63 protein-coding genes, 1 pseudogene and 1 other annotated feature (1 of these 65 only partly in view) are annotated in these 57,671 nt (G+C 35.1%); of the genes and pseudogenes, 15 read left to right on the top strand and 49 right to left on the bottom strand.

The genetic code is table 11. The features are described from left to right. Positions 1-933: the 3' portion of a methyl-accepting chemotaxis protein gene (locus CWR45_RS12735; RefSeq protein ID WP_115750258.1), read on the top strand. It extends 750 nt beyond the left edge of the window; the window shows 933 of its 1,683 coding nt (coding positions 751-1,683); the start codon falls outside the window, past its left edge; it ends in the stop codon at positions 931-933. A gap of 241 nt (positions 934-1,174) precedes the next feature. On the opposite strand, the gene CWR45_RS12740 is transcribed toward CWR45_RS12735, so the two are convergent. Then, positions 1,175-2,005, bottom strand: a complete 831-nt coding sequence (locus tag CWR45_RS12740) for an alpha/beta fold hydrolase (RefSeq protein ID WP_115750259.1) — start codon at positions 2,003-2,005, stop codon at positions 1,175-1,177. 188 nt (positions 2,006-2,193) lie between these two features. Then, entirely contained in the window at positions 2,194-3,222 is a 1,029-nt protein-coding gene (locus CWR45_RS12745; RefSeq protein WP_115750260.1) for a PTS sugar transporter subunit IIC, read from the bottom strand. Between the two features lie 454 nt (positions 3,223-3,676). Here CWR45_RS12745 and CWR45_RS12750 point away from each other — a divergent pair, with 454 nt between their 5' ends. After that, positions 3,677-5,065, top strand: coding sequence for an MATE family efflux transporter (locus CWR45_RS12750; RefSeq protein ID WP_245975420.1), 1,389 nt, complete (start codon positions 3,677-3,679; stop codon positions 5,063-5,065). A 108-nt stretch (positions 5,066-5,173) separates the two neighbouring features. Here the strand turns inward: CWR45_RS12750 and CWR45_RS12755 are convergent, their stop codons facing one another. Continuing rightward, positions 5,174-5,563, bottom strand: coding sequence for a hypothetical protein (locus tag CWR45_RS12755; RefSeq protein WP_115750261.1), 390 nt, complete (start codon positions 5,561-5,563; stop codon positions 5,174-5,176). 15 nt (positions 5,564-5,578) lie between these two features. After that, positions 5,579-5,770 carry a helix-turn-helix transcriptional regulator gene (locus CWR45_RS12760; RefSeq protein WP_115750262.1) on the bottom strand — a complete coding sequence of 64 codons (192 nt, stop codon included), beginning with the start codon at positions 5,768-5,770 and terminating at the stop codon, positions 5,579-5,581. A gap of 232 nt (positions 5,771-6,002) precedes the next feature. Between CWR45_RS12760 and CWR45_RS12765 the strand changes: the two genes are divergently transcribed. Continuing rightward, positions 6,003-6,452 (top strand): AraC family transcriptional regulator, encoded by a 450-nt coding sequence (locus tag CWR45_RS12765; RefSeq protein WP_115750263.1) that lies wholly within the window; start codon positions 6,003-6,005, stop codon positions 6,450-6,452. A 238-nt stretch (positions 6,453-6,690) separates the two neighbouring features. Here the strand turns inward: CWR45_RS12765 and CWR45_RS12770 are convergent, their stop codons facing one another. Together CWR45_RS12770 and CWR45_RS12775 are read right to left on the bottom strand one after the other, a co-directional pair. After that, a complete protein-coding gene (locus tag CWR45_RS12770) occupies positions 6,691-7,215 on the bottom strand; it encodes a ClbS/DfsB family four-helix bundle protein (RefSeq protein WP_115750264.1) in 525 nt (174 codons plus the stop codon). 23 nt (positions 7,216-7,238) lie between these two features. Next, the gene (locus tag CWR45_RS12775; protein ID WP_115750265.1) at positions 7,239-8,228 is read right to left on the bottom strand and encodes a diaminopimelate dehydrogenase; all 990 of its coding nucleotides are present in this window, start codon (positions 8,226-8,228) and stop codon (positions 7,239-7,241) included. Between the two features lie 570 nt (positions 8,229-8,798). Here CWR45_RS12775 and CWR45_RS12780 point away from each other — a divergent pair. The 3 genes from CWR45_RS12780 (at position 8,799) to CWR45_RS12790 (ending at position 12,855) form a co-directional block, all read left to right on the top strand. Further along, a complete protein-coding gene (locus tag CWR45_RS12780) occupies positions 8,799-9,674 on the top strand; it encodes an AAA family ATPase (protein ID WP_115750266.1) in 876 nt (291 codons plus the stop codon). A 99-nt stretch (positions 9,675-9,773) separates the two neighbouring features. Beyond that, entirely contained in the window at positions 9,774-11,687 is a 1,914-nt protein-coding gene (locus CWR45_RS12785) for a vWA domain-containing protein (RefSeq protein ID WP_115750267.1), read from the top strand. Between the two features lie 163 nt (positions 11,688-11,850). Then, positions 11,851-12,855, top strand: a complete 1,005-nt coding sequence (locus tag CWR45_RS12790; protein WP_170138855.1) for a serine hydrolase domain-containing protein — start codon at positions 11,851-11,853, stop codon at positions 12,853-12,855. Positions 12,856-12,957: 102 nt separating this feature from the next. Here CWR45_RS12790 and CWR45_RS12795 read toward each other — a convergent pair whose 3' ends face one another. The 4 genes from CWR45_RS12795 to pdxR all read right to left on the bottom strand — a co-directional run bounded on the left by CWR45_RS12795 (position 12,958) and on the right by pdxR (position 16,883). Continuing rightward, on the bottom strand, positions 12,958-13,959 hold the full coding sequence (locus CWR45_RS12795) for an inorganic phosphate transporter (RefSeq protein WP_115750268.1): 1,002 nt from the start codon (positions 13,957-13,959) through the stop codon (positions 12,958-12,960). 14 nt (positions 13,960-13,973) lie between these two features. After that, positions 13,974-14,594, bottom strand: coding sequence for a DUF47 domain-containing protein (locus CWR45_RS12800; RefSeq protein ID WP_115750269.1), 621 nt, complete (start codon positions 14,592-14,594; stop codon positions 13,974-13,976). A 411-nt stretch (positions 14,595-15,005) separates the two neighbouring features. Beyond that, a complete protein-coding gene (speD, locus tag CWR45_RS12805) occupies positions 15,006-15,440 on the bottom strand; it encodes an adenosylmethionine decarboxylase (RefSeq protein WP_115750270.1) in 435 nt (144 codons plus the stop codon). A 21-nt stretch (positions 15,441-15,461) separates the two neighbouring features. Continuing rightward, positions 15,462-16,883: a MocR-like pyridoxine biosynthesis transcription factor PdxR gene (gene pdxR, locus CWR45_RS12810; RefSeq protein WP_115750271.1), complete on the bottom strand. Its 1,422-nt coding sequence runs from the start codon at positions 16,881-16,883 to the stop codon at positions 15,462-15,464. A 137-nt stretch (positions 16,884-17,020) separates the two neighbouring features. Here pdxR and pdxS point away from each other — a divergent pair, with 137 nt between their 5' ends. Further along, on the top strand, positions 17,021-17,890 hold the full coding sequence (pdxS, locus tag CWR45_RS12815; RefSeq protein WP_115750333.1) for a pyridoxal 5'-phosphate synthase lyase subunit PdxS: 870 nt from the start codon (positions 17,021-17,023) through the stop codon (positions 17,888-17,890). Positions 17,891-18,047: 157 nt separating this feature from the next. Here pdxS and CWR45_RS12820 read toward each other — a convergent pair whose 3' ends face one another. Continuing rightward, on the bottom strand, positions 18,048-18,659 hold the full coding sequence (locus CWR45_RS12820; RefSeq protein WP_115750272.1) for a TetR/AcrR family transcriptional regulator: 612 nt from the start codon (positions 18,657-18,659) through the stop codon (positions 18,048-18,050). Between the two features lie 178 nt (positions 18,660-18,837). On the opposite strand from CWR45_RS12820, the gene CWR45_RS12825 reads away from it, so the two are divergent. After that, complete coding sequence (locus tag CWR45_RS12825; protein WP_115750273.1) at positions 18,838-19,608, top strand: SDR family NAD(P)-dependent oxidoreductase; 771 nt, start codon at positions 18,838-18,840, stop codon at positions 19,606-19,608. 91 nt (positions 19,609-19,699) lie between these two features. Here the strand turns inward: CWR45_RS12825 and CWR45_RS12830 are convergent, their stop codons facing one another. From CWR45_RS12830 to CWR45_RS12850, 5 genes are all read right to left on the bottom strand, one after another. Next, complete coding sequence (locus CWR45_RS12830) at positions 19,700-20,434, bottom strand: ABC transporter permease (protein ID WP_115750274.1); 735 nt, start codon at positions 20,432-20,434, stop codon at positions 19,700-19,702. Position 20,435: 1 nt separating this feature from the next. After that, the gene (locus CWR45_RS12835; RefSeq protein WP_115750275.1) at positions 20,436-21,338 is read right to left on the bottom strand and encodes an ABC transporter ATP-binding protein; all 903 of its coding nucleotides are present in this window, start codon (positions 21,336-21,338) and stop codon (positions 20,436-20,438) included. Positions 21,339-21,706: 368 nt separating this feature from the next. After that, positions 21,707-22,000 carry a hypothetical protein gene (locus CWR45_RS12840; protein WP_115750276.1) on the bottom strand — a complete coding sequence of 98 codons (294 nt, stop codon included), beginning with the start codon at positions 21,998-22,000 and terminating at the stop codon, positions 21,707-21,709. Positions 22,001-22,050: 50 nt separating this feature from the next. Continuing rightward, complete coding sequence (locus CWR45_RS12845; RefSeq protein ID WP_115750277.1) at positions 22,051-22,347, bottom strand: DNA-binding protein; 297 nt, start codon at positions 22,345-22,347, stop codon at positions 22,051-22,053. An 83-nt stretch (positions 22,348-22,430) separates the two neighbouring features. Beyond that, on the bottom strand, positions 22,431-23,702 hold the full coding sequence (locus CWR45_RS12850) for a hypothetical protein (RefSeq protein WP_115750278.1): 1,272 nt from the start codon (positions 23,700-23,702) through the stop codon (positions 22,431-22,433). A gap of 448 nt (positions 23,703-24,150) precedes the next feature. On the opposite strand from CWR45_RS12850, the gene CWR45_RS12855 reads away from it, so the two are divergent. Next, complete coding sequence (locus CWR45_RS12855; protein WP_115750279.1) at positions 24,151-27,201, top strand: efflux RND transporter permease subunit; 3,051 nt, start codon at positions 24,151-24,153, stop codon at positions 27,199-27,201. Positions 27,202-27,354: 153 nt separating this feature from the next. On the opposite strand, the gene CWR45_RS12860 is transcribed toward CWR45_RS12855, so the two are convergent. Then, entirely contained in the window at positions 27,355-27,897 is a 543-nt protein-coding gene (locus CWR45_RS12860; RefSeq protein WP_115750280.1) for a TetR/AcrR family transcriptional regulator, read from the bottom strand. A gap of 185 nt (positions 27,898-28,082) precedes the next feature. Here CWR45_RS12860 and CWR45_RS12865 point away from each other — a divergent pair, with 185 nt between their 5' ends. Next, complete coding sequence (locus CWR45_RS12865) at positions 28,083-28,643, top strand: NADPH-dependent FMN reductase (protein ID WP_115750281.1); 561 nt, start codon at positions 28,083-28,085, stop codon at positions 28,641-28,643. Between the two features lie 171 nt (positions 28,644-28,814). On the opposite strand, the gene CWR45_RS12870 is transcribed toward CWR45_RS12865, so the two are convergent. Further along, positions 28,815-29,255: a cell wall hydrolase gene (locus tag CWR45_RS12870; RefSeq protein ID WP_115750282.1), complete on the bottom strand. Its 441-nt coding sequence runs from the start codon at positions 29,253-29,255 to the stop codon at positions 28,815-28,817. A 328-nt stretch (positions 29,256-29,583) separates the two neighbouring features. Between CWR45_RS12870 and CWR45_RS12875 the strand changes: the two genes are divergently transcribed. Next, positions 29,584-30,087 carry an Lrp/AsnC family transcriptional regulator gene (locus tag CWR45_RS12875; protein ID WP_115750283.1) on the top strand — a complete coding sequence of 168 codons (504 nt, stop codon included), beginning with the start codon at positions 29,584-29,586 and terminating at the stop codon, positions 30,085-30,087. Then, positions 30,084-31,289, top strand: coding sequence for an aminotransferase (locus CWR45_RS12880; RefSeq protein ID WP_115750284.1), 1,206 nt, complete (start codon positions 30,084-30,086; stop codon positions 31,287-31,289). Before CWR45_RS12875 ends, CWR45_RS12880 begins: the two co-directional genes overlap by 4 nt. Positions 31,290-31,440: 151 nt before the next feature. On the opposite strand, the gene CWR45_RS12885 is transcribed toward CWR45_RS12880, so the two are convergent. From CWR45_RS12885 to CWR45_RS12895, 3 genes are all read right to left on the bottom strand, one after another. Further along, entirely contained in the window at positions 31,441-31,905 is a 465-nt protein-coding gene (locus tag CWR45_RS12885) for an SRPBCC family protein (RefSeq protein WP_115750285.1), read from the bottom strand. Between the two features lie 330 nt (positions 31,906-32,235). Continuing rightward, positions 32,236-33,087 carry a VOC family protein gene (locus CWR45_RS12890; RefSeq protein ID WP_115750286.1) on the bottom strand — a complete coding sequence of 284 codons (852 nt, stop codon included), beginning with the start codon at positions 33,085-33,087 and terminating at the stop codon, positions 32,236-32,238. A gap of 10 nt (positions 33,088-33,097) precedes the next feature. Next, positions 33,098-33,502 carry a DoxX family protein gene (locus tag CWR45_RS12895; protein WP_115750287.1) on the bottom strand — a complete coding sequence of 135 codons (405 nt, stop codon included), beginning with the start codon at positions 33,500-33,502 and terminating at the stop codon, positions 33,098-33,100. Positions 33,503-33,640: 138 nt separating this feature from the next. Here CWR45_RS12895 and CWR45_RS12900 point away from each other — a divergent pair, with 138 nt between their 5' ends. Continuing rightward, positions 33,641-33,967 (top strand): winged helix-turn-helix transcriptional regulator, encoded by a 327-nt coding sequence (locus CWR45_RS12900; RefSeq protein ID WP_115750288.1) that lies wholly within the window; start codon positions 33,641-33,643, stop codon positions 33,965-33,967. Positions 33,968-34,256: 289 nt separating this feature from the next. Here the strand turns inward: CWR45_RS12900 and CWR45_RS12905 are convergent, their stop codons facing one another. From CWR45_RS12905 to CWR45_RS12930, 6 genes are all read right to left on the bottom strand, one after another. Then, positions 34,257-35,120, bottom strand: a complete 864-nt coding sequence (locus tag CWR45_RS12905; protein WP_115750289.1) for a hypothetical protein — start codon at positions 35,118-35,120, stop codon at positions 34,257-34,259. A 75-nt stretch (positions 35,121-35,195) separates the two neighbouring features. Beyond that, positions 35,196-36,041, bottom strand: a complete 846-nt coding sequence (locus CWR45_RS12910) for a pentapeptide repeat-containing protein (RefSeq protein WP_115750290.1) — start codon at positions 36,039-36,041, stop codon at positions 35,196-35,198. Positions 36,042-36,639: 598 nt separating this feature from the next. Further along, positions 36,640-37,251: an NAD(P)H:quinone oxidoreductase type IV gene (wrbA, locus tag CWR45_RS12915; RefSeq protein WP_115750291.1), complete on the bottom strand. Its 612-nt coding sequence runs from the start codon at positions 37,249-37,251 to the stop codon at positions 36,640-36,642. Positions 37,252-37,698: 447 nt separating this feature from the next. Further along, a complete protein-coding gene (gene thrS, locus CWR45_RS12920; protein ID WP_115750292.1) occupies positions 37,699-39,618 on the bottom strand; it encodes a threonine--tRNA ligase in 1,920 nt (639 codons plus the stop codon). Positions 39,619-39,937: 319 nt separating this feature from the next. After that, positions 39,938-40,163 (bottom strand) — a binding site (T-box leader). 129 nt (positions 40,164-40,292) lie between these two features. Continuing rightward, positions 40,293-41,123 (bottom strand): GNAT family N-acetyltransferase, encoded by an 831-nt coding sequence (locus CWR45_RS12925; RefSeq protein ID WP_115750293.1) that lies wholly within the window; start codon positions 41,121-41,123, stop codon positions 40,293-40,295. A 70-nt stretch (positions 41,124-41,193) separates the two neighbouring features. Next, the gene (locus CWR45_RS12930; protein WP_115750294.1) at positions 41,194-41,571 is read right to left on the bottom strand and encodes a VOC family protein; all 378 of its coding nucleotides are present in this window, start codon (positions 41,569-41,571) and stop codon (positions 41,194-41,196) included. Positions 41,572-41,889: 318 nt separating this feature from the next. Here CWR45_RS12930 and CWR45_RS12935 point away from each other — a divergent pair, with 318 nt between their 5' ends. After that, positions 41,890-42,156, top strand: coding sequence for a hypothetical protein (locus tag CWR45_RS12935; RefSeq protein ID WP_245975421.1), 267 nt, complete (start codon positions 41,890-41,892; stop codon positions 42,154-42,156). A gap of 254 nt (positions 42,157-42,410) precedes the next feature. Here the strand turns inward: CWR45_RS12935 and CWR45_RS12940 are convergent, their stop codons facing one another. Genes CWR45_RS12940 through CWR45_RS12950 form a run of 3 tightly spaced genes read right to left on the bottom strand, consistent with a single transcriptional unit; the run spans position 42,411 to position 44,261 of the window. Continuing rightward, positions 42,411-43,118 carry a hypothetical protein gene (locus tag CWR45_RS12940; protein WP_115750295.1) on the bottom strand — a complete coding sequence of 236 codons (708 nt, stop codon included), beginning with the start codon at positions 43,116-43,118 and terminating at the stop codon, positions 42,411-42,413. Then, positions 43,115-43,963 (bottom strand): ATP-binding cassette domain-containing protein, encoded by an 849-nt coding sequence (locus CWR45_RS12945; protein WP_115750296.1) that lies wholly within the window; start codon positions 43,961-43,963, stop codon positions 43,115-43,117. Before CWR45_RS12945 ends, CWR45_RS12940 begins: the two co-directional genes overlap by 4 nt. After that, on the bottom strand, positions 43,947-44,261 hold the full coding sequence (locus CWR45_RS12950; RefSeq protein WP_115750297.1) for a hypothetical protein: 315 nt from the start codon (positions 44,259-44,261) through the stop codon (positions 43,947-43,949). The genes CWR45_RS12945 and CWR45_RS12950 overlap by 17 nt, the downstream gene beginning before the upstream one ends. Before the next feature lie 252 nt (positions 44,262-44,513). Between CWR45_RS12950 and CWR45_RS12955 the strand changes: the two genes are divergently transcribed. Next, positions 44,514-45,428 (top strand): class I SAM-dependent methyltransferase, encoded by a 915-nt coding sequence (locus CWR45_RS12955; RefSeq protein ID WP_115750298.1) that lies wholly within the window; start codon positions 44,514-44,516, stop codon positions 45,426-45,428. A 38-nt stretch (positions 45,429-45,466) separates the two neighbouring features. Here the strand turns inward: CWR45_RS12955 and CWR45_RS12960 are convergent, their stop codons facing one another. The 19 genes and pseudogenes from CWR45_RS12960 to CWR45_RS13050 form a co-directional block, all read right to left on the bottom strand. Continuing rightward, a complete protein-coding gene (locus tag CWR45_RS12960; protein ID WP_115750299.1) occupies positions 45,467-45,916 on the bottom strand; it encodes a GNAT family N-acetyltransferase in 450 nt (149 codons plus the stop codon). 84 nt (positions 45,917-46,000) lie between these two features. Further along, positions 46,001-46,549, bottom strand: a complete 549-nt coding sequence (locus tag CWR45_RS12965; protein ID WP_115750300.1) for a helicase — start codon at positions 46,547-46,549, stop codon at positions 46,001-46,003. A 38-nt stretch (positions 46,550-46,587) separates the two neighbouring features. After that, positions 46,588-47,143, bottom strand: a pseudogene (locus CWR45_RS12970) (shikimate kinase). A 107-nt stretch (positions 47,144-47,250) separates the two neighbouring features. Continuing rightward, positions 47,251-47,715 (bottom strand): GNAT family N-acetyltransferase, encoded by a 465-nt coding sequence (locus CWR45_RS12975; RefSeq protein ID WP_115750301.1) that lies wholly within the window; start codon positions 47,713-47,715, stop codon positions 47,251-47,253. A 227-nt stretch (positions 47,716-47,942) separates the two neighbouring features. After that, entirely contained in the window at positions 47,943-48,398 is a 456-nt protein-coding gene (locus CWR45_RS12980) for an ASCH domain-containing protein (RefSeq protein ID WP_115750302.1), read from the bottom strand. A gap of 203 nt (positions 48,399-48,601) precedes the next feature. After that, complete coding sequence (locus CWR45_RS12985) at positions 48,602-49,036, bottom strand: bleomycin resistance protein (protein ID WP_115750303.1); 435 nt, start codon at positions 49,034-49,036, stop codon at positions 48,602-48,604. 179 nt (positions 49,037-49,215) lie between these two features. Beyond that, positions 49,216-49,497, bottom strand: coding sequence for a DUF3784 domain-containing protein (locus CWR45_RS12990; RefSeq protein WP_115750304.1), 282 nt, complete (start codon positions 49,495-49,497; stop codon positions 49,216-49,218). A 22-nt stretch (positions 49,498-49,519) separates the two neighbouring features. Then, positions 49,520-49,891: a DUF2178 domain-containing protein gene (locus CWR45_RS12995; protein WP_115750305.1), complete on the bottom strand. Its 372-nt coding sequence runs from the start codon at positions 49,889-49,891 to the stop codon at positions 49,520-49,522. Positions 49,892-49,917: 26 nt separating this feature from the next. Continuing rightward, positions 49,918-50,130 carry a helix-turn-helix transcriptional regulator gene (locus CWR45_RS13000; RefSeq protein WP_115750306.1) on the bottom strand — a complete coding sequence of 71 codons (213 nt, stop codon included), beginning with the start codon at positions 50,128-50,130 and terminating at the stop codon, positions 49,918-49,920. Positions 50,131-50,265: 135 nt separating this feature from the next. Further along, positions 50,266-50,883, bottom strand: coding sequence for an NUDIX hydrolase (locus tag CWR45_RS13005; RefSeq protein WP_115750307.1), 618 nt, complete (start codon positions 50,881-50,883; stop codon positions 50,266-50,268). Positions 50,884-50,996: 113 nt separating this feature from the next. Continuing rightward, positions 50,997-51,332: a hypothetical protein gene (locus tag CWR45_RS13010; protein WP_115750308.1), complete on the bottom strand. Its 336-nt coding sequence runs from the start codon at positions 51,330-51,332 to the stop codon at positions 50,997-50,999. Between the two features lie 688 nt (positions 51,333-52,020). Further along, positions 52,021-52,530, bottom strand: coding sequence for a GNAT family N-acetyltransferase (locus CWR45_RS13015; RefSeq protein ID WP_115750309.1), 510 nt, complete (start codon positions 52,528-52,530; stop codon positions 52,021-52,023). A 327-nt stretch (positions 52,531-52,857) separates the two neighbouring features. Continuing rightward, positions 52,858-53,385 (bottom strand): P-loop nucleotide/nucleoside kinase family protein, encoded by a 528-nt coding sequence (locus CWR45_RS13020; protein WP_115750310.1) that lies wholly within the window; start codon positions 53,383-53,385, stop codon positions 52,858-52,860. Between the two features lie 95 nt (positions 53,386-53,480). Then, the gene (locus CWR45_RS13025; protein WP_170138857.1) at positions 53,481-54,284 is read right to left on the bottom strand and encodes a class I SAM-dependent methyltransferase; all 804 of its coding nucleotides are present in this window, start codon (positions 54,282-54,284) and stop codon (positions 53,481-53,483) included. Between the two features lie 108 nt (positions 54,285-54,392). Then, entirely contained in the window at positions 54,393-54,917 is a 525-nt protein-coding gene (locus CWR45_RS13030; protein WP_115750312.1) for a P-loop NTPase family protein, read from the bottom strand. A gap of 195 nt (positions 54,918-55,112) precedes the next feature. Further along, a complete protein-coding gene (locus tag CWR45_RS13035) occupies positions 55,113-55,511 on the bottom strand; it encodes a VOC family protein (RefSeq protein WP_115750313.1) in 399 nt (132 codons plus the stop codon). Between the two features lie 94 nt (positions 55,512-55,605). Beyond that, positions 55,606-55,839 carry a YczI family protein gene (locus CWR45_RS13040; protein ID WP_115750314.1) on the bottom strand — a complete coding sequence of 78 codons (234 nt, stop codon included), beginning with the start codon at positions 55,837-55,839 and terminating at the stop codon, positions 55,606-55,608. Between the two features lie 114 nt (positions 55,840-55,953). Continuing rightward, positions 55,954-56,391: an NUDIX hydrolase gene (locus CWR45_RS13045; RefSeq protein WP_115750315.1), complete on the bottom strand. Its 438-nt coding sequence runs from the start codon at positions 56,389-56,391 to the stop codon at positions 55,954-55,956. Between the two features lie 444 nt (positions 56,392-56,835). Further along, entirely contained in the window at positions 56,836-57,390 is a 555-nt protein-coding gene (locus CWR45_RS13050) for a histidine phosphatase family protein (RefSeq protein ID WP_425453629.1), read from the bottom strand. Positions 57,391-57,671: the final 281 nt, after the last annotated feature.

Below are 57,671 nucleotides of genomic sequence, written 5' to 3' on the forward strand. Positions count from 1 at the left end.
CGAACAATGGTAAATGAACTTAAGAGTACAACAGTTGAATTGAATCAAACAGGAGAAGAATTAAAATTGTCTTCCGATAATGCACTTCAATCAAGTCATGATTTAATCGAATCGATAAATGTCGTCAAAAATGGTGCAGAACAAACAGCGACAAGCTCAGAAAATAGTGTTAGTAATTCTTTGACGATGAAACATCGAATTGAAGATATGATGAATAGCATGAATGTTGTCTTTACTAGTTCAGAAAGTATGGGAACTTCTGCTATATATGGTGAGAAGAACATCTCTGAATTAATAACTACGATACGTTCATTCGAAAAAGATTTCGGGCACCTAACGAAAACGATCAAACAGGTAAATGATTACTCAAGATCAATTTCGAAACTTGTTGGATTAATTCAAGGAATATCCGAACAAACAAAATTATTATCATTAAATGCAGCAATCGAAGCTGCACGTGCCGGCGAAGCTGGTAAAGGCTTTTCGGTTGTTGCAAATGAAGTAGGTAAACTTGCAGAACAATCGTCGTCCGCTGCCAATGATATTACAAATTCCATTTCGAATATGGAGGAAATTACTTCGAATGCTACGAAGGAATTTGAGCAGATGCTGAAGAAAGCAAACACGAATATTTCCACGGCAAATCAATCGAAAGAATCATTCGATGAATTGATGAAGGAAATAACAGAAGTAACTGCGAAATTGAAAGGTATGCAAGGCGAGCTGCATCATTTCGGTGAACTTCTGCCTAATCTAGAAGTAACAGCTGAAGAGTTCGCTTCTATTTCCCAAGAAACCTTGGCAAGTGCTGAAGAAATGCTTTCTAGCAGTGAGCATCAATATAAACAAATGGAAAATACTCATGAAATTGGATTGAAGCTAACAGGTTTGTCGAAATCTCTATCGGGGATAACGAAAATGTTTCATATTTAATAGTTTTTGAAGAAGAGTGGAAGCGATACGGACTTTGCTTTACAGGATAAGGAAAGCTTCCTTCAGAAACATCGCAAGCAGAGTAAGTGCCTTTCTTTTTCAGGGACGTGGACGTTGTACATGAAGCAATCTTAGTCGAGCTACCGATCTAAATTAAATCCGCAATCCTAATGATAAAAGGATTGCGGATTTTTCTTCTAGGAATACAATATTCATCTTAGATTCAAATTACTTTGAAAAATCATGCATTATTACCAAGAAAATTTAACACTTGATGATATACCTTTGTTGTTCTTTCTTCGGACACGAAATGCCCTGTTTCCTTATATATCACTAGGTCTGCATTGGGCAAATCCTTTACTAACCGTTTGCCTATATTTACAGGAACTACTCTATCCTCTTCCCCCCAAATCAGTAATGTTGGCGTTTGAATCGCTTGTAACTGACCTGTCGTTAAGTCCCCTTCCCGATACCTTAATAATCGAACCATGGATTTATAAAAGTCCTTCTCCTTTAAGGGTCTGCTGAATTCACGGATATGATCATCCGTAATTAAGGCATGATTATAGAATACATTTTGCAGGTTCTCTTTTACATTCTTTCGTTTTACATGCAGTTCAACCAAACGATTAAATAATGGCAAATACGAGCTATAAATTAAAAGTTTATTGGCGCTTTTTAAATAGCCAGAGCTGCATAATAATACTAATTTTCTTATCTTATTCGGAATCATTATTGCAGTATTTAAGGCAATTTGCCCACCCATTGAATGTCCAATAATACAAACCTCTCGGAGCTTAAAATACTGAATACATTCAGCGACGATTGCTGCATAATTAGAATAGGAATAAATAAAGGCAGTTGATTTTTCACTTCTGCCAAAACCTGGCAGATCAATCGCAATAATCGAATAATGCTTTTCTAATAATGGAATAAGTCGATAAAAGGTATAGGTTGATGAAACAAAACCATGAATTAATACGATTGGCGGTTTTCCGTTCAGTATGTATTCACAATAAATCCTTACATCTCCGATTGTAATCATTTCTTTTGATAACTTAACTTGCTCCATATTTTCACCTTGCTCTAATAATTTTCCTTATTATTTACAATAAATTGCAAAGCATGCAGTAATTATTTCTGTGGGAAAATGAAATTTCAATTGCATAAAATGCAAAAAAGCTTATCGAAAAATCTACTGAACTAGAATTTTTCAACAAGCTTAATAATAGTTTCCTAAAATTTTACTATAGTTTGACTTTATTGCACTTCCATTCGTAAATCACCTGTTTTAGCCCATCCTTTTGAAATGAAGGAATGATAGACAACGACAGAGATAACTGCGGGTAGAACAACCCCAATGACAATATACATGATAAGTACACCCACACCCTGATTTGCAAGAATATTTAATGGTGCGATAAACGAATTTAGTCCAAGTCCAGCAAGTTGGTACGGAACCTCAAAATCAAATACTATAATCGCAATCGGTGCGCAAATTACGGAAGATAAGAATGGTCCCACGACAAGCCGTGGATTTTTCACTAGGTTCGGCACCTGTACTTTCGGTGTTAAGAATGACTGTGCAATGTTTGCTCCCAAATCATTCTGTCTAAACGACATTGCCGTCCAGCCAGCAAACTGAGCGGTACAACCGATTAATGCTGCAGCACTTGATACTGGGTCAAGCTGAAGCGCAATTGCAATTGCTGCTGATGATGCAGGTGACATAAGGAATATACTCCAGATAAGGGCGATTACTATCGATCCGATAAGTGGCGATCCTGAAACGGAATTCGCAATTAATGCACTTAATGATTCGAGTAATGGTGTCGTAACCGCGGCTAATCCTACTCCAGCAACCCCACCGACAAGAATAGCCGTGAACGGAATGGCAAGCATATCCAGTTTCGTCTTCCCTGTTACACGCTTTCCGACCCATATAGCAATAATTGCTGCTAATACAGCACTTATAGGTTGGCCCGTTGTAAGTACCATAGCACCTTCTGCATTCATTGTTAAGGCATTTGCACCAACTGTACTTGCGGCCATTGCACTGAAAATAACGAGCGTATTTCCTCCAAGCTGGTAAGCCATTCCTGCACCAATAGCTGGCGCCAGCATTAATTGAGCTGTCAATCCTACGGCCGCAAATCCTTCCCATCCAGTAAAAGTAGAAAATGTTTCGATTAAAAGGCCAATCCCTAATGTTACTAGGACGGCATTAGCTAGTCCTATAGATGCTTTATGCATCCTGTCGATGATGTATCTCTTCGTTGATTCCTTCATTTTCTGTCCTCCATTATTAAAAATTACATTTTTCTGTTAATTCAAAAAATATGTATTGAAAAGTTTTTATACTTTCTTATCTACCAAGAGAATAAAAAGCCATCCATTACGGATGGGTGCTAAACTTTATTATGCTTAAGCGTCTCGTTTTTTTTACGAAAAGTGGACTAATGGAATGAGAATATTACAGACCTTAGTATAATAAGATAACAACAATATGATTACTTTGAAATATTCACTCATTTTATTCTATATGATTATTCCTCTTAGCTGATAGTATTGACATAATGATAGAGCAATTCCTATATAGTGTCAATTATCTTTTTATTCTAAAAATATTAAAAGCGCTTTCAATAATAAATGATTGAAATGCGAATATATTCATACCCATATCGTATAAAAGATGATAAGATACAATCTGAATATAATTGATTATCGTTAAGAAGGTGAAAGTTTGACAACAAATAGTACATTACAAGTTAATAAACCGAAGATAGATTTAAATTTATTTGTTCTCACATGGCCAATCTTTATTGAAATCTTCTTATTTATGTTAATGGGTCTTGCTGACACATTCATGTTAAGTGCTGTATCCGATGATGCGGTTTCAGGTGTCGGTGCATCCAATCAGTTTCTGCAAATTGCCATATTAATTTTACAGGTAATTGGTAGTGGGGCTTCCATCGTTGTGGCGCAATATATAGGTTCTAGAAGGTTTACAGAGGTTTCAAAGATTGCAGCAATCGCAATTTCTTTAAATCTAGTAATTGGAATTATTATTAGTATCATTTTTCTAGTGTTTGGCAGTTATATGCTTCAAGCCCTCAATTTACAAGGGAATGTGTTTGAATATGCGAAAAGCTATTTAGGCATTGTTGGTGGAGCAATTTTCTTACAGGCATTAATCAACTCTTTATCAGCAATTATCCGTGTACATGGATTTACTAAGGCTACGATGTTCGTATCTCTTGGGATGAACATTATCCATGTAGTCGGTAACTATTTACTTATCTTTGGTAATTTTGGTTTCCCAGAACTCGGTGTTGAAGGTGCTGCGATTTCTACGATCGTTAGTCGCTTCCTTGCACTACTCGTATTCTTCTGGCTTTTTTACCGGATTACAGAAGTAAAGGTAAAGCTTAACTATTATTTTTCATTGTCAAAGAACTATATTAAAAAAATCCTCAAGATCGGAATTCCATCCGCTTTTGAGCAGGTAATGTACCAGTCCTGCCAGATTGTCTTTCTCTATTATGCAACATTCCTTGGTCCAAGTTCATTAGCAGCACGACAGTATGCAACGAACATTTCAATGTTTATCTACCTATTTGCATTGGCAATCGGCTTAGGAACAGCGATCATTGTTGGTAGATTAATAGGTGCTAGTCGTAGTTCAGAAGCATATGAAAGCGTGTGGAAAAGTGTTCGCTTGGCAAGCGTTGCAACATTAATCGTTGTTATTACCGTTGTGCTCTTTCGGGTGCAATTAATGGAGTTATTCACCGATAATCCTGAGATTATCAAACTAGGTGCTGACGTGTTACTGCTTAGTTTTCTTCTTGAAACAGGAAGAACGATTAATATTGTGTTAATCAATTCACTGCGGGCAGCAGGTGATGCGAAGTTTCCGGTATTAATTGGTGCTTTCTCTATGGTGGCGATGAGCTTACCACTTGGGTATTTTCTCATTTTCCATCTAGAATTAGGGTTAGTCGGAATTTGGCTGGCAATCGCAGCGGATGAATGGACCCGGGCGGTTATTATGTTCTTTAGATGGCGGAGCAGGAAGTGGGAGCAGTATGGATTAGTCGATAATGATAACGTTGAGGATACTGTGACTTGAACAAATTAGTTAAGAAAAAGGGATAGATATGGCATACAACTGTCATATCTATCCTTTTTTTAAATTTTATGACTGCATTTCTGATGTTAATTAAAAAAGTAATAGCTATTACTGATATTTCTTTGCAACTAAAAACTCTATAAAAGGTAAAATTATCATTGATAATCCTAACAGTAGCAATAGAAAGATATTAATTGTGCCGTTTATAAAATTGTCAGCAGCTACTGCACCAAAAATAAAAAATGTCAGAAGAAAATAACTTACTTTCGAACTTTTTTCTGTAATCCTTTGCCCTAACTCTTCCTCTAGTAAAATGCCATCTTTCTCTTCCTTTGTTCCCCAAGTAATGGAAGAAAAAAACATCATCAGCAAACCACCAATAGTAACAACCTCATTAAAACCAACATCTTTTCCAACAATAACCTGATAAATTGTAAATCCTACCACAATCAGCGTAGCTATACTAATTAATACAGAACCAATTTTTCGAGTACTCACCCTTACTCCCCCTTTTCATTCATTTAAAAACAATACATCAACTCTAACTTCTAAATTTTTGGCAATATCAAATGCTAATTGTAAACTCGGGTCATATTTATTGTTTTCTATTGCATTAATTGTCTGTCTGCTCACATTACATAAGTCTGCCAATTTCCCCTGTGAGATGTCTTTTTTTTCTCGATACTCCTTGATTTGATTTTTCATTAGACGTCCACCTTCATAATAAGATAGGTGTAAAAAAGTTTTTACACCTAAAGTATAAAATACAAGGGTTTTTGTGTCAAATACTTTTTACATACTTTTCATTCATACAAGATTTAGGAAAGTGTTATCCGTAGTGTAAATCTAAAAGATAGACTAACTTCATATATTTTAAAAAAGTGCTTGAAAAACATTTTATATCGCATTAACTTATCTAATAAGGGAGGAGAAAAATATGAAAATAAATATTGAAGAAATACCTGAATCAAGGATTGCTTATTTTCGAAATGTTGGAGAGTATGGTGAAAAGCAGAACAAAGAACTTATGCAGTCCTTTAAAAAGTGGGCACAGTCGAATGGTATATTTGATAATTCGACAATTTTAGGTATACCACAGGATAACCCTGAGTTTACTCCTAAAGAGGATTGTCGTTATGATGTTTGCGTTATAATAAATAAAGATTTTAATGTAGCAGAACCGGCTCAAGTTGGTAAATTTGCTGGTGGAAAATATGCAGTTTTTTTGCTTGATCATACAAAAGAGGCAGTCAGTGAATTTTGGGGCAATATTTTTACTGAAATTGAAAATAATAATCTATCAATAAGAGAACAACCAATTATAGAAAGATATACTTCACAAATGATTGACAGTCATTTATGCGAAATATTGGTTCCTATACGGTAACAGAAGCGGGAATATTCCCGCTAATGTTCACATATCGACAACTCCCGGTTCAGCTAGTCCATCCTATATGGTTATCGATTTCACATAAATAAAAGGGAATATTAAGAGACCAAATTACATAATAATTTGGTCTCTTAATCTGTTATGTTATACTCATCTTCTATAGCGGAGATACTTAGGGTAATTGCTCTCTACCTTTCCTCATAACTAAGGAATTTTATAATAACCATTAACGATCTTAATTTCCTATTTCCTCTTTTTTAATTTCCTTTTTAAACCGCTTTACCTTTTTCATCGCCCATTCATAATGACTAGAAGTATTCGCGATAAAATATGTACCTAAGGAGGTGGTTTTGGTCCAAGGATAATATTTTTTCGTATATAGTTCGTCATTATTATGCTCATTAATTAATTGCATCATTTTTATATGACTCTCAGCTAATTTTATCATTGCATCACTTAAACTTGTTGTTTGATACTTTTCCCAAATAACGTTATTCAATTCCGATAATGTTCTCCACGTATATCCTGGGGCAGGCATAATTGGCTTCTCTCCTGCCATTCCCTCGTTATACCATTTCTCCAACATTAGATGCCATTCGTGCAGATGCGTTAAAACGTCGCGAATATTACGGTTACGGTCTTCAAATGGAAATTCAGATTCTAGATAGCTTTCTGGTATAGAGCTTACTAAATCCATTAAATCCGTGAACTTTTCTTCATTAACTGCTATCAGTTCGGATTTTGTCTTCGGTCTTGGCATTCGTATCTCCCCCTAAAAAACTCTTACAGTAAATCCCTTCTCAAATCTTCTGCAGATCGTGGTGATAAATAAATCGGTGGCACATCGAACACTGTTTTAGCTCCTGCTTGTCCCTCTTTGTGCAAGCGATATGCAGCTCTTGCATATGCCACAAGAACACTAGCTGTAAATTCCGGATTACTACCGAGCTTAAGTGAGAATTCGATAATTTGTTTGTTCTGATCAGCACCTGTTTCCCCACCACGAATAACGAACCCACCATGTGGTGCTGCTGAATGCTCTGCCTTTAATACTTCTTCAGTTATGAAGTTTACTTCTGTATCATAATCAGCAAAATAGTTTGGCATCGTCTTAATTTCATTTTCAATTTTTGCTTGATCCGCACCTTCTTCAGCGACGATATAGCATACGCGTCGATGTTTTTCAGCTGTTGTTAATTCTGGGTTTACTCCACTTCTCACTTTCTCAATTGCCGCATCAGCTGGGATTGTGTATTGTACGCCGTCCTTCACACCGTCCACTCTTCGTACTGCATCCGAGTGTCCTTGACTTAAGCCCTTGCCCCAAAATGTGTAATTTTCACCTTGAGGGATAATTGCTTCAGCCATCAAGCGATTAATCGAGAATAAACCTGGATCCCAGCCGACAGAAATAATGCTGACCTTATTACTTGCTTTCGCCACAGCATCAACCGAACTGAAATATTCAGGAATCTTCGCATGTGTATCATAGCTATCAATCGTGTTAAATAGTTTCGCAAGTTCTGGTCCTTGTTCAGGTAAATCAGTCGCAGATCCTCCACATAAAATCATTACATCAATTTTTTCCTGATAATCTCTAACATTTGAAATATGTACAACTTTAACATTTGGCTCGTCGATTTCTAAGCTCTCCGGGGCCCTTCTTGTAAAAATAGCGATAAGCTCCATATCCGCTGATTTTTTAATCGCTTCAACCGTACCTCGACCAAGATTACCGTAGCCGACTATTCCAATTCTTATTTGCTTGTTCATTCTTAACCCCTCCATGATGTTTATCTTTTGTATTTTCATACTACACTTTTTTTAAAATCGTCTCAATGTTCAATTCATGTTTAGAAGAGCTTTTTTACATATCATTGAATTTTCTTAGAAAGTTAGATTAGAAAGGATTTTAACTGACATCATGCAAACAGGTCGAAATAGTTATGTTTATTGCAGCAAGCGGACAGTCGCATTCCGCGGGATTTTCTTGTCCTCGCTAAAATCAACTGCCACATGAAAGGGAAGTGGCTTTTTATCCTAAAGGGAGAAACGAGTGTATTTATCAGCACCACCCTAGCGGAGGAAATACACGGAGACTCCCCGAAAATAAAGTTCAATTTTCATCGTGCGATGCAACGCTGCCGAAGTTTTTCTTGTCCTGTGGGAGGAAAGGCCTCAGGACGAGACTACGAAGTGCGTAGCACAAGTAGGCTCACCAGCCGCCTTAGGATGCGCGTAGTGTATTTCCGTAGCGGCTGATCAGGAAGAATATGTAACAATAAAGATTCTTTGTGATTTTCGCCAAAAAAGCTTACAATATGACATGGAAGGAGCGTTACAATGAACATAAATTATCAACTGCCAGAGAACATTGAAGAACTATTAAATACAAAACGAAATGAAGTAAAACCACAGTTTGCAGAATTAATCCGTCAAGGTGGCTATGTTCCGCCACATATAGACTTATTAATCGATGCAATTTCGATTTTAAGTATGGGAAAAAACATCCTATTAAAAGGTCCAACAGGCGCAGGTAAAACCAAGTTTGCCGAGACACTATCCTACCTGTTCAATCAGCCAATGTTCAGTGTCAACTGTTCCGTAGATTTGGACGCAGAAAGCTTGCTCGGGTTTAAGACCTTAGCATATGAAGGCGAGAAACAAGTGATTGAATTTATTCCAGGTCCCGTAATCAATGCAATGACGAGTGGGACTTTATTATATATTGATGAAATTAATATGGCGAAACCAGAAACATTGCCACTGATTAATGGAGTACTCGATTATCGAAGAACGATAACAAATCCATTTACAAATGAAGTTATTACGGCTGAAGAAGAATTTGGTGTAATTGCAGCTATCAATGAAGGGTATATTGGAACCGTACCACTTAATGAAGCATTGAAGAATCGATTTATTGTGATTGAAGTCCCATACATTGAGGGCGATCAATTACGGAATTTGATTCAAACCAATACAAAACTTACAAACGAAAAAACAATCGAATTATTTGTCAAATTATCAAGCGATCTCGTCACAGCTGTTTCACAAGGAAAGCTTTCTGAGGATGCAGCATCCATTCGTGCACTATTAGATGCATGTGATCTGAGCTCCATTATCCCAGCAAAACGAGCTATTCTCCGCTCTATCGTCGATAAGTTAGATGAAGAGAGAGAAAGAGAATTTGTAATGAACTTGACAGAAACGCTATTTTAGAAAACTTGGCAGTCACGAGGCCTTTCGGTGACTGCCTTAGTCACTTATGTAGTAAGTAAGTTTTTATATTTTCTAAATGCTTAGATAGGAGGATGCTAGATGTATCGTTTTCATGATAATTCACGAGTGGATACGAATATTTTTTTACAGCTACAGGATTTATCTACTGTATTGTCTGGTGATCCTGAAATAAATTTCGAATACAACTTTGGATCGTTTATTGATGTTATCAATCATAAAGTAACTGCAAGTCGCTTTTGGGACACAGCAAATGAAACAGCAAAGGAAGCTGGTCATAAATCGGATGTGTACTTACGAACGATTGGCACATTACACTATTCCAATGTACAAATGATGCAGCAGTATTTAGGTACCATTGATGAAGCAGGCATCCCTAAGTTTGCAGCACAATTATTTACGCTGCTCGAGGATATCCGTCTGGAGGAAAAGATAAAGCAAGAGCGACCTGGCACAACGAGGCTATTTACAATCCGAAGAGACTTTCTAAAGCATTATTTTGAAACACAATTAGATACAAATGTTACAAGGAGCTTCGCGACAGACGAGTTGTTTTGCCTCATTTATTTACTCTTACAATCGAATAGTCCAGACCCATATTTTCCAAGAGCAAATGACCGGCAACTAGACCAATTAGAGCGAATCAAAGCCCTGTTATATACGTTATTTGAAGCGAAAAGTACAAGCGATATTACGAATATTTGTGAGCAAATCGTCTTTCTAGTAAGCAGAGAATACGATGACTCGATTAATGAATATTTTATTTTTCCAGTCGCACATATTGAGCAATTTAAACGAAATACATTATTCGATGAACTCATTCGAAAAGATGATTTAGTGAATGATGAAGAAGAAGAGGTTGACGATGATCAAGGTGAAGCTATTGATGAGAAATTTTCTACCTGGCATCGCGAGAATAAAAACGGAGAATCGAACCAAACCTTTCTGCAATTTGAGCTCGATCAAGGGACAAAGACTAGCCTACTTGGCGATGGTGCAAGAGAAGCTCAGGATGCAGACCAAGCAATGGCCCAAATCCAAGGTACGTCAGGTGAAAGTAAACAAAATGACTATTCAAAACTTGAATCTTTAGCAAAGAAAGATACGAGTCAAGGAAACCAAAGTGAGAGTAAATACGGTGAAGAAAATAATGATGCCGTCAAGATTATTAAGGATACTGAAACACCAACATATGAAGATGAAAAAATGTATCAAACATATGTTCAGGAAATCGAAGCATATAAACGAAAACTCGCAAATACGATTGAAAAAACATTGGAGCATAAACGAAATGCACCACGGAAGGATTTAGTATTTGGTCGCCTATCGAAAAAATTGCTTCCTATAGTAATCGATGAGAATCCGCGAATCTTTTATAAAAAGAACCAAGAATCCAAAGAGATCGATGCGGTATTCACGTTATTAGTTGATTGCTCTGCCTCAATGCACGGTAAAATGGCCGAAACAAAAAAAGGGATTATCCTATTTCATGAGGTACTCAACTATTTGAAAATACCACATTCAATCATTGGTTTCTGGGAGGATGCAAATGATGTGAAGGAAGGTTACCAGCCAAACTACTTCCATATTGTGAATGCCTATACTGATTCCTTCTATCAAAATAATGGCTCGAGGATTATGCAATTAGAACCTCAAGAAGATAATCGTGACGGTTTTAGTATTCGTGTTATCACTGAAGATTTAGTTGCAAGAAGAGAAAAACATAAATTTTTGCTCGTGTTCTCAGACGGAGAACCTGCTGCAGCCAATTATGACCAAAATGGAATCATTGATACACATTTAGCTGTATCGGAGGCACGTAAGAAAAATATCGATGTTGTCGGTATGTTCCTTGCAGATGGTGAAGTAAAAGAACGAGAAGACATGACGATGAAAAACATCTATGGAAAAGAGCGTCTCATGATTCCAAGCGTTTCAGAACTACCAGAACACTTCGCACCACTTCTTAAGAAACTATTATTAAAATCGATATAAAGCAGAGACACTAATTCCGTTTATGAATTAGTGTCTCAATTTTATTAATTCGTATTCTTTTTATTGATTTATATATACCAGAACATATATTCGTGCTATAATTCTAAATATTACTATTTTAGGAGGATACCGATGAAATTAAAGAACATTCCTTGAAGACCGAATGACCCATTATAATGTACCAGGTTTAAGTATCACAACGCTCGAGAACGGTCAAATCAGCGGAACAGAAAATCATGGCTTATTAGAAGTAGATAGTAATAGAAAAGTAAATGATAATTCTATTTTTAGCGCTTGTTCCATTAGCAAATTCTTAACAGGTATGCTTGCTATAAAGTTAGTAGAGGAAGGGCTTCTTGATTTAGATGATGATGTAAATGAAAGCCTTTTATCGTGGAAAGTTCCAGAAAATGATTTTACTAAAAACAAAAAAGTTACATTGAGAAATTTATTAAGTCATCAATCTGGAATTAAAGACCCAGAAGGTAGTTTTCCTGAACTAAATTCGAAAATAGGGGTCCATTCGATGGTTGAATTATTAGCGGGGAAAACGTCTTACTGTAAAGTTCGCATTGATGTGAAGTGTGAACCTGAGAGTGAGTTCCACTACTCGGATGCAGGGTTTTGTATTATTCAGCAACTGATAGAAGATGTTACTGCAAAACCGTTTCATCAAGTGATGATGGAGCAAATATTTGTGCCATTAGAGATGGTAAATAGCCAATTTAATACAACAATGTTGGAAATGAATAGAGAAAGTTTTTCTTGCGGTCATAACAAAAACGGTAATTTAATAGATGGAAAATATCCTATATATCCTTATCCAGCAGCTTCTGGACTATGGACAACTTCATTGGATTTGGCGGCGTTAGTTCTTGAGATAATAAATGCTATAAATGGAAAAAGCAAGTTGGGTATTTCGGAAAGTTTAGCAAAAGAAATGATAAGCCCACAAAGAGGTAAGGCTTGGACTGGATTAGGTGTGTTCCTTGAAGAATCCGAAAAACAACTAGAAATTACATCACTCGGTTGGGGAGTAGGTTTTCAATGTATGATGGCAGCTTTTCCTTATTTAGAGAAAGGTGCAGTTATCATGACAAATGCAGAATTGGGTGTACATCAAATGGAAGGAATTATTGGAGAAATATATAAATCTCTTTTATCTTAAAAAGTATTAAAAAAACAACTGAATCATTCAGTTGCTTTTTTGATGTTAATTTAATGACGTAATGTGTGTGTTAAACGTTGCAAAGGCCAAGCAACATTCACTTTACCCAGAAAACATATTCAAAATAAAATAAAACAGACCAGCAAGCGTAGCCGAAATCGGCAATGTGATGACCCAGGTTACAATCATCCGCTGTGCTGTGCCCCACTTCACGCCTCTAACGCGATGTGCAGATCCCACTCCCATAATAGAGGATGAGATTACATGGGTTGTACTAACTGGTAAATGAATCAATGTGGCACCGAAAATAATCGCTGCACCAGTTAAGTCAGCAGCTACACCGTTAACTGGACGGATTTTCATAATTTTTCCACCAACGGTTTTAATAATTTTCCAACCACCAACAGATGTACCTAATCCCATAGCTAACGCACAGGAAAATTGGACCCAAAATGGTACATCATCTGTCATCACATAGCCATTGGTCATTAATGCCATTGTAATGATTCCCATTGCCTTTTGTGCATCATTCGTACCATGAGAATAGGATTGTAATGCTGCAGTGGCAATTTGAACTGTTCGGAACTGTTTATTCGTTTTTGCCAAGTTACGATTTCGAAAGCTAAACTTAATAATTGTGTAAACGATAAATCCAACTGTAAACGCAAGAACAGGTGAAACAAGTAAGGCTGTAAGAATATTTAAAAAACCATTCCATTTAATTTCAGCAAATCCTGCTGCAGCAATGGCAGCCCCAGCGATTGAACCGATCAATGCATGGGATGAACTACTTGGAATACCAAAATACCAAGTAATTAGATTCCAGGCGATTGCAGCCAGCAGTGCAGCAAGAATTACCATAGAACCATTTGGTAATGTAAATGGATCGACAATATCCTTGGTAATAGTTTTTGCTACACCTGTAAATGTCATTGCCCCGACGAAGTTCATTACTGCAGCAAGAATAATTGCGTGTCTTGGTTTTAACGCCTTTGTCGAAACAGAAGTTGCAATTGCGTTTGCTGTATCATGGAAACCATTGATAAAATCAAATGCAAGAGCACAAAAAACAATAAGTATTGTAATGATTAATAAACTATCCATTTTTAGAGGACCCCTTACGCGTTTTTCATGATGATTGCTTCAAGTGTGTTTGCTACTTTCTCACAGTGGTCAGCAATTTCTTCAAAGCTTTCATAAATTTCCTTATATTGAATGATACGGATTGGATCCTTTTCAATTTCAAATAGTTTTTTAATAGATTGGCGTTCGAGTTCATCACAGTTAGACTCTATTCGTTTAATATTTATTGCATGATCACGCATATCCTTTAACTTTTTCAATGTTAACAGCTCTACTGCTCTCGTAATTTCATATGTACATTCGCGAATATTCTTTACAAAATCCAACATATATTTATCAATATTCACGATTGAATACATTTCAAATAAGGCTGCACATTCCTCAAGACCATCTAATACATCATCCATACTATTTGTTAAGAACATGATATCCTCACGCTCAATTGGTGTAATAAATGTATTGTTCAATTCAGTATTAATACCGTGAACTATGTCATCTCCTCGATGTTCATATTCCTTCATTTTATCTGAGAAAATCTTTAGGTCACTAATTTCTCTTATTTTATATTCCGCAAAATAATCAGCGCTCTCTTTTAAATTCTCGGCCATCTCGTGAAGCGCAACAGCAAATTTATCTTTTTTTGATTTAAAAACCATGTGAATCCTCCTATAAACTATACTTTCATTACTATCATTAACTTCGAGTCGCAATATATGTATGACAATAATTTAGTTATTATATCGAATATTAGACTAGAATAGAAGGGGTATCAGCAAAAAAATATACAAAAACTTTACATATTATTTACAGAAAATTTACATTAAATGTAGAATAGCTTTTTGATTTTTGCTATAATTATAGATTGCGGTTTACTTACTATTACCCGAATTCCTCTTCCTATAACCTACTTTTTTTCATTGTTGAAAAACTTTTCTGTGCTAAGCCTTTTGTAACAGATTTGTTTTACTTAAAAGTTTATATACTTTCTTACATCTTAAGAAAAAACAATCGGGATTGACCCCGACTATTCAGAGTCAATCCCGATTATTCTCAAAGAGCTACAAAGATTATCCTTCGCTTTTTTCCATCTCCATTTTCTCTTGTTTGTCCTTATCCCGCTGATTTGCAAACTGTTTAATATTCTTAGCTATTCCACGTGGCAATTCCGTTAACTCTGTTTTCTTTGCCTGTAATTTTATCGTTAAATAATCGGCTGCCTTTTTTGGGTCAACCTCATCTCCACATGTGAACACGTCTACTGATGCAAAATCATATTCTGGCCAAGTATGGATTGTAAGATGTGACTCAGCAATTATGACTGCACCAGAAACGCCATATGGATTGAAATGATGAAATACAGATTCTACAACCCTCGCACCAGCATAATCAGCAGCTTCCTGCATATATTGCTCGATTAATCCGTTGTTTTCAATAATTTCCGTCGTACAGCCATAGTAATCAATTAATACATGTCTTCCTAGCGCCCGATTCTTTAAATTCATATTTTCATCTCGATTCCTTCTTCATTTTGAACGACGATTAGGACTGAAGATACCCCATTTTTCGAGCAAATGATTGATTGCTCCTTCTAATTCATCTTCCGATATTCCTGCAAAACCTAAAATTATTTTGGGTGGAGTTTCAACTTCTTTCTCGATTGAATAAGAGGATATTGGATAAATTTTAATATTACCGTCTGCTGCCCTTTCAACGAGTTCTTGCTCTGTCATACCATTTCGAACAACAATGACAATATGTAAACCAGACTGCCCACCTATTACTGCAATCTTTTCTTGATAAGGTTTTAACAAATCAACAGTTCGATCTAATTTCCGTCGATAGATTTTTCGCATTCGGTTTAAATGCCGTTCAAAGTCGCCTTCCTTCATAAATGTTGCTAATATATGCTGGTCTATTCTTGAAACGGAACAATTGATAAAGGATAACTTTTCCTTATAAGTCCGTAATAATCGGTATGGCAGCACCATATAGCTGATTCGTAATGAAGGGATTAGCGATTTAGAGAAGCTTCCTAAGTAAATTACCTTTTCTGCCTGATCCATACTTTGTAATGATGGAATCGTTTTGCCACTATATCGAAATTCACTATCATAATCATCTTCTATTATATATCGATTATCTGCACCTAATGCCCAGTTTAATAGTTTGACACGGCGATTAACAGAAAGTACTGAACCGTATGGGAAGTGATGGGACGGCGTAGCATAAACGATATTTATCTTTGAATTCTCAATTTGCTCCACCTTCACTCCTTCCTCATCCACTTCTAAAGGATATATTTTATTCGGATAACTTTCTAATATTTGTGATATCACATGGTACCCTGGATCCTCGACACCATAAATCGCTTCATTGCCAAATAATAGGACGAGCTGCTGCAGAAGAATTTCTATTCCTGCACCAATGATAATCTCACCTGGCGAACAGCGAACTCCCCTTGCATGATACAAATAGTTTGCAATTTCTTGACGCAGCCCATATTCCCCCTGCATATCACCAAGTAATAGTAAGCGATGATGTTCGCGGTCAATCGCGCTTTTCGCATATTTGCGCCACTTCGCAAATGGGAAATTCTCAGAATCAATTCTGCTAGGATGAAAATCATATGAAAATGCCTCGTCAATTTCATGCTGTTGATTCGAGATGGTAGTGGACGTTTGCACGTATTCTAAATCCTCATATGCAAGCACGTAATATCCTTTCCGAGCCACCCCCTCAATATAGCCTTCCGCAATCAATTGATCATACGCAGTTTCCACCGTATTTTGACTGATTTTTAGGTATTCGGATAGTCTCCGCTTCGATGGTAACTTTGAATTATATGCTAAGCGCCCCTCAGCAATTTCAAGTTTAATGTACCGATACAATTGTTCATATAAAGGGACATCACTTTTTCGATTTAAATTACAAGCAAGCATTTCCAATTAATATCACCTCTTACTGACCTCATCAATATTACAAATCTGACACTTCCAACCAAGTCACTTACTTACTATAATAAGTTATATTCAGAAAAATGCAATGATTAATTCAGATTGGAGTGGAGAAATTGGTAAATACAATCGAAGCAGATACATTAAGTAAGGAATTCATTCAAATTAAAAAAGGCGGCGTCATCATGGATGTCATCAATGCAGAGCAAGCAAAAATCGCCGAGGCTGCTGGGGCGGTAGCTGTTATGGCATTAGAAAGAGTACCTTCTGATATTCGTGCTGCAGGCGGAGTTGCTCGCATGGCGAACCCGAGGATTATTGAAGAAGTAGTAAATGCCGTATCAATTCCAGTAATGGCTAAGGCTCGAATCGGTCATATTGTTGAAGCAAGAGTACTTGAAGCAATGGGTATTGATTATATCGATGAGAGTGAAGTATTAACACCAGCAGATGAAGAATTTCATTTGCTAAAAAGCCAATATTCTGTTCCATTTGTTTGCGGCTGCCGTGATTTAGGGGAAGCTGCCCGCCGAATTGGGGAAGGAGCTTCCATGCTCCGTACGAAGGGTGAGCCTGGGACAGGGAATATTGTTGAAGCCGTACGCCACATCAGAAAAGTAAATGCACAGGTTCGTAAAGTAACATTAATGAGTGATGATGAATTGATGACCGAAGCAAAAAATCTCGGTGCACCTTATGAGATATTAAAACAAATCAAACGTGACGGCAAGCTGCCAGTTACAAACTTTGCTGCTGGTGGAGTTGCAACTCCAGCTGATGCCGCGTTAATGATGGAGCTAGGTGCTGATGGAGTGTTTGTAGGTTCTGGTATCTTCAAATCTGAGGATCCTGAGAAGTTCGCAAACGCAATCGTCCGTGCTACGGAAAATTATCAAGACTACGATTTGATCGCCAAACTCTCAAAAGAACTTGGAAGCGCAATGAAGGGAATCGATATCTCTAAGCTACCTGCAGAAGAGAGAATGCAAGAACGCTAGGGTGCCTGTCTCCCACCCGAGTTTCGTCTCGTTTTGTCGATTGTTAAGTATTAGGACAGATCCAGGAGCGCTTGAGATTGATTCTCGGGCGCTTGTCTTTAAGACGGAGCACATCGAAACCGAAAAGGAAATAGGGATGCACTTTAATTTAGTGCATCTATTTATATTGCAATCCCAGCTCTCCCCTAACAGTAAAAACCTTCGTAGATATCGTCATCAACTCGACAATTTGTTTCGCCATATACTCTGGAGATGCTGAGAATCCCTCTTCAATCCAACGAATAATTAATCCTGCAATCCCATGGGAACGATAGATATATAACCATTTTGGATCTACTGTACTTCCTTCCTCTAACTCGTATTCATATTCCGTTATAAATAATTCCTCAATCGCCTTAGCCATTTTATAGCGAAAATCTACTCGGATATGATCACTTAGCAGTAATTTAAAAAGTGCTTCATTCTCAATAAAATATGTAAATAACGTGATATCCTCTGTCTGGAGATCCTTTATGTTTACCCTTTTCATTGCCCTATATGGATTCCGTATTTGAATAATCATGTCATCCAAAACGTCTTGGATAACCTCGTTAAGTAAATTTTCTTTGGTTTCAAAATTAGCGTAAAATGTGCCACGATTATAATTTGCCTGTTCAGCAATTTCTGAAATCGTAATTTGATCAAAGGACTTTTGAGAAAGCAATGTTAAAAATGTTTGTTTTAAAGCTGTCTTGGAGCGTTGAATCCTTTTATCATAAAATGCTTCCATCTCCCCATTCACCTCATTATGTATATTGGTTACAAATTTTACTAAACAAAACAGTCTATTTTGTTTAGTAATAAACATTTTAACTTTTTTGATGATTGAAGAATTGTTAATAATTTTCATATAATAAATATATAAGACTATCTTATATTGTATCTTTTATTTTAAAGGAGGTAAAATAATGACATTTCCAATATTAGAAGACAAGGTTGCAATCGTTACAGGTGCAGCTATGGGTATGGGCGAAGCGACAGCAAGACTATTTGCAGAAGCAAAAGCAAAGGTTGTCATTGCAGATTTTAACGAGGGAAAAGGGAATGAAGTAGCAGAATCAATAAAAGCTTCAGGTGGACAAGCCGCTTTTGTCAAAGTAGATATCTCAAAATCTGCAGACGTACAGGCAATGGTGCAATTCGCAGTTGATACATTCGGCAGATTGGATGTAGCAGTAAATAATGCTGCACTAACTCCAGATGACAAGCCAGTGGCAGAATTTGATGAGGATTACTGGAACCGCTTAATATCTGTGGACTTAACTGGTACTGCTCTTTGCTTGAAATATGAGATTAAGCAATTAGAAAAGCAAGGTAATGGTGGTTCGATTATTAACATTTCATCTGTAAGCGGATTCCGCCCACAACCAAAAAACATTGCATATGTTGCGGCAAAACATGGCGTGGTTGGTATGACGAAAGTTGCAGCAATGGAATATGGTCCACAAAATATTCGTGTTAACTCCGTAGCTCCAGGAGCAATTGATACTCCGATGCTTCGCGGTGCATTAGAACAATTTGGTTTCACAGCAGAAGAATATGCTCCACAATTAAGCCTATTGAACCGCTTCGGTGATCCAAAAGAGATTGCTCAAGCAAGCCTATGGCTAGCTTCTGATGCATCTTCTTATGTTACAGGCACAACAATACATGCCGATGCGGGTTATACTTCACGATAGAAAGAACAGGGATACGAATCTTTATTGATTCAGTATCCCTATTTTTAGATTATCACTTATCACTAATAAACTGTTACTCACGTTATTTTTTTCAGTTCTCCTGCTTTCCTCTGATATATGTAGCAAGCAGCATAAAAACAATTAAATAACATATTAAAATGACAAAGCTCTTCCAATCAGGAGCGTTACCAGATATGATTTCCCAAGCACCACTCGCAAAATGATAGGATGGCAACCACTCTGCGGCATTTTGCAGCAATTCAGGAAATGTCTGGATTGGCATCCACATCCCTCCTAAAATAGCTAATGCCAGATAAATAATATTACTGACACCACCAGCAGTCTCGACCTTTTTCATTGTTCCTACCAATGAGCCTAATGCTAAAAAAGGGACGGAAGCGATTAGTATCCATAATCCAGAGAATATCCACTGACCAATTGTCAGTGAAACCCCATTAATGAGAAAGCCTGCGATAAAGACAATGACGATGGACAGCAAGTGCATCATGAGTTGACCAAACATTTTTGATGTGAAGTATGCCCAAGAAGGAAATGGAGTAAGTTTCATGAATGTAGACCAGCCTTCTGTCTGCTCTTGTACCATACGAATGCCAAAGTTCATAATAGCAGAGCCCATTACACTAAACGTCGTCATAGACATTAAGTAATACGCTTGCCACTCGTCTTGGTCTGGTACACCGGTGTTTACGATATTCGTAAATATAAAATAGAATAATATCGGCATGAATAATGTCCAAAATACAAAATATGGATTACGGAAAATGCGCAACAACTCAAACTTACATTGGGTCATGATCGCATTCATCTTAAATTGCCTCCTTGCTTTCCGTTGTTAAATGTTCAAATACTTCCTCTAAACGACCCTGTTCAATAGCAATATCCTTTGCATCAACCCCTTGACGGAAAATTTCCGCTAGTACTGCATCCGTGTTGCTAGTTACAACGTAAATCCGGTCGTCTTTTTCATAGCATCTAATGACGTCATCAAAAGATTGCAGCAATACGATAACTTCTTTGTCGTCTGTTTGAAAGGATACACTTCGAGTAGCAATGTTACGCTTGATATCATCTGGTTTCCCATCAGCAATTATTTCCCCGTTATTAAAGAGAATAATTCGTTCTGAAAAATCATCCGCCTCTTGAAGATAATGCGTCGTAAATATAATTGTTTTCCCTTGTAATTTTAAAGTTTCAACTCTTTCCCAGAATTTCCTTCTAGCAGTAATATCAAGTCCAACAGTTGGTTCATCAAAAAATATTAAGTCAGGATTACCCGCAAGCGCAAGTGCAAATCCCAATCTTCTTTTTTGCCCACCTGATAACTTATTCGCCCGTTTTTTTAATTCATCCTCTTTAAATCCTGTTAATGCTATAAGCTCTTCCATAGAAAGTGGCGAAGTATAGTAACTCCTAAACATTTCAATGACTTCCCGGACCTTCAGCATATCTAGGACACTAGTCTCCTGCAACATTGCCCCAATTCGATTACGTACGGCAACTTCTTTGGGACTTTTATCAAAAACCTTAACAGCTCCACCGGTTGGTTCCATTAAGCCAAGCATCATGGAAATAGTCGTTGTTTTCCCGGCACCATTTGGACCTAAAATAGCTACTGTCGTTCCCTTTTCAATTGCAAGCGAGACACCATTAACTGCTGTTTTCTTGCCAAATTTTTTTGTTACTTGGTCAAACTGTACTATATTCTCCACTCGTCCACCCTCCATAATTATTATAATTTAATGTTAACACAGAATTTTCAAATAACAAATAGGGAATATACTGAATAAAGGTACAACTATTAGTTATAGCATGTACCCACTTCATTGATCATTACCAATAATCAATGAACCATTCTCTAATTTGGATTGTTAGTCGAATGAATGTCGTTAGATTGTACCTCAATGGGGGTTTTCTTTATGACTAATACCGATGGCAGTGAAGTTTTTAGAGGCCTTATTATGGTAATTCTCTCCATCAGCAATTTTGCACTATTTTCTTATACCTATTGAAATACATATTTTCGCGTGAAAAAGCGTTAGCTTGTTAGACAAGGCTTATAAAACTAATTCTGCCTAGCTCAAAAAGAAGATAAAACAAATGGTAAAAAAATTAATATTACAGACACTAGTACTAGTGTCAAAGAAACCTTTTTTGATAATTTATTTCTGCCATTTCCTTTATACCACCCTGAAAATTGCAAATTATTCCGATATAAAACGAAGATCGATACGAATATAGCGATTGCACCAAGCCACGAATACGATTCCACCTTCTCATTCATTGAGTAAATGTTTCCGATTACCAGCCAACCTAACCCACCAAGTATACCGATGATAATAATGACACGAAGTAATTCTAATAATGTTCTCACAACCTTATCCACCTATCCTCGGAAACCTTATTTTTATCGCATTAGGAGATTTACTCCCCTAAATCCAATAACCACTTACGCAATTTAGCTTTCGGATAGTAAACCTTGCCGTTAATCATTATGTGCGGAATGTCTGAATGCTCTTGGATTAAAGATTTTGCATCTTCCTTCGATATCCCCATAAAATAATGTACATCATTTTCCTTAATTAGTTCATGCTCGTCATCAACATCCAAGGAATCGAGGAGCGTTTTCCCATCTGAGTTTTTAAAATTTCTTAATCCATCCCCAATACAGTAACCAGCGATAGCCATGCCTATTGCAAGCCAAATAAAGTCAAATTCCATGGTGCTTCCTCCTAGTAAACGATAGTTTAATATCAATCTTTTCTATCAAATATTATACGATATCTAACTTACATATCGTATAACTATAAATCTCCTAATCGAACAACTTTTCCATTTGCCGCATCCACACCATATTGACAATCTAATTTCCCACATAATACATATTGTTTTTGTTCAAAATCATAAACATAATAAGGTTTCAGCTCTAGCAGATGTTGAATTTTTTCATATGCATCTTCTTTTACTATTGTCACTTTCTCAGCTTCTTCAAATTCCTCAAACATCGCCAACATCGGTTTATTATCAATATAATTCAATACTTTGAAGCGCTTTGCATCAATTATGATTGTTATTTTCCTTTGAAATATATGATTATTTTGATGAGCAGCTCTCAGAGTGGCGTGTATATAGCCTTTATCACGATGTAATGTTTTCAGCTTCCATTTTCCGGAGTCATCCGCGTATTCCCGACGTAAAAAATCGTTGACCGCGATTATACATTTTTCTTGCTCTTGCTCTGTTATCGGAAATGAATCAGGGCTTCGTTCATTAGAAATTGCTTGTGCTGCAGTTACTTCTTCCGTCCAATTTATCTTTAATCCGTCAAACGGTTTATCAAGTGGATTATCCCAGTACAAAGATTCATTCACTTTTAAATATGACCTTGCATTTACAATAAACTCAAAGGGTATTGTAGATGCTTGATTATCATTCGTGATGTAAATTTCCTCTATTCCATAAACAGGAATGAATCGCTGATGTTCATGCGAAGGGACTTCAATCAATTTTAATTGTTCTTTCACTATCGGGGTTACATCTCCAAGGGTGAGAGAAAAAACGTCCCCTTTTATCATTTCTTTAGCAGGAAATTGACCATGTATCGCGAACAATGTGAGCCTGCCTTCTTGATCTGATCTTATCTCAATAAAACCATAGGGAGAAACAGCAACCCCATCAATACATTCTTTAAAGTACAATTCATCCTCCACTTCTTTATGAAATTCGAACTGTTTGCCGTACGTAATTCTAGCTTCCTGTTCAATCCATTTTATTATCTCTTCCCTGTCATACTTGTTAAACTTAATCCCATTTGCAAATGACTTACCGCCTACGAAAATAACACTTTCTATCATAAGACTATTCAGTTCAATATCAATAACCGCTGTACCTTCTGGGTTGGAATCCTCATCTTCCGTCTGCTTTTCATGATTTGGAAACCATTCCATATTTAAGGTATAGGTAGTCTCATTAAAAATGTTTACATTTCTCTTAAGGCTCTGTCTCGCTAAATAATAATTATCCAATCCAAATTTTAATTTTGTAGAATCGATTAATTCTTTTATTCTGGTATCCATTCATTTCACCTCGGGATTCACTTGAAGTAGTCACTTTAATACAAGATGTTTCTAATTGATAATTTCCATTATATAGTTCCTTCTAAATTTTACCATATATTTCAGATAGTAATAATCTGATTGATTATTTAACGAATCGGACATTAAAAGTCATCCTAGAAATCTTTAACAAGTAATAAAAAGCAGTTGCATGAAGGATAAATAACAGCAGCTATCACTACCAGTGAAAAATCCTTTAATAAACTAGCGATATAGAACGTATACATTTTACAGTTGTTTATTTTTCTCTACGCCTTAAGACTTAGAGAAAAATATATCTGCCGCATGATTTCAATCATAAGTAAATTATATATTATAAATTTGTAAATATAGCGAATTGATAGATAAGTATTGATATACTTAGAAAGCTAAATTGACAAATTCAGTTAAAGATGGGAGAAGAGCGGTAATGTTGAAATCAATTATTCGATTCAGTATGAAAAATGGAGTGGCTTTATTACTAGTTGTTTTACTTATGGTCGCTGGCGGTATTTATGCTTTAAAGGAAATTAATATTGAGAAGTATCCTAGTGTAGATATTCCATATTTAACAATTGTTATTCCGTATCCAGGAGCTTCACCTGGACAGTCCATGAAGGAGATTGGTGAGCCTGTTGAAAGAGAACTTCTAAATCTAGATGGAGTAGAAAATGTATATACAGACGGAGTAGCAAATGCAGTATATGCAACACTCGAATTTGATATGTCTACAGATATGGAGGAAGCGGAGCAAACAGTAAGAGCAAGTGTCGATAAGATTCAATTACCTGAATTAGCAGAAGATCCGTTGTATTTTCTATCAGGACCTGAACCCGATCCAACCATTTTCTCAATGGGTATATATGCTGAAGAAAATCAGGGGAATGTTCAGCAGTATGTAGAAGAGGAAATTATTCCAAGAATTGAAGTTATTGAAGGGGTAAGTGAAGTTATAGTAGGCGGTACAGGAGATCAAACCGTTTCGATCCGACTTTTGCCAGATGAACTTAAAGAAAAAGGAATTACGCTTGAAGATGTAAAAACAGCAATATCTGCGAATAATTTGACAATCCCAACTGGAGATATTTCTTTTGGAGATGAAGTACTCCCAGTTCGTGTGAGTAAAGAGTTGGAATCTGTCGCGGATGTTGAAAACATTCAATTATTCACACAGAAGATAACATCGCCAACAGCACCGCCAGAACTTGAAACCGTTCGTTTAGGCGATATTGCTAACATTGCCTATGAAAATGAAAACACAAGTAATATTACACGTATTAATGGAGAACCCGGAGTCAGCTTCGGGATTATAGCAAAGGGTGGCGCAAATACTGTAGAGATAGTTGAGCAAGCAAGAGAGGAAATCGAAACAATTAAGCTCCCAGAAGGCTATAAAGCTGAAATACTTAGAGACCAGTCCATCGAAATTGAAGAATCGGTATATTCAATGCTTCGCGAGGCATTACTTGGTGCATTGATGGCTGTCGTTGTTACATTACTATTCTTAAGAAATATTCGCTCTACTATTATTGCAGTTATTTCCATTCCTTTATCCATACTGTCATCCTTAATGTTAATGAATGCTTTAGGATATACTTTAAACATTATGACACTTGCAGGGATAGCTGTTGCAGTTGGTAGGGTTGTAGATGACTCAATAGTGGTCATTGAAAATGTGTTCCGAAGAGTAAGAACATCCAAGGAACGAGATGAAGAACTAGTCGAAGAAGCTACTAGGGAAGTAGCATCTGCCATTACTTCATCGACAATTACAACAGTTGCTGTATTTTTACCAATGGCATTTGTACCCGGAATCGTAGGAGGATTCTTTAAACCACTTGCATGGACAATCGTAATTTCACTTTTGATTTCTCTTGTTGTTGCAATTACAGTCGTACCGCTTATGTCAAAAACATTTCTATTAAAAATGAAACCTAAGGAACATAAAGAAAATACATTACAAAAAGGATACCGGAAAAGTTTACAATGGGTATTAAAACATCGATTCGTTACTTTAACAATAGCATTAGTGCTGTTAGTTGGATCTGTTGTACTCATTGCCCCCGGACTAGGTACTACCTTTTTACCACAGGAAAAGACGAATAATTATGATGTCGGAATTACAATGGCAAAAGGAACATCCCCAGAATTGACAAATGAAGCGGCAAGTACTGTGGAAGAAATATTACTTACAAGTGAAGAAGTGGAACTAGTTAATACGAATGTACATGGAGAAAACGAGAATGCTTCCATTTCATTTGTTGTTAAAGAATCGGTTGGTGATGTAGAGGTTTTTGTGAAAGATTTACGTGAGAAATTTGAGAAGGTTCCCGATGTTGCTTCTATTTCTTTAACTGGTGTAGGCGGGCTTATTGGTGGAGCAGAGAATCAATACGCACTTGTAGTAAATGGCGCTAACTCCGAAGATATTAAAACGGCAAGCGAGCAAATTGTTGCTAAATTACAAGAAGTCGATGGAATGGCGGATGTAACCTCTTCACTAGAAGGAGAAGAGCCTGAGATTGAAATGGATTTAAATGAGGATAAACTAGCGGATCATGGTCTTATGCCTGCTATGGTTGGTCAGAGCCTGCGATCACTAATTAATGGAGACGTCGTTACAACGATGACGTTGGAAGAGAATACTACAGATGTTGTACTCGGCTTAAAAATGGATGAAGTAGCTTCCCTTGAGGAGCTGGGTGAACAAGAAATTAACAATGTCATGGGTATACCTGTTGCATTACAAGAAATTGGTGAACTGAAAGAGGTTAATAATCCAACTGCTGTTTCCCATCTAAATACAAATGAATACGTAATGATTACTGGACTGATTACAGATTCAAACACTGGTGATGTTGCTGGCAGAGTGGATGAAGCGATTTCTAATTTAGATTTACCAGATAGTGTCAGCTACTACGAAGAAGGTACATCAGAAGTCATGGCTGATGGTTTTAGAGACTTAGGGCTTGCAATCATCGTCAGTATTTTTCTAGTTTATCTCGTCATGGTAATTGCATTTGGGGAAGGAAAAGCACCATTTGTCATCCTGTTTGCTATTCCGTTTTCTGTTATCGGATCTCTACTCGGACTATTTGTGATGCAAGAGCCAATCGGAATGCCCGCGATGATTGGGCTGCTCATGCTGAATGGAATTGTAGTAACGAATGCAATTGTTCTAGTTGATAAGGTACAGAAAAACGAAAAAATTGGAATGACGAAGCACCAAGCATTAATCGAAGCCGGTGTAGTTCGAATACGCCCAATATTAATGACGGCAATTGCTACAGTTGGTGCCTTAATTCCAATGGCAATTTCGAGTGAAGCTGGGATCGTTTCTAAATCACTAGCAGTTGTAGTTATTGGTGGGCTTTCCACTTCAACAATACTAACTCTTTTTATTGTACCAGTACTTTATAGCATATTTAATCGTGAGAAAAAAATCAAAGTTGAAGAGGAACAACAATTGAAAGTTATGTAGAAGGGAAAATAGTGGTGAGGGGGTATATTTTGCTTGAAAGTTGAACTTATTGAAAACTTGATGTTAAGTTCATTCTTCACTAAAAAATCGGTATTAGGCAGCTTGATCCTAGTACCGATTTTTTTCAGTAATTGAGATTAATAAATGATAATTTCAGATTAAAAATGGAATGGCCAATTTAATATATTCTTCTGGCGATACCTTCTTACCACTTCTTCTCCATTCAACAGAAGCTCCATAGATCCCCCAGCTTAACATAACAGCAGTGACCTTAAGAGATTGCTCATCTTTGGTTGGATGTTGATTACATAACAACTTGTAAAAGACAATTTCAAGCTGTTCCCTAATAATACGGGCGATGGTATCTTCGTATCCCCTATGACAACGATTAGATAGTGACTTCTGGAAATTTGTGATTGCCATGAAAATACTAACAATTACTTCTTCATTTAACTTTTCATTCTTATAAAACTCACAATCCAAGTTGACTAACAATACTTCTGACAATACCTTTTCCAGCAAGTCATATATATCTTCAAAATGATAATAGAATGTGGCGCGATTAATCATCGCTTCTGTTGTAATATCCTTAACGGTAATATCCTTGAATTCCTTTTCACCTGAAAGTTCCATAAATGAATCCATAATTAATTTACGAGTACGTAAAATTCGTGGATCCGTCTTTGGCTGAGTCAATTACAAGTCCCTCCTACTTTTTTAAACAATTTCTTCAATATGTTGTATAAACGACAAATTTGATGAACTATCGGTATGTATGACCTTAATTATGTACTAGAATTTAATTGTAAAGCAAATAATTTATATTTCAAAGCGATGTTTGATAAGCATGCTTTGTAATACACATTACAGGGGGAATTAAATTGGTTAAAATCGGTATTATTACTGGAAGCACAAGAGATGCACGAGTGAATATACAAGTGGCAGAATGGGTGAAATCAATCGCAGATCAAAGAACAGATGTTGAATTTGAATTGGTGGATATTAAAGATTATAATCTGCCAAGATATAATGAGTCTGTACCTGCTATTATGACACAAGATTATCAAACTCCAGAAGCAAAAGCTTGGTCAGAAAAAATCAGTGAGCTTGATGGGTTTATTTTTGTCACTCCGGAATATAACAAAAGTATTACTTCAGGTTTGAAAGATGCTATCGATTATTTATATGTCGAGTGGAATAATAAAGCAGCTGGAATCGTAAGCTATGGTTCTACTCTTGGAGTTACAGCAGCTAATAATTTGCGTCTAATTCTAACTGTACCAAAAGTTGCAACAGTAGGCACTCACCCGGCACTAAGTCTCTTCACAGACTTTGAAAATATGACAACCTTTAAACCAGCACCTTTCCATGAAGAAACAGTTCAAACTATGTTGAATGAGGTCGTAGCTTGGTCTACTGCATTGAAAACAATCAGAAACTAATTGCAAAATGTTATTTAAGCAAGGAAGATTTACTTTTACCACAGGCGCATAAGATGTTAATCATGCTTAAAAGGGAACTCTCAAAACAAGAGGTTCCCTTTTTTTGATAAAACTACACAAAACAGCCAAGAGTACATTTCACTCCAAAATCAATAAAAGCTTCTGAACAACCTATCCCATATAAACACTATCACATGTACCAGGCAATGGTTCATAGAAACAATGATTTTTGAATTGACCAGTAAAAGGCTGGTCGTACCATGTTGGTGGACACGGTCCATATGGATTAAAGTACCAAAGAGCATATTTCGCTGGGTGTTCTCGCCAAGATTCCAAATTCCTTCTTGCTAATCTTCTTTCAGTATCTCTGGCTCTTTGATAAAACACATTGCCTTTTTGAACCGCTTCAAAAGAGTAATTTCCTCCTTGTACCTGAAAAATGACATCTTCAATTGTTCTCACATCTTTAAAGTCAATACAGTCAGCTACAGCACGATTAACAATAACATTTCCGACATACAGCATTCCTTGTACTCCTTCGCCTTCAGCCTCTGCTCTCATCATCCTTGCCATTAAATCAACGTCCGCCTCTCGGTACGGTACTCTTGCCATATTTTCACCTCCAGAATATTGTATGTTATAAAACTTTCATTCATGTCCTAATTGAAGATAAAAATGCTATATAGATTTTAATGTATTTACATAAAGCGAACATTATTCCATTCTTTTTATGTATTTATTCAACTATTCTGTCCTATTGGTATTGGTGCATATTACTAATACTTTACCGACATGAATTTGTTGTTTTGTTTATTATTAATTCTCCTCTTAATATATTTTAGTTTCATACCGATTGATGTTATAATTTTCACATTGCATTCTCATGTAATATATCTAAGAATGTAAGTCAATAAATAAAGTGCAATCGGAGGCGTATTGTTTGAAGCTGACAAATCAAGAGTTGAATATTCTAGCGATATTGGATGAAAATCACAATGTTTCTGCCAAGTCCATTGCAATGCAGCTAGAAATGACCGAAGAAAACGTATATACATTGATTAAGAAATTAGAAGAGGAAAAAATCATTGTAAGCTACCCTACACTGATTGACTGGAACAAAATTGAAGGAAAAGAAACGATTGTTGCGATGATTGATGTTAAAGTGACACCACAACGCGGAGTTGGTTTTAATGAGATAGCAGAGCAAATTTACCGCTATCCGGAAGTACGTTCGCTTTATCTGATGTCAGGCACATATGATTTATCGGTCACAATTGAAGGAAAGACCATGCAGGAAATCGCCCTGTTTGTTTCGAATAAATTAGCAACCATTGAAAATGTGGTATCTACGACAACTCATTTCATGCTAAAAAAATATAAACACGATGGAGTCATTATTGACGGGAATGAAGATAAAGACCGGAGAATGGTGGTTTCTCCATGAGTATCGATTATCAGCAGTACCTATCCAAAACAGCAATTGGACTTGAACCATCTGGAATCCGCAAATTCTTTGATTTGGCAGCAACTATGGATGACGTTATTTCACTGGGGGTTGGAGAACCCGATTTTATTACTCCATGGAATATTCGAGAGCTTGCGATTCAAGCTCTGCGGGAAGGCCAAACAGCCTATACAGCCAATGCAGGATTACTGGAACTTCGTCAGGAAATCTCCAATTATTTATATAAGAGATTCCTCGTTGAATATCAGCCGGAAAATCAGATAATTGTTACGGTTGGAGCCAGCCAGTCCTTAGATCTTGCATTCCGAGCAATCATAAATTCTGGAGATGAAGTATTAATCATCGAACCTGCCTTCGTTTCCTATGCCGCACTTGTAACAATGGCCGGTGGAGTTCCAATCAGAGTCGAAACAAGCGCAGATAATGGCTTTAAGGTGACACCTGAGCAGATTGAAGAAGTAATTACTCACAAAACAAAGGCTATTCTTTTATGTTCGCCAAATAATCCGACAGGCACAAGCCTGAATAGAGACGAACTGACAGCAATTGCATCCGTCGTTGAAAAACATGACCTGCTAGTTGTTTCCGATGAAATCTATGCCGAACTGACATATGATCAGGAATTTACCAGTTTTGCGGCCATTCCTAATATGTATGAACGAACTATATTAGTTAATGGATTTTCTAAAGGATTTGCTATGACAGGCTGGCGCTTAGGTTTCCTTGCTGCACCACAGGAATTAATCAATGTCATGGTAAAAATTTATCAATATACCACGATGTGTGCACCAACCATGCTGCAAATGGGAGCAATTGAAGCTTTACGTAACAGCTCCGAGCAAGTTGAGAAAATGCGGCAGAACTACTGGAGACGACGGAATTATATCGTTCAATCACTTAATCAGATTGGGCTGGAGTGCCATACCCCAGGCGGAGCGTTCTATGTTTTTCCATCGATTAAAAAATCCGGGTTGACATCAGAGGAATTTGCACATGGCCTGCTTCAGCAGGAAAAAGTAGCGGTTGTTCCAGGCAATGCATTCGGTGCATCTGGTGAAGGCTATATCCGCTGTTCCTATGCTGCTTCCATTGAACAGATAGAGATCGCGATGAATCGAATTGCTCGTTACATGGAATCTCTCGCGAGAACGGAAAATGCTGCATTGGAAATAGCAAAATAAACAACAACCACACTATCGTTTACCATTCTCAGTGTCGTCCATCCATAAGAAGATGATTCACTTGATAAAATTTTACAGAATAATATAAATATAAAAATACGACTCAGAACATGACTGAGTCGTATTATTTATTTTCTGTATAAATAGTTACTTACAATCGTGATTTGCTTGTTTCTGTTTCAGCTACATGTTTGACTCGTTCCAGGAATTCAACGACCACTTTATCAGATGCAAAGATTAAAAAGACTTTCACAAACCATTTTAATGGACGATTAGTAGTTGTATATTTCAAGTATGTTTTGTTTTCATTTAGCTTTTGTAATTCATAAAAAGCAGTAATCTCAAACATATTGGCAAGTGTAAAACCGATTTTCATCTTTTTATGGTCTTGTTTATTCAAATATTCCAGTGTTTCCACATCATATTCTTCAATTCGTTTACCTTCCTTATATTTTTGATGATAGACACTACCAACAACTTCTTCTGTTATTTTTAATGGCTTCTGATCAACGACCTGGGGCATGATTTTTTGCATTTCTTCCAGCGATCCGCCAAAATAACTCCACACCTGTTCAATTGGAGCATTTATTTCTATATCCCTTGTCCACTTTTTCATGATAATTCCTCCATCAATCCTGTTATCAGAGCAAGCTTTTCCTAAAATGAATGTACATTATTAAATCATTCATGTCATTATAAATGCTTTATCTACGACTTGAAAAAGAAGCTCAAACTAAGCACCACAGACTTGTATGCAGATTTGATTTCATGCTTTTTTATAAAAAAACAAAACTGCAAAGTGAGAGCAATTACTCTCTACTTACACAGTTTTGTTTGCTTTTCAGACTAATTGATTACCTAATTTCTCATCAAGTCGAATCAAGTCTATTGTAGTTAAATTCACACTTCCGTATTATTGTATTGTAAATAATGCTATTTTTCTCTCTTAAACAGCTAACTCAATACGATTTCCAGACGGATCATAAGTGATATATCTTCCATCTTCTTCTGTAACGGGTGCTCCAATGTTTTGCAAGTTACCGATTGTTTCCTTGACTGCTTCTTCATTAGGATAAATGAGTGTGTAAAATTCCATACCTACACTATTTTCTGATGGCTGTGGTGCTCCTACTCCATTCCAAGTGTTCACCCCAATATGATGGTGGTACTTCTCAGTTGAGAGAAATAATGCCTGTCCTCCATAGCGATTGACCACATCAAACCCTAGGCCCTTCACATAGAATTCCTCTGTTTTAGTTAATTCCGATACATGTAAATGAATATGCCCCATTACTGTCTTTTCTGGAATTCCCTTCCAATGATTTTCTGGAACAACATTTTTTAATAGAGTTTCAAAATCCAATGGATCTACTGCCATTGCCACTTCTTCGCCATTCCAATTCCATTCAGAAGGATCTCGATCGATATAAATTTCAATTTCATTCCCATCAGGATCGTGTAAGTACAATGCTTCACTGACAAGATGGTCCGATGATCCAAAGCGAATGCCCTTATTTGTTAAATGAACGACGATATTCGCTAAGTCTGACTTTTTTGGTAACAGTAGTGCGAAATGATACAAACCAGTTGTTCTTCCTTGTTTTGGTACGACATTTTCAGGTTGTTCTAGTGATAAGATACTTGTTTTTCCATCTGTTGTGAGCTTTGCTGTTAACGATGTTCGTTCTAAAATATCGAATCCAATAATTTCTTGATAAAATTTCAATGATTGCTCTAAGTTGGTTACTTTAATTTTTACATGTCCAACGAAAGTCGAGGGTTTTTTGTGAAATTCCATAATCCTTCTCCTAGTTGTTATTTGAGTTAAATAATTTTTGATCTAAAGATAATACCGATTTATTAGCTAATACAAAGTAAATCGACATAGCTAGTAATGCAAGTTCCAGTTCATATCCTGCCATTTGACCATTTCCAAGGAAGCCAGCTGAAAATTTTGCTGTAATAATAGCTCCTACCATAATCAGTGCAAATAATATAGCAATGATTCTTGTTCCAATTCCTAAAACTAATGCAATTCCACCTATTACTTCTATTATACCAATAACATATGCAAGGAATCCAGGAATACCAATGCTATCAAAAAATCCTACTGTATTTGAAATTCCACCTTGGAATTTTGATAATCCGTGAATGAAGAATGTAAGACCTAATACTACCCTTAAAATAGCTTTCCCAATTTCATTTTTATTCATTTCTTTAACTCTCCTTTTATTTATTAATTACTTTATGTAACTTAGTTTATGATGGTAATTATATTTTGTCAAGTAAGTAACTTTTTATTTATAAATAGATAAAATATTGTGATATACTATCATAAAGAGGTGAGGTAAGTGACGCAACCAACAATTTGTCCAAAGTTTGAGAAAGCCATCTCATTAATTAGTCAAAAATGGACTGCATTAGTTATTTATCAGTTGTTATTAGGAACACATCGCTTTAATGAAATTCAATCTTCAATTGGTATAAGTGGGAAAGTTCTATCCGATCGCTTAAAGGATTTAGAAAATCAAGGAATCGTTAAACGTGAGGTAATACCTGAAACACCAGTAATCATCGAGTATTCACTTACAAAAAAAGGACGGTCCATGGAGCCCATCATACGAGACATCGAGAAATGGTCACAGCTATGGGTAAAAGGGGAAACTGAGTTATCCTAGATTGGATAGAGAATAAACAAATCTCTAAAGACATCAACAGAGACATTTCGTATTGAAATGACTTTTGTTAATGTCTTTTCTGATTTATTGAATAGATTATAATAGACTTTCTTCCTTTTTTCCTTACCTCTATCAATCGCGCTTATTATTGAGGACAAATACCGATGGATAAGGTTATTGGTGCTGCGATAGAAAACATACTGAAAGAAAATAGGACGCAATCGTATTCGATTCGTCCCTATAAATAATAATTTTTGATTGTATAAACAGCTATCCATGTTCAATTTTATTAATTATTCACATGAAAAAGCTCATAATAACGTTCTTTATCCAGTCCTTCTAATTCCAAATCGAGATCAAACCACTTCAATGATTCTTGACTCATTTCTCCAATAATAAAAGGTATATCGTTTTCCATCGATACTTTCTCCATATCCATCGTTTGCTCTAATCCAAAGACTGACATTATTGGAAAATGGTAAACCACTTCATTTTTTTGATTATTAGTTTGAAAGGTCATTTTCCAAGCAAACCTTGTCTCATCGCTAGTACTGGATAATCTTGCATAATGGACATAGGGTTCCACATAAACACTTTCAATCTCTTCATAAGAAATAATATGCCTTTCACCTTTCCAGTTGCTGCAAACCAATCCCTTTTCTTCATGTATTCCCCGATAATCAGAGAACATGAAATAATTGAATCCAATTAAGAAAATAATGGTTACGATAATCAATACATTTAATAATCCTTTTCGCTTTAAATCAGGATTAAGAAATCGACCAGCAAATAGAGAGATAAGAATCATAAAAACAACGAGAGACAAATCCCCTAGTGAACCTGATGTAGGTTGATAAATAATAAACTGTTCATCTACAAATGTATTTTCCTTAAGATCATTATAATATCCATATAAATAGATTAATAGCGGAAAAATAAAAAAGAAAAATATGTAGATTGATACCCAACGCTTTCCTCTATATTTAAATTCAGACTTTGATGTTCTGATTATTTGACCACTGATAAAAAGTGGAAGACTAATAATCCATAAGATTATATTGGATAAAATAATATCCTCTTGAAAGAGTAATGCACATCCGAGGGCAAGTACCAAACTAAAAATAATGATTACTATCCCACAAAGCTTTCTCATTCTACCACCCCATGTTTAACGCTATGTAATATATATTTTTTCTTTTTACATTTTCTATTTTTCTTTAAGGTTTGCCTAGTTAATCCAATGAGATGGTGGTTGAATGTGATCGGGTAATATCGTTTTATCGTTGCCTTTAGCTGAATTAATTTGCATTTGAGTTAAAAACATACTTGTAGAAAGATCCGCACCACTTAAGTTTGCATCACGCAAATCAGCTCCAATAAAATCAACACCTCTTAGATCTGAATTTCGTAAATCTGCAGCAATTAAATAAGCTCCTCTTAAATCACTCGTTCTTAAATCTTTTCCTTGTAAATTTTTACCGATCCAATCAACACCTCTACATTGTTCTTCTATACTAATCGAGGAATCTTTTGAACTTAGTTCATTTCGGATGTATTCGCTTGTTTCTAAAAGTAGCTCGTTTACCGGTAGTCGACAAGTCGTAATATCTAGTGACAAAATGCTATCTGCCTCCATATCACTCAATCCTTGTAACTTCTCTAATTGTTTATTTAATTTATCCTGCAATGAAGGTGAGATATTAAAAGTTAAAGCTTCCGCAATAAATGCAATCATTTCATAAAGCTGTTCCATGATAGGAAATACGCTAAACATTTTTTTAGAGATTTCTGGATGTTCTTGCCAATTTTGACCACTGAAAGTATCTTGAGAAACTTTTTGTCCAGCACCTAAACAATCAAACACTGTACATCCCTTGAATCCTTTATCCCTTAAATTCTTATGTATTTTACACCGAAAATCCCTCTGTAAGTTAGAACAAGGTGTCCCAGCAGGTTTATTTATCGCAAAGTCACTTGATGCTACAATATTAAGCGCAGTACAACAAAGTCCAAAGCATTTAGAACAATCCGCTTTTAAACTTTCTCTGATGTTCTTGGCTGTTTCACTATGCATTTTATAACCTCCTCAAACTACTCCTCATTGATCAAAGGTACCGATTTCCTAATTTAATTGTACACCACTGATTCACGAATCGGCTTATTAATGGAATAAGAGGATTGAATTTTCCAGTCAATTTATTAGTAATTAAATATCTTTATTGTTATTTTACAGGTTTGTTAATACTATTTGTACTACTATTTCTATAGTTACATAAAAAATCGTCCGATTTCGGAAATGCTATTTTCACGAAAACAGTGAATACTTACTTCACGTTCTGAGACTTAATAGCCTAAAATGGACTTATTTTTACCTATGCACAAATTAAATAAAACTAAAATGAATGTCTACAGACAACTATATTTCACTTTGCTGATGTCACATACAAACAAAACTTCTCCTAATCATTCCTCTCCAACTTTTCTTTCATCTAATTTTGGAAAGAAAAAAATCCCGGGTTTTTATTGAGAAGACCCGGGATTTTTTAGTTTCGCTTAGAGATTGATTTAACTTAGACATGTTAGAAGAAGAAATTCAAATTAATGTCTCCATCTTTTACTTTCCGTAGTGACTATATTATTTTCATTTAAATGATTAATTTAAAATTATTTTCTTATTGATTTCCTTGTATCACCCATCCAGCAACGGTAACAGTACGTTTCGCCTGATGCTTCACGGCACCTTCCACGTCCTCTACCATTTTACCATTTTGGTCCACTGATACACTTGTTCCATAAGGGTTTCCACCTGCACCAAACAAAACTTGATCGGTGTATCCTGGAGGTACAAGAATCGCACCCCAGTGCATCATCGAGGTATAGAGGGACAGGATTGTAGCTTCTTGTCCACCATGGGGATTTTGTGCCGATGTCATCGCACTTACCACTTTATTAACCGTTTTCCCTGAAGCCCATAACCCACCTTGAATATCTAAAAATTGCTTCATTTGCGATGCAATATTTCCAAAACGGGTAGGTGTACTAAATATAATAGCATCTGCCCACTCAAGGTCATCAGATGTTGCTACTGGCACTTCTTTTGTTGCTTCTACGGTAGATTTCCACACTTCATTTCCTTCGATAACTGAATCTGGAGCTAATTCTTGTACTTTTAAAACTTTTACCTCTGCACCCGCTTCTTTCGCTCCTTCTTCCGCCCATTTTGCTAATTGGTAGTTTGTTCCACCCATACTATAAAAAATTACAGCTAATTTTACGTTTGACATATTTTCCATCTCCTTTTTGTTTCCTGACAACTTATCAAATATATCCATATGTATGGAACACCATCATTTTTTTAACGTATAATAGTCACCTCCACTAGAACCATTTTTTCAATGGTTCAATACGTTTGTTATTCCCTTCCGGAGAGATATTATTAATACTATTTTTCAAAAGCACCCGTTCGCAAAGGAAAAGACAGTATATATGATATCGCTCTTATTTTGTGCTGCTTTAGTTGTTTACATTGCTGCACTTACAATTTCTTCGCATATCAAAAAAGAATGAACCCATTACAGGATTCATTCTATACACAGTTGTATTCACTAAAAAGTTCGGCTGATACCTGCCACGTAATAGCCCCTCATCTCACTAATAGCTTCTATATTTCTTTCCTCCTTCCCCTTGGTACTACCTATTTGTTATTCAACACTATTTAAGGAACTATTAAATTAAAGGCTACGTTCTACTATTTGTTGCACAACCTTCTCTTTAAAATCTTTGAATAGCTCACCTGTTGACTTTTCTTCTCCATATTTTCTTACATTAAGTGTTTCTTCTTTTACTTCTTTGTCCCCTATGACTGCCATGTAAGGGATCTTTTGCATCTGTGCTTCTCTTATTTTATAGCCAAGTTTTTCATCACGGAAGTCAATTTTTACTCTCACGCCTAATTGTTTCAGTTCCTTTTGAATTATTAAGCAGTAATCCAAATGATCTTTTGAGACGGGTATTATTTGTACTTGTACTGGTGCTAACCATAATGGAAAAGCTCCAGCAAAATGTTCAATTAGAATCCCAAGGAAGCGATCAATTGAGCCAAAAATTGCACGATGTATGACAACTGGACGAACCTTCTCATTTTTCTCGTTTATATACGTAAGGTCGAATTTTTCTGGCATTTGAAAATCAAGCTGGATTGTTCCACATTGATGACTTCGTTTCAAAGCATCTTTAATGTGAAAATCAATTTTCGGACCATAAAATGCCCCGTCTCCTTCATTTAATTGATAATCTATCTTTAGATTATCAAGCACATTTCTTAATGCTCTTTCAGAGATTTCCCAAAGCGTATTATCACCTAATGAATCCTCTGGACGAGTGGAAAGTTCCACCGAGTAATCAAAACCGAATGCACAATACACTTGATCAATTAAATGGAATACTTTCTTAACTTCACTTTCAATTTGATCCTCTTGAACAAAGATGTGGGCATCATCTTGACAAAATGTACGAACCCTAAGTAAACCGTTTAATGCACCACTATATTCATGACGATGAACTTGGCCAAACTCTGCCAAACGGACAGGTAAATCCCGATAAGAATAAAGATTGTTTTTATAGATCAGCATATGCCCGGGACAATTCATTGGTTTCATCGCAAATTTTGTTTTGTCGACCTCTGAAAAATACATATTTTCATGATAATGATCCCAATGTCCTGAACTCTCCCATAGCTTTTGATTCATCATGAACGGTGTACGAACTTCATCGTAAGCTGCACTGTTCTGTATTTCTCTGGAGAATTTTTCTAGCTCATTCCTTACAATTTGTCCTTTTGGCAAATAAAATGGCATTCCTGGTGCTTCCTCTGAGAACATAAATAGTTCTAATTGTTTTCCCAACTTACGATGGTCTCGTTTCTCTGCTTCTTCCAGAAAACGCAAATGTTCAGCCAAGTCTTTCTTATTTTTAAAAGCAACTCCATAGACTCGCTGTAGAACATCATTATTACTATCTCCTCGCCAATATGCACCTGAGACTCGTGTCAATTTAAATGCTTTAATAAAACCTGTAGAAGGTAAATGTGGTCCACGGCAAAGGTCAATGAATTCACCTTGTTTATATAACGTAATTTTTTCATTTTTAGGTAGACCTTTTAGTATTTCTATCTTATATGGTTCATCGTTTTCTTCAAATAATTTTTCGGCTTCCTCATAAGAAACCTCGATTCGCTGGATCTCGTAATTTTCATTAAAGATGTTATTCATCTCTTTTTCGATGGCATCTAAATCTTCTGCATTTAAACTCTGCTCTAATTTCATATCATAGTAAAATCCATCCTCAATGACAGGACCTATCCCTAGTTTCACATTCCGATATAATCTTTTGACTGCTTGTGCTAATACATGTGCTGAAGTATGACGCAGTACTGATATCCCCTCAACCGAATCCAAAGTTAGAATGGATAGACTAGTGTCCCTGTTTAATCCATAGCTCAAATCTACAAGTTGATCATTTGCTTTTCCTACTACTGCTTTTTTTCTTAAACTTGAGCTAATAGATCCTGCAACCTCTGCTACCGTAGTGCCTAGCGGAAATTCCTTTACATTGCCATCTGGAAATTGAATACTAACCATTTTTTCACTCATCGTTATTACACTCCTTTTCATTTTGTTAAATAAAAAAACACATCCATCCCTGCAATAGGGACGAATGTGTAATCCGTGGTTCCACCCAAATTCCCATAAGGCAAAAATAGCTTTATGGCTCTGGTGCTGTAACGTAGCATTGACGGCATTGAATACTCGATTCCTCAATGCGGCTCGTGAGGTGGTAAATTACACTCCTGCGTTAGGAAGATCTCAGCATAGCTTCCCTCTCTGTAAACCGTAATAAGTAACTCATGTCCTTGTCATCACAATTATTGCTATTAATTTCATGTAAAATAAAAAACACATCTATCCCTGCAAAAGGGACGAATGTGTTATCCGTGGTTCCACCCAAATTTCCATAAGGCAAAAAAATAACTTTATGGCTCTGGTGCTGTAACGTAGCATTGACGAAATCAGATACTAATATTTCACTGATACAGCTCAAAGGCGGTAAATTATTTTCCTAAGCTAGGAAGATTCCAGCTAATTCTTCCCTCTCTGTAAACCGTAAAAATAATTCATGTCCTTATCCGTGCTTTTAATTATTTTAGAGTTTTTTACATATTACAATATATTCCCAAGAATAGCAACAATCTACTTTAAATCTTTCTAGCTCAGTCATCAATGTAAGAAACAGACAAACCTGGACGACTCTTCAGCGGAAGAAAATATCACTCAAAAGGAAAATAATACCCTTTATAGTTAGATACATTTTTGAATCCTATATTTTCCGCCACTGCAATCGATGGCTTATTCGATTCCATACAATCCCAATATGGAACACTATCATTCTCCAAACAATCTTTTACAAAACGATGGGCTAATTTTTTGGCTAACTTTTTACCACGATGTTCCTCAAATGTTTCAATACCTATACAGTGTACATTTCCCACGACAAAACCTGAGAAACAAATACTCACAATTTCACTTTCATAGACAATACAATAACCAATACCATCATTAAGGAAATTCTCTATTGAAGACCAAAACTCCATAATTTTAGAGTGCAAGAATTCAATATTTTTGATTGAGTTTTCTCTGTTTTCAAGAAAGTTATTGCAGATTTTCACAACCTCATATCCTTGTTCTATATCTGACTCATAGTTACTTCTATAATCTTCTTTTTGCAACAAATAAACCCTCTGTTTCCAACTTTCTAATTTGCGATGCTCAAACAGTTTTTTAATCGTCAAATCCCATTTCTGGTGATCACCAATTCCTTCAAAGTAATCTAAACTGACTTTCTTTGCTTCTGGCATGATTACCTTATCAATAAAATAGTTTAATTCGTTATTGAATTCATCATTATTTTCATTTCCAATAAAGAAAAATCCATCATTATTCCCTAACCAAATAAGCCCAGCAGTAGGCGAGCCAATATCATCTACAAATACACGACCAGGATTAATCCCTTCAATTACTGCTTTTGCTTCTATTTGTCCTTGTTCATGTAATAAACCCTTGCATTTATAAAATTCAAATTTATGTAGTTCCGAAATCATATACTCCCCCCCTCTCCAATACCATACTCCAATCTAATATTCCGAATGTAACATCAGAAGACAAAACGAGCTAAATTTGTAATTCGCTCATTAAAGCGTGCGTATTTCCTTCAGTATCTTTAAAGAAAGCCATCCACGTTTCTGTATGCTCCATTTTCGCAACGACGTGTGGTTGGTCGATAAAGGAAACTCCTTTTTTAATCAATTCTTCAAAGGATTTTATTATATCTTCTACCTGAAAATAGATAACGGAACTTGAATTTGCAAATTCATTTTTTTCTGGAATAGTAAGAAGAAGTCGTAGCCCATTACATTCAAAGAATGCCATACTGTCTGTACTAAATAGAAGCGGTAATTCTAATACTTCTTTATAAAATTCAATTGCATTCTCTACGTTATTAATTGGCACACCGATTTGTCCTATTTTTTGAATTGCATTAGCTTTCAATATTATTCCTCCATTCATTTCATCTTAATTTTCAACGTTTGATTTGCAATTCTAATGGAAAGAGCGACCCAATATCTTTGATTATGATTTTCATATATCATCAGATTAATAGCAGGAAGTATCCAAGCATCTTTTCCACAATTGAGACTACAAAGATTAAGTAAACCAATCATACTTAATCGGCCCTTGTGTTTCTTAATTCTTCATTCTCGATCAACTATCCTGCTATCTAAAAGCAATTTAACAAGCCTACACAAAATAATACTCATTCCATAAAATAACTGGAGACATCATTTAATTACAGGGGGGGCTACTAGTTTGATTAGCAATAATAGTTCTGAAAAAGAAACTCAAAACTTTCAAACAGACAGTCAAGCCGCAAAACTTGCTATACTAGGCGGAGCACTCACTACATTTGGCGATGCAATAACTACCGTAGCAGCAATTATGGCTTTAGAAGAAGAAAGACAAGCAAATAATAATAACGATACCAAAAGACTACAAAAACAAATTGATTATTTGACTTCAGAACACGAAAAACTAAAAAGACAATTAAACAATCAAAAATCATATTTGCGTACGTAAATTAAAATATATTATTAGTCTTTTTACTAAAGCATCTTTTAGATGCTTTTTATTTTACTTGCTAATCATTATTTTTGACTTGAAACTGTAAGATTTCGTTCAATGATACGTCCCTGCAAATAATCCATTTTATATAAATATAATCGAGCATTATGTTGATTATGCCGCTCGCAATTAAACGTGGATATAGTTTTTCAGATTTATACACTTTTCTATTTAATCGAGTCCACCCTACATTGATTGTATTGATTTTGTTACTTTTGAATCCTTTTAGCTAATTTTATAAACAAATATAAAACTATTAGTGAATAAATGATAATCCAAATAAATGGAAATAAATAAAGATCCAAGACATTTTCACCATTCCAATTAATTAGTGGTGTTTGTGTACTGGTTGCCGGAGGAATTATCCAAACTATATTTTTAAGATATGATGGCAGGGCATCATAAACTCCTAGAGCTGCAAAAGAGATGATGATAGTAAGAGCTAATCCCCCATAAGAATTAATAGCATTTTCTGTTATTATTTTGCTAAATAAACTTGCAATACTAATCCCTAATATTGATAGAAAAACATGATTTACAAGGGAAACCAAACCAATTGTTAAAGTTACTGATTCATCAAACATACCAAAAATAATTGGATAGATAAAAGCATAAACAGTAAGTATAATAGAAATTAACAATACAGAAATTATTTTAGATAGATAATAACGATTCTCCCCACCTATATGAAGAACCATAAGTTGTCTTTGAACAGGTGGATCAAGTGATAATACACTAATACATAACCAAGCAGAAATAATATATAATATCATTGCCGTTACAGCATAACTATCAATAATCGGATTTGGTCTATAAGAATAATAGATCAAAATTAAAATAATAAATGTTGATATTGGTGGAAAATACTTATGAGAACGCAGATAATCATGTAAACTGAATTTTATTAATGCCTTCATAACATTCTCTCCATATCATCTAAAGTTACAGTCGATACAGCCTCAATACTTCCTTCTAATTGAAGAACTCTTGATAGAATAACATCACTGCTTTTTACCGTAACATAAAGGTATAGTTGATTGCCCTTTTCTTCCACGTGAAATATCCCATCCCACTCCTTAAAAATTGACTTATTTACATTTCTAACTATCAATAATTTAATAGATTCTTTTTCACTAGAAGCTGTCTCAGAAATACTTCCATCATGTAAATAGAAAGTGTCTTCTACTATTGATTCAAAAATATTGGATTCATGATAAGTTAACAATATCGTGGTACCTTGCTGTTTCAATTCCACTAAGATCTTCACTAATTCTTCCTGTGCTTCAGAATCAAGACCAGATAAAGGCTCGTCTAAAATCAATAGATTAGGACGATTTAGTATCGCCTGGATAAGTCCAACTTTTTGAATATTACCTTTCGATAGTTCCATGATTCGATGATTTTTCATCTTGTCTAGTTCAAAGAGAAGTAATAAATCATCAATTCTTTTTGTTAGATAGTCCTTTGCACTTCCACTCATCATCCCTATGTAATATAAATATTCACTTGGGGTAAATCGAATGTTTTTAGAAAATCTTTCGGGTACATATCCAATTTTAATATTTTTGTTAGGGTAATTAATTTCCCCTGAACTTGGTCGTTCAATACCTGAGATTATTCGTAATAAAGTGCTTTTTCCAGTTCCATTTCCACCTAGAATTGCCAAGATTTGATTTTTGTTGATTGTAAGTGAAATATTATTTAGGACATTCTTATTCGCATAGACTTTATTTATATTTTTAAGTTCAACAAGTTTTTCCATAAAACTCCCCAATCTGACGAATCGTATTGATACGTCTATTAATTAAATTCGAAACAAATAAGTCTATATCCACTCCACCTAACAAACTGTAAAACTTCTTATTTTCCAGTTCATACCCAATCTTATATCCGATTACTTTATTATCTTCCATTGCAGTAACTACTAACAACTGAGGTTTATTTTCCGCTTTATTGTTCAAATCATTGGAAGTTCCAAAAATATATTTATTCAATGACAAAATCCCATCCAAAACATCACGATTTGGCTTTGAATTAAAAATAAAATAATTAATGCTCATCTGTATCCTCCCTCATAGAGTATTCTCTAATGAATACCTCCAGACACAATACTAGCATACAAACTACACTCTTTAATTTCTTTCACTCTTGTATCCGTTAGTTGAATTAGAATTCTTCTCACTATAATTAAAAGTTATATCGGTTGACAAAATAATTTACTTGTGCTATAATTTACAGTTAACATTTTATTGTATATAATAAGATTCTCCTGGCCAGGGGAATCTTATTCTTTTATATGGGAGGAAAATGGTATGAAACAAAATGAGTCCAGCTTAACTTCCTTAGTATCAGCTTTCGGTCGAGCGTTTCACAGTAAATATGACACACCAAAAATTTTTGATGATTTTATTGCAAAAGATTTAATTTCCGAAGAAGAGTTTTCAGCTATCAGCAAGAATATGATTGATGGAATACAATTCTTTAACAAAGATATCGGGCAAAGGTATAAAGATGATCCAGCGGAAATTTTAAAATGGATTACACAAGTTCAACTTTCCCCGACTCCTTTAGCGCGCTCTGCGTATTGTGAAAAAGTATTATTTAATGAAGTTAAATTAGGAGTAAAACAATATGTCATACTTGGAGCTGGATTAGATACTTTCAGCTTCCGTTATCCAGAGATGAGCAATAGCCTAAAGATATTTGAAATTGATCATCCCGCTACACAAGAACTAAAAAAGAAAAAATTAAATGATGTTAAACTTAACATCCCTGCAAATCTTCATTTTATTTCTATGGACTTTACTACCAAGTTTTCAATGCAAAAATTAATAAATGATGGGTTCGATAACAAAAAAACATTATTTAGCCTTTTGGGTGTTTCATATTATTTAACTAAAGAGGAAAACGCGAACTTGATTAGTCATTTATTTGCCAACATTCCATCAGGCAGTTCTATTGTTTTTGATTATGCAGACGAAACACTCTTTAAAGAAAAAGGAAGGTCTAATAGAGTTGAAAACATGGTAATAATGGCTTCAGCAAGTGGGGAACCTATGAAATCAAGTTTCACTTATAATGAAATAGAGCATATGTTAGGAAAATCAGATTTACTAATTTATGAACATTTAACACCAGCTTCGATAAATGAGCTTTTCTTTAGAAATAGGACGGATTATTTATCTGCATTCGAGACAATTCATTTTATTCATGCTGTAAAGAAATAATTATCTATTTTAAGGGCCTCTTAAGATTAAGAGGCTCTCTATGAACCAATAAACTTAGAGAACAATATCCGATCTTGACCTAGGCCAGCATAATCCCTTCCTAATGAAACAGAAAACCCTAATGACTTATGAAATGAGACAGAACTCTCATTAACTGGACTGGTAATACATTTAACCTTTTCACATCCTAGGTTACGGACAGTTTGAAAAAATTGTCGATATAATTCTCTTGCTATCCCCCTATTTCTAAGTTCAGGATTAACACCAATAAAATGAATGTATCCTTCATCTGGATGTGTTTGCGAGACAAACCCAATGAGAAAGGCTGCTAATTCATTATTATCTTCTTCAACAACAAAACTAGATTGCTGAAAATGATCAAAAAATAATCGAGGCAGCAAATGCGTCATTTCACGCCCACCCCACCAATCATTGATAACATCAATTACTTTATAATAATCGTCTTCAATAACATTTCGAACTTTCATTTACAGGCTCCTTTTCAATTAGAGATATATTTCTCATCTAAATTAAATTCTCCCCTTTTTTCGTATCTGACAACTTCTCACTTCTTAAAAGTCTTTTTTTATGCAAAATATAAAGTGATCATCAGCTGACCAAACGTGCTGTTCATCAGCAACGTATCCACGCAACCATAGCACACCTTTGATTCGTCTAAGATAGAAGCCTTTCGGAAAATTTTTGTCTTCGTTTAATATCTCTGAAGCTATTGTGATGGAGCCGTATGGAGCTTGATTCCGCCGGGATGGTTTTCCTGAATAACCTTCAGCCTGATCCATATAAGCCATTCTTAGGTGAGGACCCAGTTCAAGCGGGCATAAGTTCAAATCAAGTTGATTCGCGCTATTAAAAATCTGAGTTGTAGTAGCCCCCTCTGGTAAACCAAGGTTACGGACGGTTAGCTCCACAGTCTTCAACGTATATTTTTTTGCAGAGGTCGTAAAATTATCGTCAGCGAATAGCTTTTCTCCAAGCTCGTTCATAAAAATAGAGTGTTGTTGCATTTTCTGGATAAGCTGCGGTTTGGTAAGGCCACCCACCTCGACCGTTCTAGTGATAGTTATACAATCGGGGTATAAATTCCTATTTTCGTAACTCATTCGTATTCCCTCCATTTTATGCATATGTAGCTGAAAAATTATAAATTAAATCTATCTGTGATTAATTTAGCTGCTTCTATCGCACTTAAATTAGTATTATTAATTTTTATGTAATTTTCTCTTTGAATTTCGCCCTCGTAGGAATTCAACCTATGTTTTTCCATCGTCTTCTTAAGTTCATTTTCAGACCATTCAACATTTCTTTTTGTTGGCTTATGTTCAAGTCGATGTGGAGTTTTATTTCGTTCAATTCTCTCGTCAACATCAGCTTCTAATTCTACAAAATAAACACTTGCACCTTTGGATGCAAAAATTTCACAGATTTTGTCTACATAGTCCCAATCCTCTTGCTGATCAAAAGCCCATACATAGGTGAATATCAGACCTGCCTGTTCACTCTCAGCTACTGCCCTGAATATTTCTTCCCTAAATAGATTAGATAATTTCCACATTTTTGGACTAAATCCTAATAGCGGTTCGAGTAATTCAATCGTCATATGGTTGTGGAACAACTTCAAATCGGTTATCTTTTCTATTTCCTGCCCTACTGTCATTTTCTACTGCTTGCGGCCCAAATATAACTACAAACTTCATAAACTTCCTCCAAAATCTTTATTCAAGGTTTATCTTAATAAGCCTTCTACTTTAGTTCTGCACCTTTAGTCAATAAGACTGTCGAATGGAATATCTTACTGGTATTATTAATATTCATATTCCATTTTTAAAAATTCAAATGTGCTGCCATTGGTATCTTGCATGAAGGTTTCACCATCTATAAATCCCATTTTCCTATATGCTTTTATTGCTCTCTGATTAAATTTCGCTACGGATAAAGTTAATTTTCCTGCTTCATATTCAGCTTTAACAAATTCCATAGCAGCCTTTAGAAATCCTCCCCCTTTACCTCTTCCAGTTAGATCTGGTCTCATTCCTAATTCAATGTCAAAAGTATGATTAGAAACTTTTATCATACTAAAGAAAGCGATCAGTTCATCACCACTTGTAACAGCAAACATTGAATTTCCTCGTGTACCTGGGTTTAAAAATTCATCAAAATCTTCCTTATCAGCCTCCATATCATAGAATGAATACTCACTCTCATAATGCCAGTTAAATGCGATATTTTCTGCTTGTTCTTGTGTCATAATACTAAACTCATATTTCATCCTGTAAGCCCCTATCCCTAATCGTTAAACTTGCATCACACTTTAATACTAGCATAATATTCCAAAAATAAAGTATATATTTTTATATAAAAATAGACGATTAATTTGATAATCGCCTTGTTATACTGTCGCACTATTTAACAAAAGATAGTGAATTAGTTATTTAAGAGGAAAATGATTGTAATATATGTAAATCAGTTCTAGATTTCATATTTTACATACGTACTTTATTTATATTGCAGCTTAAACCTCTCGCAAACAACGGGGATTTTATAATCAAAATCTTGGTCTATATTCACAAATTCTTCTTTAAAAAATGGTTCGTGAACTTCGCGCCAATAATTCAGTGTACGGTCACCTTCACCTTCCAAATATGCGTGCTCCTCTGTTACTTCATCAAATGGAACAACTTCTACTGAGATAGTTTCTAATATCGCAACAGCTTCGCCCTGACCGTCGAGAATAATATTATGAAGACCAACATAAGGCAAAGGCTCCTTTTCCAATGCATATAACGAATAGTTCGATGCCGTTGCTGTTTTCTTCCCTTCTACTACTAATTTTGCTAGCTCATCAGCCATTTCCTTTGAGCTTCCAAATGCCCAAGCCTCATAATCTTTTGGTGCATTCGGATTACTTTTTTGATAGTTTTCCCACATTTGAATAACGGAATCATTACTCATAAATATAAACCTACTTTCTATTAATAAATTAGTACTTTTATATGTATCTGTTCTTGTAAACTCTTTTGCGACTTAGTACAAATAGCGGATAATAATGATCCACCGTATTGCTTTTCATTCAGATTGTTAAGGATTTGAGATTATCGCTCTCTTTTCGCCTGTTCACAATGTACGTGTGATATTCACCGCAAACGGAGTTCCAACTATTTCAATTCGTTCATTTCTATCTTATCTCTTTCCCCCAATGTTTGGACAAATCGTAATAAATAGCCATCTGGGTCCATGACTAAAAACTCCTTCTGCCCTAACCATTTAGCGTTTGCCCTATACCAATTCTCTTGGATGTCCATCTTAATCGGATACTTATGCTTTCTTAGACTCTTATATAATTCGTTAATGTCACTTACCCTAATTTGAAAGTTAATTCCCCTTCCAAAAGGATATGATAACTCCCCTGTCTGCCAATAGCCATTTATTTCTTCAATCATTATTTGACAGCCATTTAGTGATAGCTTAGCGAACTTATCTTCTGGGCGTTGATACTCCATCTTGAACGGAAGAATATTTAAATAAAAATTAAGGCTTATCTTTATATCTGAAACTGATAACTCTGGTACTAGTGTATTTTCTGTAAGCATTATGTTTAACTCCATTTCCAATTTTATCAATAAATGTATTCATTGCTCAACAATACTTTGACTTTATGTAATTGGGCGACTGCCTTTTTACAATCGCACCAGTTAATGCAATAAAAGAGATTAAACGTTCATTAAATAGTTTGAAATCTCCATTTAAAATGGATTCTCTAAATAATTTTCTATTCGACCATTTTTGTGTTTACATACCCAATTAAAATGACGTATCCAATTAACATTATAGGAAATAATACTTTTTCACTATTGGGATAGTTAATAAACCCACCAATCAACATAACAATTCCAATTATCAAGGAATAAAAACCAACTAATTTTGCTAGTTTATCCTGTTCTTTAACACGTGCTTGATTAAATCCAGATAATATCCACGTTTGCTTTTTTACACCTATAAGGAAGGCAAAGATAAGAAGAACAATTGCAGCAATCATTAACGGCTGATTCATACTTAACACCTCTCTGAAATTTTTATTTTCTTTTCACTATTAAAGGGACTACATAGTAAGAAAGAATGAAAATAATGGATAAATAAATAATTAAATAACTGGTCTTAATGGCGTAATTGTTTAAAATTAGCTCTGAATATAATAAGTAAATTAATAACAATAAATTTGCAATGGAGAAGGTTTGGAATGATGACTTTTTAATATTGTTATTAACTCTTTCATCATACTCAATTTCATCACTTGCTTTGTTTTTCTTCACTCTTAACCATTTTGCACTTCCTACACCAATAAGAAGCCCAACTATTATCCCCCATTGAATTTGTTCTGTAATAAGACACACAACCGCAAAACTAATAACCGATCCAATTATTACTGTTAGAAAATTTACTTGCATTGGTTTCATTCACTCCTTTTAATTGGTTATTCCTCTGCCCAAAATAATTCATCTATGGGGCGTTCTAAATACTTACTGATGAGTAAACAAACTTTAATTGTAGGATTATATTTCTGTGCTTCGATTAAACTCATTGTCTGCCGTGTAACTCCAACTGATTTTGCCAATTCTCCTTGAGTTAAATTACCTTTTTCAATCCGGGCGAGCTTTACTTTATTTTTTACTGATATTTCTTTCAAGTGCGTTCTACACCCCCTTAATAATTCTAATTTTATTGTAACATATAAATTACATTTTACAAATATATATTACATATTTATCATAATAATAACTACATCCACGATGGATTTAGTTACCAGCAATTGTTATTCGAATTAATCAAATTTTGATACTTTATTCGGGTTTCTCAGAAAGCCAAAAAGCATATGTATCTGTTCTTCAGTATTTCTGCCAGTTGACAATTTAGGAAGATTATTTTCAGAAAAAAACCTTACATCTTTCGTTTCTAACCCAGTCTTTGCTTGTCCTCCTATTAATTCACATTGAATAAATATTTTATAATAATGATAAGGTTGAGGTGGATGAGAATGTTTATTCATATCTAACAATGCAACTAATTTTTTTGCAGTTACATCATAGCCCGACTCCTCTTTTACCTCTTTCACGATATTCTCAGAAGGTGACAAACCAATATCACAAAAGCCACCAGGTAACGACCACTTATCATCAATTTTCTCTCGTACCATTAAAATTTTTTCGTCATTAAAGACAGCTCCACGAATATCTACTTTAGGAGTTTGATAACCCGTTTCATTTGTAAACAATTCTTTTATTTTTTCCATTTCTAAACTTGTATATTGTTCCATTATCTCAGCACTAATTTCTCTAAGTTCTTCATACCTTTCAATATCATACATATCATCTGAAAACGATAGCCCTGATTGTGATAAGGATTGAATTCTCTTTGCCCACTCTAACCATTTATAACTCAATTTGAACACCTTTTTCTAAGAATTTTATAAATCAGTAACACTAACTAACAAAAGTATCGTTTGATACGAGCAATCGTCATGATAACCATACAGCGCAAGCTATGGCTAACTTTTTATTGAATGTATCCAATTATATTCTTTGTTATTTTTTGTAGTAATCTATCTGTAATAAAAAACAAAATTGCTGCACCCAAACTGTAAAAGAGTAATATAAGACCGAACAAGACGCGTAAAACGTCTGAGATAATTAGTTCCATTTTTTCTTTATTAACTTTTCTCGATACTAACTCGCCTGTTTTATCACTAATAATTGAAGTTAACACACCAGCTGGGAAACTGTATATCAAATAAACAGGAGTTGCTAAGACAAAAGCAAATAAATACTCTGTTATGGAACTTAAATCTTCTCCAAACGGATTTGGTTCAATCAAACCGAGCAATAATAGCAAACAATAATCCAGAAACTGATGTTGAAATGAGTTTTCTCAATATAACCGAACTCACGTAAAGCTTCGCCTCCCATCCATGACTAACCTGCAACCAAAACGAACAGTGCCAAAGCGATAACCCTTTATGTCTCTTTCCTTTGAGCCGATTCATTGAAGGTGCAGGAATTATAAATGGATTCAATTAATATGCTGAGTTGCTAATTCTAAACGTCTTGTTTCATATTCGCACTAGTTAGTTAAATATAGTTACCAATCAACATAAAGATCAGTCAGCAAAATTACGGTTGCAAGAATGGCACCCGATTATTAAAGAAGCAAATCAATGCCTTTCATTTATTTGCTTTAGTAACTCAATTATTTCCTGTTGTTGTTTATAACCTTTTCTTAGCTGTCCATCTATTGATAAAACGCTAATAATTAGTACTATAAAGCCTAAAAATAACCACACTCAAAATCCCCCTCTTGATTTTTCTTATTCACTTCTCAAACACTTTAACTTAATATCTCTGCATTCAATTCAATACTACCATAATTTTCCAAAAACATAATTAAAATTTTCGCATCAGAAAAGCGATCAAGATAATGATCGCCTTGTTTAACCTGAATCATATTACAAGTCTAACCAGAAATTCCTGTTGACTTTTAGTTGAACAATCCAAACCCTATAACTTCCATTGAAATTGACAAGTTAAACATTAGTATTATACGTCACAAGGGCAATTTGTTTATCTCCATTTTTTTCAAATACCTTATATTTTTGCATCCCCATTTTCTCTGCTACTTTCTGTGATGGAACATTTTTAACGGTTGAGTATGAAAATACTTTAGGATAATGTAAAACTTTAAAAGCGTACTCCTTACAGGCGATTGCAGCTTCCGTTGCATACCCCCTATTACAGTAGTTCTTTATAATATGAAATCCAATCTCTGGTACTGTTTCTTTATCAATTAATTGCATTGTAATACCACAATCACCAAGAAATTTCCCTCCATCTTTTAAGATTACTGCCCATAACCCATGATTATATCTTTTATAATTATCAATGTTCCATTGAATCCAGCTTTCCACCTTTTCCATATTAAATGGCTCGGTATAGTATTGCATCGATTCTGGGTCAGAAAGAACCTTTGATAACGCTTGTGCATCTTCCAAAACTAATTCTCTTAAATATAATCGCTCTGTTTCAAGTATTTTCAAGGCCGTCACCTTCCCAAATTAATTTTAAACAAAACTGCGACAATAATAGAACAAGGTGCAATTTAAGAAAGGCATCCGTTTATTGAATAAGTTAGCTCAATAAACTAGTTACTTTGAAAGATTACTGTTAATTATTTACAATTATTTTTTTGATGCCAGAGATCACATTGAAATTTTCTATAACCATTTGAGGGGGAAGATAAGGAATCGTGTTTGCAATTTTTGAATATGTTATAAGATAAGACGACCAATTTGATGATTGCCTTGTTAAACTCTGCACCATTTAGCTGAAGTAGAAGTAAGTCTAAATGTTATTATTTGATTATCCTAATGTTCAATTACAATTTCTCCTTCACCTTTTGGTGTTTCGAAACCATTAAGGTAGGATGTTAAAATTTCTTCTGTAATAGGAAAAGCATTCGCATCAAAACGTTTGTTTCGAATTTTAAGCCGTTCACGCAAATCATCAGGATGAACTTTTAAATATATAAGTTTCCATTTACCTCCGGACTTTTCAATAAGTTGTTTGTATTGATCCCTTCTTACTCGATCCCAAAAACTGAAGTCTATTACCACCTGTTGTTTATCGTGAATTAACTTTATTAAATGATTACGCAATTTCCTTTCTGCATCTTTCTTGTATTCCTCAATCTTTTCAGTTGGGAAATCAATCCCATAACGACCATTCGTAGCCCATATTTCTTCATCAATAGAAAGACGTACAAAACCTCCTTTTTCTAATTGTTGTGAGAATGTAGTTTTCCCAGAACCAGCCACACCACACATCATTACCACTAGAGGTGTGATATCATCCCGTTCACGATAAATCAGGTCAAAATTAAACTCTTCAAACATCGGATCCCCCCCATTTTTTTTTGATTTGAATTCCATCTTAGTGCCAAATAAGTTCTGAATCGCCTTGTTGAACTATTGCAGCAGTAACTTGAGATTTATTCAGTTTTTCTGCCAATATACATTAAGTGCTCAGCCATACTAAGTAAATCTTCTCTTCCACATACCTGCTCTGCCAAATCTAACCAAGCATTTATTACTTCAGGTTTCCGCCCGATTAATTCTGGTTCACGAAGATATAAGAAGCTTTCATTATTCAGTAAATGAAGTTTTTCAAGATTAAATTGAATGAAAAACGGAAGTACATTTTTAGGTGATATATAAAAGTTATCTGAAAATCCTTCCCCCGCAAAATCTTTACCGTCCACTATTTTATTTAATTCTGACTTCCTATCACTATTCAGAATAAAATCTGGGTTCCGAATAAGATAATCCCATACAAATGAATATGAAGAAATAAACGCTACAAAAATAATTCCGTTTGGCTTTAATTTTTTTAGACATTCTCTTATCGTTTTAGCTCTATCTTCTTCACTTTTAAGGTGATACATTGGTCCCATGCATAATACATAATCAAATTGTCCATCTCTAATAGCAGATAAATCTCGTCCATCGACCTGTAACCCTTTGATAGTAACCCCTTGTTCATTTGCCTTATTCAAAGCAAACGCCACATTTTTATCTGACAGATCAGCTAACGTTACATCACAACCAAGATTGGCAAGATATAATGAATACTTTCCCGGTCCACCACCAAGATCCAACACTTTGTCCTTAGGCTTTATATAACGGTTTAAATAGCGTTTAGTAATTTCAAATTCTACTTTGTGGCGATCAAGTCGTTCCCACTCATCTTTTACAGTTTCGTCATAAAATTTTCTCACTGTTTCTCCGCTCTCCAAAATAAATCCCCCTTATTTTGTTAAACTATTATCCAATAACCTGCACTTCAATATTCTTGTACATCATTTTAGACATAATATATTATGACACCATATCGCCTTGTTGAGCTATTGCACTATTTTGTTGAAGTAATCCTTAATACATTTCTTGTTGTTTATAACTACTATCTTGTCTTTATATATGCCATACTTATTGAAAAAATTTACCTTTCCAACTTCTTCAAAATACCGATTCCACTTAAACATTTTCAAAAATATTTGTAATGTTGGTTTGTAATTGGATTTCTCTACTCGAAGCATTTGTTTAAAATACCTCTTTATGATGCGATAAGATCTTATGGTATATCTTGTATCTAAAAAAATAATCAAGTCTGCACTATGAAAACAATTGCTTACCCAATCCTCATTGTGAACCCCTTCGATTATCCAACTTTCAGATTGTATAATACTATTTAGATACGCTTCTCTCTCTTGTTCATTTCTTCTTATATCCCCAGACTTATCTCTCTTCCAGACCACATTATCTAATTCGTAATCTGGTATACCTAACGTTAAAGATATTTCTTTAGCTAAAGTTGTTTTGCCACTTCCAACGGATCCAATAATATGTATTCTTTGTATTGTTTTGTTCAAGAAACCACCTAATCCATAATAATTTTTTTCGGTAATAAATTCCCTATTATTATTAAAGTAATAATTCCCTCATACCCCTAGAGTTCAAGAACTCAAGTCAAGATAACATAATTTTCAGTTAGTGTAGATATAAGAAAAAGATCGTACATACATGACGATCTTCTTGGTTAATTATTGCACCAATTAATTGAATAACTATTTAGTGGCTACAAGTTCTACTTTTATTCTATCTGTGTCTTCAAAATAAACAGCATAATGATTTTCTCCCCCAGCAAAAGGATGCTTGTTTGAATAAAGAATATTTATTCCTCTATCTATTAATTTATTTGTCATTTCATCAACATGTTGGCGTGAACTTGCGTGAAACGCTAAATGATTAAGACCTACTCGGCATCTATGATATGGAACGTCTAAATAATTGTCCTCTGTTTGTACAAAAACAATGTATGTATCAGCTATTTTCCAACTTCGTCCACTTACCCATTCTTGAAAAGGAGTGTACCCTAATTCTTCAAGAAACCAGCCCCAAAAATCTACTGTCCTTTTTAAATCTGATACATATATTTCAATATGATGTAATAAACCCTTTGACATTGAAAATCCCCCTATCTTATTCCACTAATATACTAAACTTTTCTACTCCGATAATTGAATAGAGGGAAATTCCTTCTTTCGTTAAAGCTTCCCGTTAACTCAATAAAAATCCTTGAATTGATACAAATAATGAAAATACACAGACAACAACAAACAACCAACCATACGCTTTTCTCTCTTTTTGAAATTCTTCTAACCCCATAACCAACATCATTAGGCCTAAGAATAAAATCATATATGACTGAAACTCAAAATTTTTAGTGATTAGTCCATATGCAGCAAATAAAATACCTATTAGTGAAAAAACATAACGTAAAATTTTCAGCAAAAAATCACTCCCCTTTATCATCTTCAACAAACCTGTGAATTTAGAAGAAGAGACTGTCGCCTCCAAGAGGTTGTTATATTAAAACACCATAAGTCTAAGTATGTTTCTTCATAATTACATTCCATAAATAATCCCCAATAATTTCTCTGGTACAAGTCGTAGTTCCTCATCTTGAAAATTACTTAAAGGCTTCCAGAAGAGCTTAAATACTGTTCCATCATCTTCAACGCCTTCAAAATAATCTAATTTATATAAGGATTTATCGACAAAGGAAGCATCGTACACCATAACTATTTCGTGACCTGTATCACCGTTGTATGTAAAAATATTTTCAACTGCCCCTAAATATTTTAATTCATTTATGTCAGCTTTAATTTCCTCTTTAACTTCTCTAATTAAGGCACTGGAGCTTGACTCTCCAAATTCAATACCTCCACCAATCGGTCGATAATAGTATTCTTTCTTTACGGCGTCATACCCTTCGGCAACAAGAATAGAATCATTATTAATAAATATACAAATTACAATTGGTCTAATTTCTCCTCTTTTCAAGTAAAACCCTCCATTAAGAAAAATCACTTTAAATATCCACCATTATTGATATCAAATGTTGCCCCAGTTGCTGGGAGTATTATTAACGGTGTTATTGACATAATAAAATCCATATTTTCCACCCCGATAGGTTTAAATCCTGCACAAATTTATAATATAAAGTTAGCTAGAATTTACTTGTTTTTCTTTTTTACTTTAAGTAAGCGTACCAAACATTTAAATCTGATTTTATTCATTATTGTTCTTTTCATTATTTTGTTTATAAATCTTTTTTAGTGTCGAGTTGATATTATTCAATGTTAATAGAATAAAACCTAACATTATAAAAGTTACTATTTCGCCTGTAAAGATAGAAATTATTGCTATAACCACAAAATAAAAGATATTCCACCAATTTTCCATATTATTTATCTCCCCCATTCCTTTTAATATCTACGTATACCGCTATGTAAATCTCCATAATCTATTAACTTTCAGCAATTCTTCTCCATTAAACTCCATTCTGTATACATCTGGTTTTGATGTATGGAGTAAAAACTCCAAATCATATTTACTATCATAATGACCCATCATTAAAGTCATTACCGCTCCGTGAGTACCTATAACTACTTTCTGTCCTCGATAAGTATTTAATATTCCCTTTAAGATTTTTATAGCTCTTGTTTGACAATCTGCATTCGATTCTCCTCCAGGTAAGGTAAAGTTTGGTTCAGAAAATGACTTGTTTAATAACGGGAATAATTCCTTATCAGATATTCGTTTATCCCCTCTGGTAAAGATTCGCTCCTTCAGGTCTTCGAATACTAATACTCTTTGTCCCAATTGATCTGCTAGTTCCTGAACAGTTAAGATTGAACGCTTGTATGGACTGGAGATAACAGCGTTAATCCCTTCCTCTTTTAAGATATTAGTTATTTGCTGAGTATCCATATAACCTTTATCAGTTAACCCTCTTGTTCTTTCATTTCCGACTTTTGGTGAATCACCGTGTCTCACCATATATATAAGTATGCATATTAGCCCCCGATATTTCTCTATTTACTTTATGATATTTCTATCGCTTTTATATTCTAATTAGAATTTTTATAGTGAAGTTTTATTGGCTGAATTTTCATATCGTCTCCCCCAAAAGTTGTAATAGCTAACTAATCCATAAATGGAAAGTAAAGTAGGTAACAGCGTTGATTCGGTAACACACCTTGTTGAAATAGTATATTGTTACCTTTCATTCTTCTTCCACATATTAACGTTATAAACTAATTGGATTACAATGAACAAAA

The sequence above is a fragment of the Oceanobacillus chungangensis genome (assembly GCF_003369565.1).
GTDB classification, from domain to species: Bacteria; Bacillota; Bacilli; order Bacillales; family Amphibacillaceae; genus Oceanobacillus; species Oceanobacillus chungangensis.

Coding starts and splice junctions, on each gene's coding strand:
- CWR45_RS12740 (WP_115750259.1), bottom strand. CDS start 2,005: ATGGAGCAAGTTAAGTTATCAAAAGAAATGATTACAATCGGAGATGTA.
- CWR45_RS12745 (WP_115750260.1), bottom strand. CDS start 3,222: ATGAAGGAATCAACGAAGAGATACATCATCGACAGGATGCATAAAGCA.
- CWR45_RS12760 (WP_115750262.1), bottom strand. CDS start 5,770: ATGAAAAATCAAATCAAGGAGTATCGAGAAAAAAAAGACATCTCACAG.
- CWR45_RS12765 (WP_115750263.1), top strand. CDS start 6,003: ATGAAAATAAATATTGAAGAAATACCTGAATCAAGGATTGCTTATTTT.
- CWR45_RS12770 (WP_115750264.1), bottom strand. CDS start 7,215: ATGCCAAGACCGAAGACAAAATCCGAACTGATAGCAGTTAATGAAGAA.
- CWR45_RS12775 (WP_115750265.1), bottom strand. CDS start 8,228: ATGAACAAGCAAATAAGAATTGGAATAGTCGGCTACGGTAATCTTGGT.
- CWR45_RS12780 (WP_115750266.1), top strand. CDS start 8,799: ATGAACATAAATTATCAACTGCCAGAGAACATTGAAGAACTATTAAAT.
- CWR45_RS12785 (WP_115750267.1), top strand. CDS start 9,774: ATGTATCGTTTTCATGATAATTCACGAGTGGATACGAATATTTTTTTA.
- CWR45_RS12790 (WP_170138855.1), top strand. CDS start 11,851: ATGACCCATTATAATGTACCAGGTTTAAGTATCACAACGCTCGAGAAC.
- CWR45_RS12795 (WP_115750268.1), bottom strand. CDS start 13,959: ATGGATAGTTTATTAATCATTACAATACTTATTGTTTTTTGTGCTCTT.
- CWR45_RS12800 (WP_115750269.1), bottom strand. CDS start 14,594: ATGGTTTTTAAATCAAAAAAAGATAAATTTGCTGTTGCGCTTCACGAG.
- speD (WP_115750270.1), bottom strand. CDS start 15,440: ATGAATTTAAAGAATCGGGCGCTAGGAAGACATGTATTAATTGATTAC.
- CWR45_RS12820 (WP_115750272.1), bottom strand. CDS start 18,659: ATGGAAGCATTTTATGATAAAAGGATTCAACGCTCCAAGACAGCTTTA.
- CWR45_RS12825 (WP_115750273.1), top strand. CDS start 18,838: ATGACATTTCCAATATTAGAAGACAAGGTTGCAATCGTTACAGGTGCA.
- CWR45_RS12830 (WP_115750274.1), bottom strand. CDS start 20,434: ATGAATGCGATCATGACCCAATGTAAGTTTGAGTTGTTGCGCATTTTC.
- CWR45_RS12845 (WP_115750277.1), bottom strand. CDS start 22,347: ATGGAATTTGACTTTATTTGGCTTGCAATAGGCATGGCTATCGCTGGT.
- CWR45_RS12850 (WP_115750278.1), bottom strand. CDS start 23,702: ATGGATACCAGAATAAAAGAATTAATCGATTCTACAAAATTAAAATTT.
- CWR45_RS12855 (WP_115750279.1), top strand. CDS start 24,151: ATGTTGAAATCAATTATTCGATTCAGTATGAAAAATGGAGTGGCTTTA.
- CWR45_RS12870 (WP_115750282.1), bottom strand. CDS start 29,255: ATGGCAAGAGTACCGTACCGAGAGGCGGACGTTGATTTAATGGCAAGG.
- CWR45_RS12880 (WP_115750284.1), top strand. CDS start 30,084: ATGAGTATCGATTATCAGCAGTACCTATCCAAAACAGCAATTGGACTT.
- CWR45_RS12885 (WP_115750285.1), bottom strand. CDS start 31,905: ATGAAAAAGTGGACAAGGGATATAGAAATAAATGCTCCAATTGAACAG.
- CWR45_RS12890 (WP_115750286.1), bottom strand. CDS start 33,087: ATGGAATTTCACAAAAAACCCTCGACTTTCGTTGGACATGTAAAAATT.
- CWR45_RS12895 (WP_115750287.1), bottom strand. CDS start 33,502: ATGAATAAAAATGAAATTGGGAAAGCTATTTTAAGGGTAGTATTAGGT.
- CWR45_RS12905 (WP_115750289.1), bottom strand. CDS start 35,120: ATGAGAAAGCTTTGTGGGATAGTAATCATTATTTTTAGTTTGGTACTT.
- CWR45_RS12910 (WP_115750290.1), bottom strand. CDS start 36,041: ATGCATAGTGAAACAGCCAAGAACATCAGAGAAAGTTTAAAAGCGGAT.
- wrbA (WP_115750291.1), bottom strand. CDS start 37,251: ATGTCAAACGTAAAATTAGCTGTAATTTTTTATAGTATGGGTGGAACA.
- thrS (WP_115750292.1), bottom strand. CDS start 39,618: ATGAGTGAAAAAATGGTTAGTATTCAATTTCCAGATGGCAATGTAAAG.
- CWR45_RS12925 (WP_115750293.1), bottom strand. CDS start 41,123: ATGATTTCGGAACTACATAAATTTGAATTTTATAAATGCAAGGGTTTA.
- CWR45_RS12940 (WP_115750295.1), bottom strand. CDS start 43,118: ATGAAGGCATTAATAAAATTCAGTTTACATGATTATCTGCGTTCTCAT.
- CWR45_RS12945 (WP_115750296.1), bottom strand. CDS start 43,963: ATGGAAAAACTTGTTGAACTTAAAAATATAAATAAAGTCTATGCGAAT.
- CWR45_RS12950 (WP_115750297.1), bottom strand. CDS start 44,261: ATGAGCATTAATTATTTTATTTTTAATTCAAAGCCAAATCGTGATGTT.
- CWR45_RS12955 (WP_115750298.1), top strand. CDS start 44,514: ATGAAACAAAATGAGTCCAGCTTAACTTCCTTAGTATCAGCTTTCGGT.
- CWR45_RS12960 (WP_115750299.1), bottom strand. CDS start 45,916: ATGAAAGTTCGAAATGTTATTGAAGACGATTATTATAAAGTAATTGAT.
- CWR45_RS12965 (WP_115750300.1), bottom strand. CDS start 46,549: ATGAGTTACGAAAATAGGAATTTATACCCCGATTGTATAACTATCACT.
- CWR45_RS12975 (WP_115750301.1), bottom strand. CDS start 47,715: ATGAAATATGAGTTTAGTATTATGACACAAGAACAAGCAGAAAATATC.
- CWR45_RS12980 (WP_115750302.1), bottom strand. CDS start 48,398: ATGAGTAATGATTCCGTTATTCAAATGTGGGAAAACTATCAAAAAAGT.
- CWR45_RS12985 (WP_115750303.1), bottom strand. CDS start 49,036: ATGCTTACAGAAAATACACTAGTACCAGAGTTATCAGTTTCAGATATA.
- CWR45_RS12990 (WP_115750304.1), bottom strand. CDS start 49,497: ATGAATCAGCCGTTAATGATTGCTGCAATTGTTCTTCTTATCTTTGCC.
- CWR45_RS12995 (WP_115750305.1), bottom strand. CDS start 49,891: ATGCAAGTAAATTTTCTAACAGTAATAATTGGATCGGTTATTAGTTTT.
- CWR45_RS13020 (WP_115750310.1), bottom strand. CDS start 53,385: ATGTTTGAAGAGTTTAATTTTGACCTGATTTATCGTGAACGGGATGAT.
- CWR45_RS13035 (WP_115750313.1), bottom strand. CDS start 55,511: ATGTCAAAGGGTTTATTACATCATATTGAAATATATGTATCAGATTTA.
- CWR45_RS13050 (WP_425453629.1), bottom strand. CDS start 57,390: ATGGTGAGACACGGTGATTCACCAAAAGTCGGAAATGAAAGAACAAGA.